The sequence below is a fragment of the Siphonobacter sp. SORGH_AS_0500 genome (genome assembly GCF_002838835.1).
Taxonomy (GTDB): domain Bacteria; phylum Bacteroidota; class Bacteroidia; order Cytophagales; family Spirosomataceae; genus Siphonobacter.
This window is the reverse complement of the sequence record NZ_NHPP01000009.1, coordinates 57672-115342: the sequence shown is the minus strand read 5'-3', so window position 1 is coordinate 115342 and position 57671 is coordinate 57672. Positions and strand designations below refer to the sequence as shown.

42 protein-coding genes (2 of these 42 cut by a window edge) are annotated in these 57671 nt (G+C 44.8%); 24 read left to right on the top strand and 18 right to left on the bottom strand.

What is annotated here, in order from left to right; genetic code table 11:
- The 10 genes from BWI96_RS12475 to BWI96_RS12435 form a co-directional block, all read left to right on the top strand.
- A protein-coding gene (locus BWI96_RS12475; RefSeq protein ID WP_309711025.1) for a sigma-70 family RNA polymerase sigma factor crosses the window boundary here: on the top strand, positions 1–369 show its 3' portion. The gene continues 237 nt to the left of window position 1, outside the view; only the last 369 of its 606 coding nucleotides appear in the window; its start codon lies off the left edge, out of view; the stop codon is at positions 367–369.
- A gap of 110 nt (positions 370–479) precedes the next feature.
- Positions 480–878, top strand: coding sequence for a hypothetical protein (locus tag BWI96_RS12470; protein ID WP_106636963.1), 399 nt, complete (start codon positions 480–482; stop codon positions 876–878).
- Positions 809–1567 carry a FecR family protein gene (locus BWI96_RS12465; RefSeq protein ID WP_198555244.1) on the top strand — a complete coding sequence of 253 codons (759 nt, stop codon included), beginning with the start codon at positions 809–811 and terminating at the stop codon, positions 1565–1567. The genes BWI96_RS12470 and BWI96_RS12465 overlap by 70 nt, the downstream gene beginning before the upstream one ends.
- A 214-nt stretch (positions 1568–1781) precedes the next feature.
- Entirely contained in the window at positions 1782–2987 is a 1206-nt protein-coding gene (locus BWI96_RS22395) for a SusC/RagA family TonB-linked outer membrane protein (protein ID WP_232793703.1), read from the top strand.
- Positions 2894–5116 carry a SusC/RagA family TonB-linked outer membrane protein gene (locus BWI96_RS12460; protein ID WP_232793715.1) on the top strand — a complete coding sequence of 741 codons (2223 nt, stop codon included), beginning with the start codon at positions 2894–2896 and terminating at the stop codon, positions 5114–5116. The genes BWI96_RS22395 and BWI96_RS12460 overlap by 94 nt, the downstream gene beginning before the upstream one ends.
- Before the next feature lie 12 nt (positions 5117–5128).
- Complete coding sequence (locus tag BWI96_RS12455) at positions 5129–6754, top strand: RagB/SusD family nutrient uptake outer membrane protein (protein WP_106636961.1); 1626 nt, start codon at positions 5129–5131, stop codon at positions 6752–6754.
- A gap of 217 nt (positions 6755–6971) precedes the next feature.
- On the top strand, positions 6972–7466 hold the full coding sequence (locus tag BWI96_RS12450) for an MOSC domain-containing protein (protein WP_106636960.1): 495 nt from the start codon (positions 6972–6974) through the stop codon (positions 7464–7466).
- An 86-nt stretch (positions 7467–7552) separates the two neighbouring features.
- Positions 7553–7858: a ferredoxin gene (locus BWI96_RS12445; RefSeq protein ID WP_106636959.1), complete on the top strand. Its 306-nt coding sequence runs from the start codon at positions 7553–7555 to the stop codon at positions 7856–7858.
- Between the two features lie 252 nt (positions 7859–8110).
- Positions 8111–8818, top strand: coding sequence for an OmpA family protein (locus BWI96_RS12440; RefSeq protein ID WP_106636958.1), 708 nt, complete (start codon positions 8111–8113; stop codon positions 8816–8818).
- Positions 8819–8875: 57 nt separating this feature from the next.
- Positions 8876–9490: a porin family protein gene (locus tag BWI96_RS12435; protein ID WP_106636957.1), complete on the top strand. Its 615-nt coding sequence runs from the start codon at positions 8876–8878 to the stop codon at positions 9488–9490.
- 111 nt (positions 9491–9601) lie between these two features.
- Here BWI96_RS12435 and BWI96_RS12430 read toward each other — a convergent pair whose 3' ends face one another.
- Both BWI96_RS12430 and BWI96_RS12425 read right to left on the bottom strand, forming a co-directional pair.
- On the bottom strand, positions 9602–11152 hold the full coding sequence (locus BWI96_RS12430) for a GH3 auxin-responsive promoter family protein (protein WP_106636956.1): 1551 nt from the start codon (positions 11150–11152) through the stop codon (positions 9602–9604).
- A gap of 71 nt (positions 11153–11223) precedes the next feature.
- A complete protein-coding gene (locus tag BWI96_RS12425) occupies positions 11224–12039 on the bottom strand; it encodes a glycerophosphodiester phosphodiesterase family protein (protein WP_369804163.1) in 816 nt (271 codons plus the stop codon).
- A 1359-nt stretch (positions 12040–13398) separates the two neighbouring features.
- On the opposite strand from BWI96_RS12425, the gene smpB reads away from it, so the two are divergent.
- From smpB to BWI96_RS12380, 7 genes are all read left to right on the top strand, one after another.
- Positions 13399–13860 (top strand): SsrA-binding protein SmpB, encoded by a 462-nt coding sequence (gene smpB, locus BWI96_RS12410; protein ID WP_106636953.1) that lies wholly within the window; start codon positions 13399–13401, stop codon positions 13858–13860.
- 89 nt (positions 13861–13949) lie between these two features.
- On the top strand, positions 13950–15416 hold the full coding sequence (gene gatB / locus BWI96_RS12405) for an Asp-tRNA(Asn)/Glu-tRNA(Gln) amidotransferase subunit GatB (protein ID WP_106637092.1): 1467 nt from the start codon (positions 13950–13952) through the stop codon (positions 15414–15416).
- Positions 15413–16522, top strand: coding sequence for a TlpA disulfide reductase family protein (locus BWI96_RS12400; RefSeq protein WP_106636952.1), 1110 nt, complete (start codon positions 15413–15415; stop codon positions 16520–16522). Before gatB ends, BWI96_RS12400 begins: the two co-directional genes overlap by 4 nt.
- 37 nt (positions 16523–16559) lie before the next feature.
- Positions 16560–17360: a pyrroline-5-carboxylate reductase gene (gene proC / locus BWI96_RS12395; protein WP_106636951.1), complete on the top strand. Its 801-nt coding sequence runs from the start codon at positions 16560–16562 to the stop codon at positions 17358–17360.
- A gap of 170 nt (positions 17361–17530) precedes the next feature.
- Positions 17531–17893 (top strand): hypothetical protein, encoded by a 363-nt coding sequence (locus BWI96_RS12390; RefSeq protein WP_157830345.1) that lies wholly within the window; start codon positions 17531–17533, stop codon positions 17891–17893.
- Positions 17894–18054: 161 nt separating this feature from the next.
- Positions 18055–18918, top strand: coding sequence for a hypothetical protein (locus tag BWI96_RS12385; protein WP_106636949.1), 864 nt, complete (start codon positions 18055–18057; stop codon positions 18916–18918).
- A 124-nt stretch (positions 18919–19042) separates the two neighbouring features.
- Positions 19043–20218, top strand: a complete 1176-nt coding sequence (locus BWI96_RS12380; RefSeq protein WP_106636948.1) for an ATP-binding protein — start codon at positions 19043–19045, stop codon at positions 20216–20218.
- A gap of 17 nt (positions 20219–20235) precedes the next feature.
- Here BWI96_RS12380 and BWI96_RS12375 read toward each other — a convergent pair whose 3' ends face one another.
- Positions 20236–21498: an energy transducer TonB gene (locus tag BWI96_RS12375; RefSeq protein ID WP_106636947.1), complete on the bottom strand. Its 1263-nt coding sequence runs from the start codon at positions 21496–21498 to the stop codon at positions 20236–20238.
- Positions 21499–21544: 46 nt separating this feature from the next.
- Positions 21545–22093 (bottom strand): RNA polymerase sigma factor, encoded by a 549-nt coding sequence (locus tag BWI96_RS12370; protein ID WP_232793701.1) that lies wholly within the window; start codon positions 22091–22093, stop codon positions 21545–21547.
- Between the two features lie 140 nt (positions 22094–22233).
- Here BWI96_RS12370 and BWI96_RS12365 point away from each other — a divergent pair, with 140 nt between their 5' ends.
- Positions 22234–24114 carry a DUF4139 domain-containing protein gene (locus BWI96_RS12365; RefSeq protein WP_106636946.1) on the top strand — a complete coding sequence of 627 codons (1881 nt, stop codon included), beginning with the start codon at positions 22234–22236 and terminating at the stop codon, positions 24112–24114.
- A 102-nt stretch (positions 24115–24216) separates the two neighbouring features.
- On the opposite strand, the gene BWI96_RS12360 is transcribed toward BWI96_RS12365, so the two are convergent.
- Positions 24217–25116 (bottom strand): DUF4249 domain-containing protein, encoded by a 900-nt coding sequence (locus tag BWI96_RS12360; RefSeq protein ID WP_157830344.1) that lies wholly within the window; start codon positions 25114–25116, stop codon positions 24217–24219.
- A gap of 613 nt (positions 25117–25729) precedes the next feature.
- Positions 25730–28141 carry a TonB-dependent receptor gene (locus tag BWI96_RS12355; protein WP_106636944.1) on the bottom strand — a complete coding sequence of 804 codons (2412 nt, stop codon included), beginning with the start codon at positions 28139–28141 and terminating at the stop codon, positions 25730–25732.
- 460 nt (positions 28142–28601) lie between these two features.
- Here BWI96_RS12355 and BWI96_RS12350 point away from each other — a divergent pair, with 460 nt between their 5' ends.
- The 3 genes from BWI96_RS12350 (at position 28602) to BWI96_RS12340 (ending at position 30531) form a co-directional block, all read left to right on the top strand.
- The gene (locus BWI96_RS12350) at positions 28602–29723 is read left to right on the top strand and encodes an acyl-CoA desaturase (RefSeq protein WP_106636943.1); all 1122 of its coding nucleotides are present in this window, start codon (positions 28602–28604) and stop codon (positions 29721–29723) included.
- A gap of 146 nt (positions 29724–29869) precedes the next feature.
- Positions 29870–30127 carry a hypothetical protein gene (locus BWI96_RS12345; RefSeq protein WP_106636942.1) on the top strand — a complete coding sequence of 86 codons (258 nt, stop codon included), beginning with the start codon at positions 29870–29872 and terminating at the stop codon, positions 30125–30127.
- 146 nt (positions 30128–30273) lie between these two features.
- The gene (locus BWI96_RS12340) at positions 30274–30531 is read left to right on the top strand and encodes a hypothetical protein (RefSeq protein ID WP_106636941.1); all 258 of its coding nucleotides are present in this window, start codon (positions 30274–30276) and stop codon (positions 30529–30531) included.
- A gap of 65 nt (positions 30532–30596) precedes the next feature.
- Here BWI96_RS12340 and BWI96_RS12335 read toward each other — a convergent pair whose 3' ends face one another.
- Together BWI96_RS12335 and BWI96_RS12330 are read right to left on the bottom strand one after the other, a co-directional pair.
- Positions 30597–32306: a GMC oxidoreductase gene (locus tag BWI96_RS12335; RefSeq protein ID WP_106636940.1), complete on the bottom strand. Its 1710-nt coding sequence runs from the start codon at positions 32304–32306 to the stop codon at positions 30597–30599.
- A gap of 75 nt (positions 32307–32381) precedes the next feature.
- Complete coding sequence (locus BWI96_RS12330) at positions 32382–32954, bottom strand: gluconate 2-dehydrogenase subunit 3 family protein (protein ID WP_106636939.1); 573 nt, start codon at positions 32952–32954, stop codon at positions 32382–32384.
- A gap of 789 nt (positions 32955–33743) precedes the next feature.
- Between BWI96_RS12330 and BWI96_RS12325 the strand changes: the two genes are divergently transcribed.
- Positions 33744–34670, top strand: coding sequence for a hypothetical protein (locus BWI96_RS12325; protein ID WP_106636938.1), 927 nt, complete (start codon positions 33744–33746; stop codon positions 34668–34670).
- A 193-nt stretch (positions 34671–34863) separates the two neighbouring features.
- Positions 34864–37017 (top strand): NUDIX hydrolase, encoded by a 2154-nt coding sequence (locus tag BWI96_RS12320; RefSeq protein ID WP_106636937.1) that lies wholly within the window; start codon positions 34864–34866, stop codon positions 37015–37017.
- A 133-nt stretch (positions 37018–37150) separates the two neighbouring features.
- Here the strand turns inward: BWI96_RS12320 and BWI96_RS12315 are convergent, their stop codons facing one another.
- The 8 genes from BWI96_RS12315 to BWI96_RS12280 form a co-directional block, all read right to left on the bottom strand.
- Positions 37151–39073: a glycoside hydrolase family 97 protein gene (locus BWI96_RS12315; protein ID WP_106636936.1), complete on the bottom strand. Its 1923-nt coding sequence runs from the start codon at positions 39071–39073 to the stop codon at positions 37151–37153.
- Positions 39074–39925: 852 nt separating this feature from the next.
- Positions 39926–44359: a LamG-like jellyroll fold domain-containing protein gene (locus BWI96_RS12310; RefSeq protein ID WP_157830343.1), complete on the bottom strand. Its 4434-nt coding sequence runs from the start codon at positions 44357–44359 to the stop codon at positions 39926–39928.
- A 26-nt stretch (positions 44360–44385) separates the two neighbouring features.
- Complete coding sequence (locus BWI96_RS12305; protein ID WP_157830342.1) at positions 44386–44718, bottom strand: hypothetical protein; 333 nt, start codon at positions 44716–44718, stop codon at positions 44386–44388.
- 810 nt (positions 44719–45528) lie between these two features.
- Complete coding sequence (locus BWI96_RS12300; protein ID WP_106636933.1) at positions 45529–45987, bottom strand: MarR family winged helix-turn-helix transcriptional regulator; 459 nt, start codon at positions 45985–45987, stop codon at positions 45529–45531.
- Positions 45988–47595 (bottom strand): hypothetical protein, encoded by a 1608-nt coding sequence (locus BWI96_RS12295; RefSeq protein ID WP_106636932.1) that lies wholly within the window; start codon positions 47593–47595, stop codon positions 45988–45990.
- Positions 47592–48677, bottom strand: coding sequence for an HlyD family secretion protein (locus tag BWI96_RS12290; protein WP_106636931.1), 1086 nt, complete (start codon positions 48675–48677; stop codon positions 47592–47594). The genes BWI96_RS12295 and BWI96_RS12290 overlap by 4 nt, the downstream gene beginning before the upstream one ends.
- Positions 48678–48696: 19 nt before the next feature.
- Positions 48697–50013, bottom strand: coding sequence for a TolC family protein (locus tag BWI96_RS12285; RefSeq protein WP_106636930.1), 1317 nt, complete (start codon positions 50011–50013; stop codon positions 48697–48699).
- Positions 50014–50088: 75 nt separating this feature from the next.
- Positions 50089–50547 (bottom strand): MarR family winged helix-turn-helix transcriptional regulator, encoded by a 459-nt coding sequence (locus tag BWI96_RS12280; protein WP_157830340.1) that lies wholly within the window; start codon positions 50545–50547, stop codon positions 50089–50091.
- Positions 50548–51605: 1058 nt separating this feature from the next.
- Between BWI96_RS12280 and BWI96_RS12275 the strand changes: the two genes are divergently transcribed.
- Positions 51606–52643 (top strand): S41 family peptidase, encoded by a 1038-nt coding sequence (locus tag BWI96_RS12275; RefSeq protein WP_106636928.1) that lies wholly within the window; start codon positions 51606–51608, stop codon positions 52641–52643.
- 485 nt (positions 52644–53128) lie between these two features.
- Here the strand turns inward: BWI96_RS12275 and BWI96_RS22390 are convergent, their stop codons facing one another.
- Together BWI96_RS22390 and BWI96_RS12265 are read right to left on the bottom strand one after the other, a co-directional pair.
- Positions 53129–53380, bottom strand: a complete 252-nt coding sequence (locus BWI96_RS22390; protein ID WP_232793700.1) for a hypothetical protein — start codon at positions 53378–53380, stop codon at positions 53129–53131.
- Positions 53381–53962: 582 nt separating this feature from the next.
- Positions 53963–57671, bottom strand: partial view of a hybrid sensor histidine kinase/response regulator transcription factor gene (locus BWI96_RS12265; RefSeq protein ID WP_106636926.1) — the 3' portion only. Its footprint extends 557 nt past the window's final position; 3709 of the gene's 4266 nt are visible here — the last part of the coding sequence; its start codon lies off the right edge, out of view; it ends in the stop codon at positions 53963–53965.

Genomic DNA, 57671 nt, shown 5'->3' with positions numbered 1-57671 from the left:
CGGGTTTTAAGAAATCGCCTGTATAACCTTCGGCAGGCTGATTTGCAGATTCCTCAGGAAGATATTGATTTCCCGGAGGATCAGATCCCTGATTACTTTAGCCCTTCCATTGAGGCAAATCTGATTGAAGAGGAATCTACTACTTTTCAGAACGCCCGCCTGAAACAGGCGATTAGTGATCTGCCTGCTCGGCAGAAAGAAGCTGTTCTGTTGGCTTTTTACGATGATTTCAGCACCGAAGAAATTGCGGGAATCATGGGCATTAACCAGCAATCGGTTAATAATCACCTGAATCGGGCTTACACTTCTTTGCGAAAACTACTCTCGGATTCTATTATTCTACTGTCGTTTTTCTGCTTACATTTTTAAGGCTTTCCTGCTTACAGCCTTTAGAAGTCCAATTATTAGAAAAAATAATTTAAAAAACTGAGTTGAGAAAGGGCCGCCGCCGCTATCTCTACTAGAAACGCACGCAGTACATGGATCAAATGCCTGACTCACAGGAAGATTTTATTAACAATCCATCTTTTCGTAAATGGGTGAAGACTCCCGATGAATCGACTTCGATTTATTGGGAAAACTACCTGCGTGAACACCCTGAACAACAGGAAAAGATTATTCAGGCTATCGAGTCAGTCAAACGTCTGAGCCGAGCCAGTCAGGAATTGGTCGAGGTTTCGGATGCTTCCGCTGAGGAAGAGAAAATATGGCAGCGAGTGAAAGAACAGGTGCAGACGCCCGTTCTTAAAAAACGTCCGTATTGGGGTTGGGCTGCTGCTGCAGTTATCGTGATTGCAGGCGGACTACTTTGCTCAATCTGGGTACGCCTGCTACTAAAATTGAACAAACGATTGCTCAACAGAATCCAGAGTCTCTGATTGACTCAGTTATGGTGACTAATTTTGAGCAAAAACCTCGTTTGGTTTCCCTGCCCGACGGTAGTTCTGTCATTCTTCAAAAAGGAAGTAACCTTCGTTACGAAAATCCATTTCCTAAAGAATCGCGTCCGGTTGCTCTTTCCGGTGAAGCCTACTTTGAAGTAGTGGAAGATGCTAAAAAACCCTTTACGGTTTATGCCAATGGATTAATAGCCAAAGTTTTAGGGACTAGCTTTAATGTGAAGGCCTACGAAAAAGATGCGAATGTTACCGTAACGGTTCGTACGGGGAAGGTCTTTGTAACGCCTGAGAAAGATGTACAGACTAAGAAAAACGAGCGGGAGGACATGATTCTCACGCCCAATGAGCAAGTCGTTTTCACCATTAAAGAAGCGAAGATGTTCCGGAGTCCGGTTAATGCCCTGGCGGAGCGGAAAACGTTTGTCATTCGTCCGGTAAATCTGGTTTTCAATGCCGTACCGGTAAAGGATGTATTTGCTGAAATTGAGAAAGCTTACGGTATCAAGGTAGTTTTTAAAGATCCTTCGCTCCAAAACTGCCGCATAACCACTGACCTGAAAGAAGGAACGCTTTCCCAGAAACTAGACATTATTTGTAAAACCCTGGAAGCCACTTGGAACACGGAAGCTGAATTTGTAGCCGTTACGGGTCGCGGTTGCCATCCCTAGAAACATTTCATTACCTAAACCATACACTAAACCACCAGCACTTTATCGACTACATGCCCTAATACCCTCTTGCTAAATGAAAAGAAGCCAGCGGTGTCCTACCACCACTGACTTCCAAACAAAATCCCCTGTTGAGCTGTCCTACTGCCCATCCGCATGCACGGATGCAGGGATCTATTTGTGTTTTTCGATCAAAAAAAACCATTTCAAATGTATGAAAGAACCGTTATTTTCCAAAGAAATTGGGTGGAAGATCATGCGATTAACAGTACTCCAATTCTTTATCGTAGCCTTGTTTACCAATGTGTCGCTGGCCTTAGACAGCCGGGCACAGGAAGTATTAAATAAGAAGATTTCGGTAGAGCTTAATAACAAGAGTGTGAGCGAAGTGCTTTCCCGGATTGAGAAAGCCGCTGACATTAAATTTTCGTATAGTCCTGATCTGATTCAATCGCATCGTTCGGTCAATTTAAATGCCGCTAACGAACGTCTGGATCTGGTACTTCGTCGTTTTTTTCAACCGCTTCAAATTAAATTTGAACTGGTAGGGAATCGTTTTATTCTGACTCGGGCCAGTCGCATGGAGCCCACGTTCATTGATCGCTACATTACCCTCGTAATGCCTAGTAAACTGGAAAGCGGTCGTCCGCTAATTACCGTGACGGGTCTGGTTACTGATGAAACGGGTGGTCCGGTTCCCAGTGCTACGATCTTACTCAAAGGTACGCCTAACGTAGGAACGGTAACGAATGCGGATGGTCGTTATACCCTGAATATTCCAGATGGCAACGCTACAATTGTGGTTTCTTCGATTGGCTACGTAAGCCAGGAAATTCAGGTAGCTAACCGCACTACGATTGATGTAGTATTAAAATCAGACATCAAATCTTTAAATGAAGTGGTGGTAGTGGGTTACGGTACGCAGCGTCGTCAGGAAGTAACTTCTTCAGTAGCTACCATTAAAACGGAAGATTTCAATCAGGGCGGTACACGCAGCCCACTGGATTTGATTCAGGGTAAAGTAGCCGGTCTGCAAATCACGCGGGCCTCCGGTAATAACCCTAACTCTTCGGCGTCGATTCAGCTTCGGGGTATCGTTTCTATTAATGGAGATCAGCGTCCATTAGTAGTTATTGATGGTATTCCTGGGGGTAACCTGGATCTTCTTCAACAGGATGATATCGAATCTTTTGACGTACTAAAAGACGGTTCTGCTGCTGCTATCTACGGAACACGGGGTAATGCCGGGGTAATTTTGATTACCACCAAAAAAGGAAAGGAGGAGCTCCTACGCTTTCGTATTCTACGTATGCTCAACGGGAAGTTATCACCCGTCGTCCACAATTCTTATCGGCTAGTGACTGGCGGGCTGCAATGCAGAATCCGAGCAATCCTAAAGCGAGCCAGATGCGTGATTTAGGAGCTAGCACTGATTTCTATGACCTGTTAGTAGATAAGAAAAACATCAGTCAGTACCATAACCTGGCTCTTTCAGGAGGTAGCGGAGCGAATAGCAACTACCGCGTTTCGATGTACTACAACGAAGCTAATCCGATTGCGATTCAAAACTGGCGTCGTCAGTACGGCGGTCGTCTGAGCGTGTTCCAGAAGTCTCTGAATAACCTGCTTTCTACTTCGGTAAACCTGGCTACCAACTTCAACAAGGCTAACTTGTTAGGTGGACAGGCGGGTGACTTTGAAAACGCCCTGGGCCGTAACCCAACGCAGCCGTTATTTGATAATACGGGCCGCTATTACGAAGAAGGATCAACGGTAAACCCCATTGGTCGCTTAGCCCAGGAAAAACTCATCCGCGATCAACAGACGACTTCTGCAGACGTTCGTTTCTCGCTGGAACCTTTTAAAGGATTCAAAGCAAGTGCGTTCGGGGCTATCCAGCATGACGTTCGCAATGACAACGAATACCGTCCCCGGGATTCCCGCCGCTCGATTTTGGAAAGCTTGAACGGAACGCCTATTGCCGGGACGGGTTACGCTCGTAAATACAATTACGTCGATAACTTAAGCACGTTCGAATCTACGCTGGAATACGAAACCAAGTTTGCTGAGCATCATGGTTTTAAAGCTTTAGCGGGTTATAGTTATCAGTACCGCGTATCTTCCTGGTTTGAAGGTATCAACTCTGGCTTCTTAAATGATCAGTTCCAGGAGAATAACTTGGGAGCGGGTAACTTCATTGCCCTGGGTAAATCTTCTTTGGGATCTTTCAAAGAAGACAATAAGCTGGTGGCGTTCTTCGGGCGTTTGAACTATGATTACAAGGGTAAATACATTGCTCAGTTCATCTTACGTCGCGAAGGTTCATCACGCTTCGGTGCTAATAACAAGTTTGGTAACTTCCCCGCCGCTTCAGTAGGCTGGAACCTGGCTCAGGAAAACTTCATTAAGTCCATTCAAGTGTTTGATGATTTGAAACTGCGGGCAGGGTATGGTATTACGGGTAACCAGGGGATTCCTAACTACCGCTCACTGGTACGTTTAGGCACGGGTAACTTCTACCTCAACGATGATGGCGTATGGCGTCAAACCTACGGACCGGGTAACAACCCGAACCCGAATCTTCGCTGGGAGCGTAAGGCAGAGTTAAACATTGGTTTGGACTTTGCTTTATTCAAAGGTCGCCTGAGTGGTACGTTTGATGTGTATCGTCGTCGTACTTCTGATTTATTGGGTGATTTTAATACCCAGTTACCTCCCTACATTCAGTCTACGCTGTTTACGAACGTAGGAACGATTGATAACAACGGTATTGAGCTAAGCCTGAGTGGTTCAGTAATTAAGAAGAAAGACTTTAGCTGGAATGTAGACTTAGTAGGTAGTACGCAGAAAAACCGTCTGGTTTCACTGTCAAGTGATGTATTCAAAGCTACGTACTTGAACTTTGGTTCCATTGGTGGAACGGGTGCATTAGGTGATGCCATTCGTACCATTGAAGGTGGTTCACTGGGTAGTTTCTACGGCAAGCGTTTTGCGGGCTTTACTCCTGAAGGCCGCTGGTTGTTTTACAAAGCTTCGGGTGAAGCCGTTACTTCAGACAAAATCGTAGCTAACGAAGACTATACCTACATTGGTAATGGTATTCCTAAGTTCCTGGTATCCTGGAATAACAACCTGCGATACAAAAACTTTGATCTGACGGTATTCTTCCGTGGAAAGCTGGGTTATGACATCCTGAACCTGCAACAGGCCTTCTTTGGTAACAAAGTGTACTTGCCAACGAACGTACTGAAAGATGCTTTGGGTCGCAACAACCAGATCAACGATGCTCTCCAGTATTCGGATTATTACCTGGAGCCTGGTGGATTTGTGAAGCTTGACAACGTAACGCTGGGGTATAACTGGAAATTTAATTCTCCCGTTATCAAAAACCTTCGTCTCTACGCTACAGGTCGTAACCTGTTGACCATTACCAAGTACCGTGGTGTGGATCCTGACATTGAAGATACAGGTCTGGCTCCGGGTATCGATGGCCGTGGTTTCTACCCACGCACGCAGTCTTACACGCTTGGTCTTAATGTTCAATTCTAATCTCGAAATTCAATGAAACGTTCCTATAAAGGGCTTGTGTTTGCAAGCTTGCTGGCGATTCTCTCGGGTACGAATGCCTGTACTAACCTGGACGAGACGCTGTATAATGAAATTGATGCCTCTAAGTTTTATAATAACCGTCAGGAAATCCTTTCAGCCGTATTGCGTCCGTATACGCACGCCAACGCCTGGACAGCTCCGACGGGCCAAAACGGGCACTGGCGGATTACCGAGCTTTCGGGCGATCAGTTAGCCTGGCCGCAGAAAGGTCGTCACGGCTACGATGATGCCCAGTGGATTCGTCTGCATGGCCATAGCTGGTCTTATACGGAGAATACGGTTTGGAATCCCTACAGTTTGATGTTTACCGGTGTTGGTTTTTGTAACAATGCCTTAGGTGATTTTAGCCGGGTGGATTTTGCCAAGGCGGGCGTAAGCGAAACGGACAAAAACGCCTTCATTTCAGAATTGCGGGTTTTCCGGGCTTATCATTACATGAAGCTCATGGATATGTACGGTAATATCCCCATCGTTACGACGGTAGGATCGCCAACGAGTCCTGAGACGCGTCCCCGGGCAGAGGTGTTTGCCTTCGTTGAAAAAGAACTCAAGGAAAGCGTGGACTTACTGCCCAATCTGGAGCAGAAGTACATTGGCCGGATTACCAAAGCAGCGGGTTACTCCATGCTGGCAGAGTTATACCTGAATGCAGAAGTATGGTCAGGAACTCCTCGCTGGGATGATTGTATTGCTGCTTGCGACAAAATCATCAACGGTCAGACGGGTGGACTAAACGGAACTCCCGTGCTGGACGCTGATTTGGTGTCCACCTATAATAACACCAACAATAACTCGAAAGAAATTCTCTTTCAGTTAGTGTATGATGCTCAGGCTACGCCTACCCGTTGTGGTTGGAATGGTGACTTCTATCATTTCAATCAGCGTTTCATTTACGATGGTGATGGTAATGGAAACAACGGGATCGTCGTGATACCTTCGGCTTACGATGCCTTTAATGATAAGGATCTTCGTAAAAAAGAGTGGTTCCTGATTGGCCCTCAGTTCTACGCCGCTGATCCGACTCGTCCGGTACTGGGTACGGAAGAATACAAAGACCAGCAATTAAACTTTGTGAAAGAAATCCGTCGGGCAAGCGAAAACGGAACGGCTTCGAGTATGATTACGGGTGAAGAAAACAGCGGAGCTCGCTTCAATAAGTATCGTCCCGGCCGTCAGTCAGAAGCTAAATACTGGAGTAACGACTGGTCGCTTTACCGTTTAACGGAAATCTATTACAACAAAGCTGAAGCTTTGATGCGTAAGAATGGCGGCCAGGCTACGGGCGAAGCCCTGACACTGGTAAACACCGTTCGCAAACGGGCGTTCGCTGCGGCAGATTTCGTGCCTTATACTACAGCCAGTTTAACGCTGGATGAAATGCTGGCCGAACGTGGCCGTGAGTTCATCTTTGAAGGGAAGCGTCGGACGGATCTGATCCGTTTCGGTAAGTTTACGACAGCCTCCTGGTGGGATCACACGCCATCGAATGATCCTAACAAGAATCTTTACCCGATTCCGCAACGGCAGCTGGCGGCTAACCCCAATCTGAAACAGAATCCGGGTTACCCAGCTCAATAAAATAAAAAAGGGTTAGAGCCTGCTCTCTAACCCTTTACCTTCAACCCTTTTATTTATGCAACCGGGTTAAACCCCGAACCTCATCCTGCTTTCCTCTAAAATAGCTATGAAAACGGCGTTGATTCCCTAAGAATCCTAACCCGCTCATCTAAAAGTGTTCGTTCCTCCGAGAATGAACACTTTTTTTATGTATCTTATTTAAAAACCTAATGAAGTTATGGCAGAAGAAAAGCCCATGCAGGCATTAATGAATCATTTTGCCCAACCCGGAAAACTGGAATGGATCGGTCTGCGAACAGGTCCGCGGAAAGCCGTAATTGGAGCTCAGAAAGCATACGTTCGTATTGGTACCGGCCTTGACGGCGATCGCTATAAAGGCCAGCCCGAAAGCAAACGGCAAGTGACGCTGATTTCAGCCGAGCATTTACAAGCCGTTGCTTCATTTCTGGGTAAAGAACAAATTGACCCCGCCGATGTGCGACGGAATTTGTTAGTAAAAGGGGTAAATCTGCACGCTCTGAAAGACAAACGGTTTCAAATTGGAGAAGTTATTCTGGAATACACGGGCGAGTGCCATCCCTGTAGCCGTATGGAGGAAGTCCTTGGTGTAGGTGGGTATAATGCCATGCGAAGCCACGGCGGGATTACGGCTCGGGTTATTCAGGAAGGTGAAATCAACGTAGGCGATGCTTTGATGGTGGTGCGGGAATAAGTGTTGTTTCAACTGAGTCTGAATAACTTTCTCTACAAGCTAAACTAGCGGGTACGTATTACTTTTGTAGTTTACCACTAACGAGCATGAAGTACAAAAAACACGTATTCATCTGTACCAATCAGAAACCGGCCCCCAAACGTTCCTGCGGTGAAGAGCAGGGAATGGCTTTAGTTGACGCTTTTAAAGAAGGTTTGAAAAATCGGGGATTGCAGATTGAAATTCGGGCTCAGAAAACGGGCTGTCTTGATGTCTGTGCTTTTGGCCCTTCGATGGTTGTCTATCCTGAAGGAGTATTTTACGGAAATGTCCAATTATCCGATGTAGAAGAAATCATCGAAAGTCACCTGGTTAATGACCAGCCCGTTGAGCGGTTGAAGTTAGCCGTTTAGATAATCTCTTTCGCAAAAACAGTCTATGACTCCATCAATCATAGACTGTTTTTTTATGGTTAATTTAAAAAGTGGGTAAATAAATCTACGTTTTCTACAGTTGTGGAATTTTGAATTATTCAGAAATAAGGCCCTTGTACTTCAGTAAGTTACTGAGTAATTAACAGCTATTAACAGCGTTTTTGTAGAGAAAAGCATCTAAGGCTAAGCTTTTTATCGTAGGTAAAACCGTAATCAATCTTTAGTACAGCCATGAAACGCCTGTTTGTAAAAGGAATGTGGATGCTCACGTTAGTTTCCATGCTTAGTTCAACGTTTATCTCGTGTAATAAAAATGCTCAGGGACAGAAAAAGTCCAAATTGAATAAGACCCAGAAAGGTGCTGGTATCGGTGCCGGAGCGGGAGCCATCATTGGTGGAGCCATTGGAAGTGCTTCAAAAAATACAGCCATTGGGGCCATTTTAGGAGCTACCGTAGGTGGAGCAGCTGGGGCAATTATTGGTCGTAAGATGGATAAGCAGGCCAAGCAGATTGAGAAGGATATGGGCGAGGCGGCCAAAGTAGAACGGGTGGGCGAAGGGATTCGCGTAACCATGGATGGCCAGTTACTTTTTGCCTATAACTCAACCGAGCTGACTCCTCAAACGCAGGAGAACCTGGCGAAGCTGGCAGAAACGCTTCAGAAAAATCCAGATACGAATCTATTGATTGAAGGACACGCTGACAACCGGGGTACGGCTGAGTATAACCAGGATTTATCTGAACGCCGGGCTGCTTCAGTTTCAAGTTATCTGCGTTCGCAGGGGGTATCTGCTTCCCGGATGACGATCAAGGGGTACGGCTTTTCGCAGCCCATCGCAAGCAATGACACGGAGGAAGGTCGTCGTTTGAATCGACGCGTAGAAATTGCAATCTCAGCTAATGAGAAAATGCAAAAAGAAGCTCAAAACGGTAATTAATAAACAACCTTAAAGCAGGAGAATCTGCATTTTCCTGCTTTTTTTCAACCAATTCCCATGAAACAACTTACGCTCATCATCGTCTTTACGCTCACCACCTTGGGAGCGTTTGCTCAGGAAACCACAGCCCGGACGGGTATTCGTGGCGGCTTTTCAGCCAGCAACCTGCGACTCAAAGAATTCACGGATCGTAACCCTCGTTACGGCTTCCATGCCAGTTTGTTTACGCAGATCCCCGTCGTAACTGACTTTTTCTACATTCAGCCTGAAATCGGGTATACGAATAAAGGAACCCGTGCTGAGTTCAATATTGCTGGCTTTGAGGGTAGCAATACTTTTAAATTAAACTACGTAGAGGTGCCCGTTCTGGCTACTTTCAAAATTGGTAACTTTGTTGATTTACATGCCGGTCCTTATGTGGCTTACCTGTTAAAGGCGGCTGGAGAAAACACGAGCAATTTGGGTAGTGCTACCACTACACTTAACACGGATGCTTTCAAGCGTTTTGATTACGGCGTAGGAGCAGGTTTAACCCTTTACTTTGGTAACTTCCTCATCAGCACCCGTTACAACGTTGGTCTTCAGAAAGTGGCAGATTCTTTCGTAGCTCAGCAGGTGATGGGTAATGCTAAAAACACTTCAGCTCAATTATCGGTAGGAGTTACTTTCTAGAGTTTTGAGTTAATGGATTTCGAGTTGTTAAGGAAATGACTCTTAACTTTCTCTATAAACTAAAGCGGTACGAATTTTAAATTCGTGCCGCTTTAGTTTATAGAGAAGCATTTAAATGGCCAGATGCTCGGGACTTATACTTAAAATTTCTTCTATGTATTCCCTTGAATTAGATAATCGGGGTACTTTATGCTGACCACCCAGTTTTCCTTTGTGTTTCATCCATTCGTAAAACGTCCCCGGAGGTACCATGTGGACGATGGGTCGAATTAAAGCGATGTTGAAACTTCGCTTGGCATCATAATCCGAATTAATCTTACGAAGCGTGTCGTCTAATACTTCTACGAAAGTATCTGGATTATCAGGCGGCGTAGAGAATTCAATGACCCACTCGTGTCCCCCGCGTTTGACCTGCTGGTTTTCGTTGCTACCCATGTAAATGGGAGCAGCAGTATAATCAGAAATCGTAGCTCCGGTCATTTCACAGGCGGTAGTCAGGGCTGTCTCCGCATTCTCTATGATTACTTCCTCCCCAAAAGCATTAATGAAATGTTTGGTTCGACCTGATATCTTAATACGATAGGGGTTTTTAGAAGTAAAGCGAACGGTATCGCCAATCAGATAACGCCAAAGTCCTGAATTAGTGGAAATAACAACGGCATAATTGCGGTTAAGCTCTACTTCGCCTAGCGTTAAGGCTTTGGGGTGATCCTTGTGAAGCTCTTCCAAAGGAACAAATTCGTAGAAAATACCGTAATCGAGCATTAACAGTAGCTCATCAATATGACTCAGGTCATCCTGAAGGCCAAAAAAGCCTTCGGAAGCGTTATAGGTCTCTAAATAGTGAACGTGATCGCTTTTAAAAATTTCCCGACGGAATAAATCCCGGTACGGATGAAAGGCGACGGCTCCGTGAATGAATACTTCAAAGTTGGGCCAAACGTCAAGAATATTTTTCTTACCCGTCAGTTCAAGCACCTTCTGAATTAATACCAAAGTCCAGGTAGGAACGCCCAGAGCACTCGTTACATTCACCTGAGAAGCTTCTAAGGCCATGGCTTCAATCTTCTCCTCCCAGCGATCCATCAGGGCCGTTTTCAACGTCGGGGTACGGATAAACTGAGCCCAGCTCGGCAGGTTTTTCATGACGACTGCCGAAATATCGCCCGTTAAGGTGCGGTCATTGAGCTGGTTTTGGGATAAGCTACCCCCAACGGATAAGCCCTTACCTTCAAAAACGCGGGTGTCGGGTTTGTTATCAATCCAGAGGGCCATCATGTCTTTTCCCGCCCGGAAATGGCCTTCATCCAGCGATTCACGCGAAACGGGGATGAATTTGCTACGAGCATTAGTCGTACCCGAAGACTTCGAGAAAAAGCGGACGGGCGAGGGCCACAGCACACGGTCTTCTCCCTTCATCACCCGTTCGATGTAGGGAAAAAGGTCTTCGTAACTCGAAATGGGTACTTGCTGCTGGAAATCGGCAATGCTGCGGATGTTTCGGTAACCATATTCTTTACCCCAGAGCGTGGATCGTCCCGAGGCAATCAGTCGACGAAACTGACGTTCCTGGACGGGCCAGGGATCCCGGCGAAATGCTTCAATCCGAGCCATTCTTCGCTTGAGAATCCAGACGAGGGAATCATTAAAAACGGGTAGCATAGGCATGCTGAAGATTTACTGGATTAACTGAACAGCTTGGCAGTAGGTTCTCCGCTGAGCGATAGCCAAATCTATAACTTTTTCGCTCGATTCGGAAAATCGGTAATAAATCCGTCAATGCCCATTTTTCTTAAACGAAGCATCTTTTGAGGTGAATTGACGGTCCAGGGAATGATTTTTACCCCTTTTTGCTTCACTTTTTTAATTTTTCGCTTCGATACAAATCGGTAAAAAGGGCTAAAAATATCGGGCCTGAATCCCAATTTTTTTTCCGTACGGGCCAGACTTTGTTGATGAACCAGAGCGGATAATGCATTGGCATCGAAGCTTCGGATGAGTTGCTGACTTTTCCAGTACTTTAAAATAGCCAGGTCGAAACTTTGAATAATATACCGATCAGGCGAAAGCAAGGGCTTCAATACGTGATAAACTAAAGAGCAGAATTCTTCAGGGTAAGGCTGAAAAAGTCCGTATCGACTCGAAGCTGACTTAATCTCGATGCTGTAGTGGGGCGGGGGAAGCTGGTGCTCCCGGGCGTAGGCATCACAGGTCGTTATAACCTCAGCAAGTAAAGGTTTTACCGCCGTCAGACTTGCTTGCTCGGGAAAGGCTGGATTTTGCCGTTTGCCTACGTCGTAACGTTGAATGGTAGCATAATCCAGCGTGTACATTTTTAAGGAAGGTGCTTCAGCTTTAGTAACCTCTGTTCCGTCGGGTTTAGTAGTGAAAGCGGCGTTCATGTAGTTGTCGTGCGAGACAACGACCTGTTTGTCTTTAGAAATCACCACATCCAACTCCAGCGTAGAAACGCCGAGCTCCAGAGCTTTCAGAAAGGCCGGAATAGTATTCTCAGGCATTATCCCCCGGCAGCCTCGATGACCCTGAATGTCGAGCGTTTGGGCTGATAATAGGGGATTGGTGAGGAAAAGGAGAAGAAAAGAGGGAAAATGGAAGATGTACCATATTTTCCTGACGAAATTAGTTGTTGCTGGGCTTTTTAGAAGTCCCGTCATCATTTATGAAATTAAACGTATAATCTTGGTCAAGTACTTCTCCGCCTAAGCAAATAAAGGTACCAAAGATACCGCACCAGTCTTCGGTGTCATTTTCCTTTTCAGTATTCCAGCGAATAATACCCCAAAGGTTACTGTCAATAGTTTGATCTAAGACTACACCAAATTCGCCACATAGTGAAATCTTGGTTCCGGGTACAGAGTACTGATCACGCTTCCATCGATCCGTCCATTGAAAAATTCGATTTCCTAATTCTTTTTCTGTTGAACCCGTGATCGCATGCCATTCCTAATCGTGGCATAAACCATTGCCAAATGGTGGTAAAATCAGCTATATTATCATGAGTAACATTGCAGATTTCTTCTTGAAGGTCTTCAATAAATTTGGTAATAAAGATATCTTCCTTCGCATTGAAGTTTTCTTTTAGAAAAGCTAAAGCGGCATCTAAATCATCGAATAATTCAAGGATCTCCTATTTTTTGAAGTAGTCATCTTTGGAAAGTTCTTTAGGTTTAGGAGGGCCATCAGGTTTGAATATATTCAAAAGTCTTCGGAACATAGATATAGCTTATTTAATCGTTAGTGCTTTTAATTAAAGCATCATAACGATTCCAGACTCAATGAAATACTAGTTCCCATCTACGATGTCTGCATCAAAAATAGGAGATGAATGACTATAAAACTTGAAACACCTAAAACGAATAAAGGGGTAAAAACAGCTAGTTGTTTTCTTTCTGAATACGTTTGAAAACTATATAAAAACATTCTTAGCAGATACAATGGATAAAAATTTACAAGAGCTATTACAAGAGAAGTAACAGTGTCAATAAATAAACCTTCTGTAAATTCAAGTAAATAAGTGGATGCGAAAGCAATGATGGGCCATGCTAAAATCGGAGTTAACGAAAATCCATTTAACAGTCTAAACCATTTTGGATATCTTTCATCCGTCAATAAATGCAGTATACTTTTAAGCATTAGGTATGATTCACGTTGAGATGCAAAAGTAAAGTATCTGTGATATACCTATCACATGAAAAGGTCTGATGTATACAGGTGTTGCTCTTGCTGGTATTCAGCAAAGGTTTACCAATAGCAAAGCATATCGCCTCAAATCCGCTTCACCCTTCACCTCCCTCTGCGAATAGATTTTTTAGGAGTTTTAGAAAATAGTATCTTTGAAACTCCCTTATTACCAAGGACCAACCCTCAAACCGGGTGATGAAAGCATTATGGCACAGAAAGAAAAAATACAGAAGCACGTCGAAATCAAAAATCGTCGGGCTTCTTTTGAATATCAGTTTTTAGAAACTTTTACCGCCGGACTGGTGCTAACGGGTACGGAGATTAAATCCCTTCGTCAGGGAAAAGCGAACTTGACGGATGCCTATTGTCTGATTCTCAACGAAGAACTCTTTGTTCGGAATATGAACATTTCCAAGTACGAAGAAGGTACCCATTATAACCACGAACCCCTGCGGGATCGGAAGTTACTGCTGCAAAAGCGGGAAATTCGCAAGCTGGAAGATAAACTCAAAGACCAGGGACTTACCATCGTTCCTACGCGTCTGTTTATTTCGGATCGGGGTTTTGCCAAGATCAATATCGCTTTGGCGAAGGGTAAAAAGCTGCACGATAAACGTCAGGATATCAAAGAAAAAGACGTCAAACGTGACCTGGCCCGGGGTGAATAAACCCTGATTTTGTAAAGGGAAGGCTTCCTCTAAAGGCTTTCCCTAAAGAAACCCTTACCTTTGTTCTTGTAAATCCATCCTTGTTTTCTGTGCCGTCCGACGAGATAAAATCCCAGTACGAGCTGGTTATTGGCCTGGAAGTCCATGCCCAGCTACTTACCGAAAGTAAAATTTTTGCATCCGATGCCAATCAGTTTGGCTCACTGCCTAACCGCAATATCTCAGTAATTACGCTGGGTCATCCCGGCACGTTGCCCAAACTTAATCAGAAGGCCGTTGATCTGGCGATCCGCTTTGGATTGGCAACGAATTCGACGATTTCCCGGCGGACGGTATTTGATCGTAAAAATTACTTTTATCCTGATCTTCCTAAAGGCTATCAGATTTCGCAGGATAAAGCTCCCATTTGCTGGGGCGGACAAATCTGGATTAAACTGAAAGATGGCTCGGAAAAGGCCATCGAAATGCACCATACGCATTTGGAAGAAGACGCGGGTAAGTCCATTCACGACGAGCACTCTTCAGATACCCAGCTTGATTATAACCGGGCGGGAACACCTCTGATTGAAATCGTTTCGGATCCTTCCATGCGATCTGCTGAAGAGGCCGCCGCTTACGTTACGGAAATTCGGAAGCTGGTTCGTTACCTGGACATTTGCGATGGGAATATGGAGGAAGGAAGCCTTCGCTGTGACGTGAACGTTTCGGTGCGTAAATACGGCGAGCCGTTGGGAACGAAGGTGGAAATCAAAAACATGAACTCGGTTCGTTTCCTGCAAAAAGCGATTGAGTACGAATATGATCGTCAGGTAGAGATGGTCGAGGCGGGCGAGACCATTATTCAGGAAACCCGGATGTTCGATCCCGAAACGGGTCGGACTTACGGCATGCGGGTGAAGGAAACCATGAACGATTACCGTTATTTCCCCGAGCCGGATTTGGTACCTATTTTAATTACCGATGAGAAACTCGACGAGGTCCGCCGGCAAATGCCTACGCTGCCCCGGCAACTCGTGAAAACCTATACGCAGGATTTCGGCATTCAGGAAGCTGATGCGTTAAGTATTACCGAATCCAAAGAGTTAGTAGCCTATTTCGAAGCCGTGGTGGCCGAGAAAGTTAGTCCGAAAGTGGCCGCTAACTGGCTTATGGGACCCGTTCGCAGTTGGATGAACGAAAGCAAACAGGATATTGACGGCTTTACATTAACTCCAGCTACACTAGCGGCTTTAATTCGTTTGGTAGAAGAAAACAAGGTTAGTAACTCGGCAGCGGCTCAAAAGCTGTTTCCGGCTCTTCTAGAAAAGCCCGAAGCTGAGCCATTGGCTTTAGCGGAAGAGTTACAACTCATCCAGCAGGGCAATAGCGAGGTGCTTCAGGCGTTGATTGATGAGGTACTGAAGAGTCTTCCTGATAAGGTCAAAGAATATAAAAAGGGCAAAAAAGGTCTTTTGGGTTTATTCGTAGGCGAAGTCATGAAGAAATCCAGAGGTCAGGCCGATCCCAAAGTCACGAACCAACTCGTGATCCAATCCCTAGATGCTATTACTGTATGAAAATCGTTGTGTCCCTGATTCTATGGCTTACCGGAGTGGTCGCTCTGGCTCAAAGCAATACTTCTTATACCATTCGCGGACGGGTTAATAATCCCAATGCGAAGGCGTATTTACAGCTCATGAATGATCGGGGGTTACCCGTTTCCATTGATTCTTCGCTGATTACTGCCAATGGCTTTGAAATGAAAGGTCAGGTTACCAATGGAGGCAGTTTTTACCGACTTTTAATGGGAGGCATTCCTCCCGTGATATTACTGCTGGAAGGCGGTGAAACCCTGGAAGTGGAAGCGGATACCAGACCCGGTAGCAAAGCGAAGGTAACGGGTTCCAAGAATATGGAGTATTACGCTCAGTTGAATAGCCTGAACGAAAATTTCAAAGCGAAAGTCGAGAAGTTGAATTTGTCTTACGAGCAGGCGACTCAGAAAAAAGACAAGGCCGCACAGCAGAAAATCCAGCAGCAGTTTGAGCAGGGACAAACCGAAATTGTTACTCAGGTAAAAAATCTGATTCCCCAAATGGGTTCTTCGCTGGCCACGCTCTATGCTACTAATTTTCTGAATCAGGAGCAGGACTTTGAAATATTTGAGCAGTTAGCCGATCGCTTTGAAAAAGAAAAGCCCAACGTTCGTATTTACCAAGCCTTTGTAGCGACCGTTCGACGGGTGCAGAGTAAGAAAAATGGGCTAGCCATTGGTTCTCCCGCCCCGGAGATTAACCTGCCTACGCCGGATAATAAAATCGTTTCATTGTCTTCTCTGAAAGGAAAATACGTCCTGATTGATTTCTGGGCGGGCTGGTGTGGTCCTTGCCGGAAAGAAAATCCTAACGTAGTTCGTCTGTATAATCAGTATAAAGACAAAGGCTTTGAAGTCTACGGGGTCTCGCTGGATTCGGACCGTAAGCAATGGCTGGATGCTATCAAAAAAGATGGCTTAACCTGGACGCAGGTATCCGATTTGAAATATTTTGATTCGGCGGCGGCGATGGCTTATGGCATTCAATACATTCCTTTTACGGTTTTAGTGGACCCCAAAGGTAACATCGTAGCCAAAGAACTCAGAGGAGAGGCACTCGAGGCCAAGCTCAAAGAATTACTGCCTTAAGGCTCTTATTTACCTTTGCTTATCTACCTTATACATCATGAAGCTCGCCATTATTGGATGCGGTAATATGGGAATGGCCTTTGCCAAATCCTTTATTCAGTACGATCTGGTTAAAAAAGAAGATCTGTTTCTCATTGAAAAATCAGCCGAACGCGGCGAAGCTCTCCGTAAGGAGAAAGCAGGTGTAGTGGTTGATACCATTGGCCCGAGAATCAGTGAAGTAGATTTAATTATTCTGGCCGTTAAGCCCCAGGATTTTGCAACGGTTCACGCCGAATTAAAACCCGTGATTCGTTACAATCAGGTTGTTTTGAGCATCATGGCGGGGGTTTCCATTCAAAAAATTCAAACCGTTCTTGATCATCCTTTAGTAGTAAGAGCCATGCCTAATACGCCCGCCATGCTGGGCATGGGTATGACGGCTTTTGCGGCGGCAAAGGAAGTAGATATTCAGAATTTACGCCGGGTAGAAAACCTGATTAATGCTACGGGCCGTTGCGTGTTTTTAGAAGACGAAAGCCTGTTGGATGCGGTAACGGCGGTGAGCGGCTCGGGACCCGCTTACTTTTTCTATCTGGTGAAAGCAATGGTGGAAGCGGGCAAGCAAATGGGCTTTTCCGAAAGTTTGTCTTCACAACTCGTCAAGCAAACCATGCTCGGTTCGTATCACCTGATTCAGACGTCCGATAAAAGCTTGGACGAGTTGATTAAAGCCGTAGCCTCCAAAGGCGGTACGACTGAAGCCGCTTTAAAAACTTTCGAAGAGAATAATCTGGCTGAATCGCTGATCGCGGGGTTGCACTCGGCTCAGAAGCGTTCGACGGAGTTATCGAAATAGCTAATAAATGCCAAGATCAATCAGTAGCTGCTCTTTTAGGGCAGCTATTTTTATGGTCTCTATTAAAAAAAGTTAAAGGGTAGCACTAAAAAGAAAAGAGGCATTAAAATCGTGTATTCTTGCCTACCGGGCTTTGTAAAGCCTTTTCAGAAACCTACGTAGACCGAATTATGAAAACGAAAGTAACCGTCCTCTTGGGCATCTGCATCATAAGTATACTGATGGGGTGTGCCTCTACGAAGTCCAGTAAGTTTAGTTCCATGAGCGTGCCAATGGGCATGGATAAAAAGGACGTACTGGCCAAGTTTGGCTCACCTTATAAGTCAGGATATTTTAAAGATACAAATCAGATTTTTCGCGAAGATTGGTATTACAAAGAGAGTTTCTATATACATGGCTGGGTTGACGTGGTTAATATCATCCACTTTGAAAATGGAAAAGTAGTCAGCCTTGAACCTCTACCAGAACAACGGCCTTATCTGGTGGGTGGGGATCGGGAGGTAGGGACAACGTCCGCTGAGAAGAAGCCTTAAAGAAGGGTAGAAAAATTTTAAAATAATAAATGCGATGAACAACAGTCCTGTAATTTACTTTACTAAAATCTTACCTTGATATTAGGTTTGCAGAGAATTGTATCTGGTATAGTGATTAAGCAATTATTGGATCAAACTCGCTTTATATTTAAATTTCCGCTATGCTTAAATCTTCCCCAAAAAGCAGCCGAATTTATCTGGCTGGAATACATGTTCGCCTTAATGGTAATGAGGAGTGTAAACGATATATTATTACGCAAAGTACCACAAAAGAGGTAGTTAAGAACCTTGAAGTAGGCCTAGAATTAATCTTTGAAAATGGTCAATTACTAGAAGCTTATGATTATGAGGATGGTGAGCGATTTAGTCGTTTTCTAATGGCGGATGAAAAGGCAATGTCTTATATTGAATGCGAGCCCAATCCACTTTTAGTGGTTTCAGCAAACCCAAAGGGGCTCCATCAAGTAGGAGGAGCCCTGCCCAATAACTTTATCGTGCCGGAAAATTCCTGTCGGGTGCCTTTTCAATACTTAGGCTTTATTACCAATGAAGATCCTTATTTCAGCTGGTTACCATTTCCAATTCATCTCACCTGTCCCATCTTTTTAGACATAGATCAGGTTTTCTTAGATTATACCAATCCCTTACATCCCGTGCTTCTTGATCGTCAGCAGGTCGAATCGCTTACGACACCCTATGAATACCTAAATTCTGAAAGTGAGATTGTCTACCAAGCGTTGAGATTTGATTTTAAGGAGAAAAGCAAAATGTCGGAGATCGGGCATGCTGGAGTTCCGATCTGGGTCCAATACCCTACGATTCCTACTTGTCCTAAGTCAGGTAAAGTGATGAAATTTGTTTGTCAATTAAAGGGAGGAACACCAGTCGAAAAAACAAATGTAAAAGTAGAAGATTCATCTCATGAGCATTTCTACGATGAATTGAATTTCTGGGAGGATGGCTCGCTGTATGTATTTTTTGAACCCGAATCAAAAACGGCTTGCTACCTGATTCAGAATACCTAATAAGTGTAGAAAAACGTCAATGTCACACTAGAGAGAGCTTGTGTCATAAGTAAAGCAATTACTTTGCCGACAATTATTCCTCAATTTGATTATTTCAAATTGATCAGGAATAATTGTTCATTCTATGCCTTTTGATCGAATTATCGCTAATCGCGTTATCGAACGCTTAACCAATTTGCCATCTGTAGCACTCGTTGGTCCTAGACAAGTAGGAAAGACGACGTTAGCCAAGATGTTAGTTAAGCAAATTGATAAGGATAGCATTTATTTGGATTTAGAATCACAGGAGGATTTTAACAAACTAAGCAATCCTGAGCTATATCTTACTGAAAGACAAGATAAACTTGTCGTCATTGACGAAGTCCAGCGAATGCCGGAATTATTTCCGATACTTCGTTCCGTGATTGACCGAAATCGAGAAAACACTAGATTTTTATTGTTAGGATCAGCTTCCCCTGAATTGCTGGCTAAAAGTTCAGAAACGTTAGCGGGGCGTATTTCCTATATAGAAATTCATCCTCTCCTCTTTCCTGAAGTACAGCAGGAAATTTCATTTCGGGAATTATGGCTAAAGGGAGGATTTCCTGATATGCTATTAGCGGCGAGTGACGAGGTAAGTTTCCTTAATCGGCTAGATTTCATTCAGACCTATATTGAGCGAGAGCTACCATTGTTAGGACTCTCAGCTTCGCCCGTTTTGCTTAGAAATTTACTACGAATGATCGCTCACGTACATGGGAATATTTTAAATTACTCGGATATTTCCCGGTCATTGGGAATTGATGTAAACACCCTCAAGAGATATCTGGATTACTTCGAACATTCCTTCTTGATACGACGATTACAGCCTTACTATGCTAATATCTCAAAGAGGCTAGTTAAGTCACCGAAAATTTTCATTTGTGATTCAGGACTTTTGCATGCAGTTACTGGTATTGAGACAGCAGAAGACCTAGAGGGGTTTGCGGGGAAAGGAAATTCGTGGGAAGGCTTTGTTCTTCAGCAGGTAATCTCGCAGTTGAAACCCTCAGTCGAGCCTTATTTCTATCGTACTCAGGATGGTTCGGAGCTTGATTTAGTCTTAGTGAAAGGAATGACTCCAGTAGTAGGGATTGAAGTGAAATATACGAATACCCCCAAATTAATGAAGGGCAATACCGTAGCTGCTCAGGATTTAGGGAATATCCCAATTTATGTAATAACTCCTTCGATAGGAGAAGATTACGAATTAAACCAACAAACAAAAGTGACCAGTTTTGAACGCATCTTTACTCATCTAAAGCAGGCCAAGCTTATCTGAAATTTAGGAATCCAACGTTAAAAAAAACGCACTTCTACGCGAACCGTACTGCTAACGCTTTTCCCTTTCCTACGAGCCGGCTTCCATTCCGGCCCTTCTTTAACCAGACGAATGGCTTCTTCATCACAGCCATAGCCTAGGCCTTTCCTGACTTTGATAGTGCCTATGCGGCCATCATCTTTAATTTGAACGGATAGGATTACCGTACCGGAAATGCCTTTTTCTTTGGCTAATTCCGGCTTGCGAAGGTTTTCTTGCAAATAGGTTTTGTAAGCCTCTGAGCCCATCACTGGTTCGGCTTCTGTTTTCCGCTTTGTTTTTCCGTATTCAACTACTACCACTTCGCTTAAAGCCTCATTATCGGCTTGAAGCGTAATGACCGAAGGAAAAGGAGCCTGAAGGGTCTGATTTTTATAACCGATCAACGCTAGGACTATTTCTGGCCCTAAAGTATTGGGTATGAACGCCCGGCCCATGCTGTCGGTAACTACGCCTTTTCTACCGTCTTTATTCTGAATCATTACCCCCGGAATGGGATTTTTTCCCTCATCAACGATAGTAATAAGATTTTTTTGGTTTTCCGTATCTACTTTTCGGGCTAAGGGAGTATCCGTTCTAGCGGCGATGTTAACCCCCGTAGCTTTACCCGGCAACGCAAGTGAAATGGTATCAGGAGTTTGTTTATTCTTCGCAAAACCAGAATCAGGTAGTTGAAAACTCCGGGCGGCTAGTGCTGGCATTTTTGCTAAGGTCTGCGAGTCAGTGGGTGGAGCAGCCCGCATGGCCATTACCTGAGGCTTTTCATCTTCTGCCAATGCATCAGCAGAAACTAACGGCTTTTTTGTCAGAGCTTCCACCCGAGGAGCTTCAGCCAGGCTAATTTCTGGCTGACTTGCTTCAGGAGTAAGGAGCGAATCAGTGGATTGGGTTTGTGGGCTGGCCGTCGGAGCCGTGACCTGACTGATTTCAGGAGTGGAATCCAGTTGTAGCCACAGCACATAACCCGTCAATAACAAACCTATGAAACTGGCCGCTAAAGCCCATTTCTTCCAGCCTAGTTGCAGGATTGGTGTGGGGCTGACGCGGTTATCTAACTGATCGTACAGGGCTTTTAAGTCCGGCTTTTTTTCCGCCATTGCCTCGAAACCTTCCAGTGCATCCGCAATGAAAGGATCCTCCAGAGCCGCCCGCTCGACGGCGTGCTGCTCCTGAGCATTTGCCTCGCCCGCTACGTAGCGGCGAAGTAAATCCGGGGTGATATCAATGGGCCTTTTAGCCATAGTTTTTCTTACGCCAAACGCTCGTTTATACGTTCGATGCAGAGCTTTAAATTTCTTCTTCCGTTCTGAATAAAACTTTTGACCTGATTGAAATCATAACCCGTTTCATCGACGATCTGCTTGTAACTTTTTTCCTGCAAAAAAATAAACTCACCGTGCGGTGTTGATCGGGGTTAAGCTTACCCATGCATTCTTCCAGAGCCTGCACCTCAAGTGGCTCGTCAGATTCTTCGATGATTAGATGCTCGGGAGCCTCGGATTCCATACGCTCAGGATCAAAAAAATCCTGGACTTTTGTTTTCTGGCTTCTCAGCCGCATCAGACAGTAGTTTTTCACTACGCTATGTAGCCAGCTTTTCCAATTACTAATTTCATGCTGCTGGGCTTTGGCAATGACCTCCTCAAAAACCTGCATCACGGCATCCTTCGCTTCGTCTTCGTCCTTCAGATACTTGTAACAAACCGCGTAAAGCATTTCCATGTGCGGCTGATAAAGTTTTCCCAGTAATTGCAAATCACCGCTCTGTCGGTACTGGCTAAGCAGTTCCGATTCGTCGGGAGTGGATTCTGATTTGCGAAATACTTTTAGAAACACTGAATCAAAAACGTTGATGGATTATCCTGCGAATAAAGGTCAGCGTATTGGCTTTTACAAAAAATGAAAAAAATGAACCTGCTCTTATGGAATTTATAAAGTGGCGGCATCCATGAGCTGAACACAAACTCTGGACAGCCATGCGATACCTTTTTCTTTTGTTGTTACTTCCCTTTATAAGCCACGCCGAGATAGAACCCAAAGGGCTCGATTCCAGACTTGAAAAGGTAACGGTGTTTTTAAATGGTGCCCAGATTAGCCGTAAAGCTCAGACGGCTATTCCGGCGGGTAAGTCCGTCTTTTATTTCAGAAATCTATCGCCTAGACTTGATAAGGAAAGTATTCAGTTGAAAGCCGAAGGAGATTTTACCGTTTTGTCCGTTCAAACCGAAAAGTCTTACTATGAACTAGGGGCTAGTCGGCTGGCTAAAAACAGGGAATACGAAAAGAAAAAAGACGAGATAGAGGCCAAACAGCAGGTTGATCAAAAGCTCTTGGACGTTTATCGACACGAAGAAGAACTGTTGTTGAAAAATCAGACCCTTGGGGGAAAGGAACAATCGCTCAAGGCGAGTGAAGTAAAAGAAGCCGCCGATTTTCAGCGGCAACGATTAACCGAAGTGTATACCAAACAACTGGAAATTGATCGCAGAATAAAGGCTTATGCCGAAGAAATCAAAGAGTTAAACCGCCAGCAAACCATTCAGCTAGCCAATGCGGATCAACAGGTAACCGAAGTTTGGGTAACGATTAATGCGGCCCGGCCCGTGGCAACAACTCCTTTGACCCTAAGCTATTTTGTGAGTGACGCGGGTTGGATTCCCTGTTATGATTTACGGGCGAATGACCTTTCCAAGCCTTTAAAGTTAGGATATAAAGCTCAGGTTTTTCAGTTTTCGGGAGAAGACTGGGATCAGGTGAAGCTTAGTCTCTCTACGGCAGACCCGCGACGGAAAAATGTGCAACCCGAACTTCGGCCCTGGTACGCGGGTCGGACGAACACCTATAAAGAATTTGAAAAAGAAGCCCTCGCTCTGTATAATCCATCCGTTCGGCAGGTTTCTGGTAAGGTAAGCGATGAAGCGGGTAACGGAATAGCAGGGGCAGCGGTTATGCTGGTTGGTACTTCGTTAGGGACCATTACGGATGTTAATGGGATGTACCGTTTAAGTATTCCGCCGAAGCTCTCGCAGGAGAATAGACAGATCAGTTACTCCATAATTGGGACCGTAACTGCGTACCGGCCCATTGAAAATGAAATAACAAATGTGTCGCTCGTTTCGGATACGAAGGCTTTGCAAGAAGTAGTGGTTGTTGGTTATGGCAATGCAAGAAGAGAAGAGGGTTCGATGGCTCTTGCTTTAAGGGGAAAAGGTATGGCAGTGCCGCTGGAAGTCCAGGAAAAGCAAGCTCCTACCAGCTTTACCTATCAAATTGAAATGCCTTATAGTATTCCCAGTGATGGAAAATCCTACGCTGTGGAGATCAAGGAAGAAGAAGTGCCGGCTCGTTATATCTATACAGCCGTTCCGAAGTTAAGCTCCGACGTAATGCTAACGGCTGAGGTTGCAGACTGGAGTAACTATCAGTTGCAGGAGGGTGAAATAAATCTTTTCTTAGAAGGAACCTTCGTAGGTAAAACGCAACTCACTCTGCCGCAATCTTCGGATACCCTGAAACTGAATTTAGGTCGGGATGCTTCCATTCAGGTTAGTCGAAAGGCGGTGAAGGAATTTAGCAAAACTTCTTTTTGGGGAAATAACCGCATACAGGATTTCGCTTATGTAATCAATCTGCGTAATGCTCGTAAGCAGTCCATTAACCTGATGGTGTACGATCAGTTCCCTTTGTCGAACGTGAAAAACATAGAAATTCTTAATAAAAAAGCTTCCCAAGCCGAGGTTAATGAAGAAACAGGACTTATCACCTGGAATGTACAGATAGCAGCGGGTAAAGCGGAAGCTCTGCGATTCGAATACCGGATTCAATCGCCAAAGGAAACTCTTCTAGCAGAGCGTTAAAGCGAAGCCCGAGTATCAAACCACTAAAGCTCCATCCTCGTGGAGCTTTTAGTGGTTTGATATAGATGTTTGGTTAAGGGAAAAGTTCCAGGAGAGCGGGGATTAGAGACTTTTGACCTGAGTGACGTAGGCACCGAAGACACCTAACCCGTTTTTGATATTGCTATACACCGGCATAGCCTCGGCAAAGGGATTGTCTCCCACTTCACGTTGCCGCTTGATGGTGCGATAGAATTCGTAATAATTTTTATCGACGTGATAAACAAACGAGTAACGGGGAGCCGTGCTGGTAATCTTGGTATCGGTAGCACTGCTGGCATGACCTACTAAAAAGTTTAGTGTCTGAGTAGAATAGGTGGCACCTGCGGCCTGATTCTCGTTTAAGAATGCTACCACTTCGGCGTTTTTGAGTTTGATGCAGGTTGAATCACCCGAAGCGACCTTGACTTTGTAGGCAGAACCTTCGCCGCTCCCCACCAAGTAATACTGCGTAGCCTTGGTTTGGGTATTGGTCCAGGACAAACTTCTTTTACGGTATACTTTATACGTCGAAGTCTGATCCCGCTCGTAGGTTAGTTCGCTATCCTTAGCTGAGAGGGCACTCGGAACCCGGGGAATGGTGCAGGTAGCCTCAGTAGCGGGCAAACCGGGGGCGGTTACTTTCAGTGTGTAGGTGCGTCCGGCCACGAGTGCAAAGCGGCTGGCGGCAATTGTATAGGTATTGTTTTTAGCGTTGGTGAGTTGTACTTCCCGGTTACCATCAGAAAGGAAAACAGTGGCGTTGAGAATAGGATTAACCTGACCACGGTCGCCGCTGCCGGGTCCGTCGATGGGACGGTTTTCGTTGACAATGGCAGTAATGTCGGTATCGGTGGGGTTCAAATAGCACTCCACCACGAGCTTGGGATCATTTTCAATGATAATGTCATCGGATTCTTTGACGCAGGAAGTCAGTGAGAAAACGATCATAAAGAGAGCAGAGATAATGGGTAGAGATTTCATAATCAAGGGCATGAGAAATGGAGCAGAGTTAAAAACAGGCACTAGAAATTCTGTCTGACTTCGGAGTAGAAGTCGGAAAGGGGTTATGTCTGAATAATTACTGGCGGAGTTAAAAAGGGCAATTCAAACCTTACGTCAGAGAGTAGCAGGACCCTCGGTCGTAAAAGAGATGTTTTAAGTAGCGGTGTTGTTTGACTTTACAAAGATGGTAAAGGATGATAAATTGATATAAGTTAGTTCGACCAATTGTAAGAAAAGGGGGGTATTTGGTGAAAGAGGGGTAATTATCGAAAGATAAGAGCTTTAGATGGCCCCTGAATGGCTCTAAATGCCCTTTTTTCGGGAAAAGACAAGCAGTTGATTAAAAGCAGTTGATGGGAAAATCTGATGAATTCATCAGATTAAATGATGATGAAAACGCTTGCGTATACTTATATTTTATCTTATATATGAGTATAAATATGTATTAATTGCTTTTGTTAGTGATGAGTGCTAAAACTTAAGATAGAGTTACCAGGAGATAAAGGAAAGATTTGACCTGAATGCAAAAAAAAGGAGAGGAATATCCTCTCCTTTTTAAGTAATCTGCTCTATTATTATGAATCTGCTTTTACTAAAATTTGAAGTTATACGATACGCTGGGCAGGATAGGGAATAAGGTTACCTGCTTGAGCGTGTTGGTGGTGTTCTTCGTTCCGGGTGTCGTGCTGCTTTGCGAAGCATCGAAATAGTAGAAGAAGGGATTTTGGTGGTTAGTGGCGTTAGATACGCTGATTTCCCAGGTACGCTCGTGTCCTTTTTTCGTTTTATGGAACTGTACCCCTACGTCCAGACGCTGGTAAGCGGCAGCCCGGAAGTTGTTGCGTTGTCCATATTCCTGATATACGCGTCCAGTGTAGTTGCTTTTATCACCCAGGTTTTTCAGGGCACTATTGCCTTGAATCCAGTATTGTCCTTTGGGTAGTGTCATGGCCTGGCCTGTTCCGTAAACGTAAGTAGCTGAGAAGGTTACTTTAGGGCTCAGGTGATAGGTACCTACCAGCGATACATCGTGACGACGGTCATAACGAGCCCAGAATTTTTTACCGAAATTCAGTTCGTCGAACTGTTGTTGAGTCCAGGATAGCGTATAGCCAGCCCAACCCGTAAAACGACCCGCTTTTTTCTGAAGCAAGAGCTCCATTCCGTAACTCCAGCCTTTTCCGTAAGTGATTTGATCTTCCCAGCTTACTTGGTCAGAACCGTCGTAAGAAAACGAACTCGCTCCTTCCTTGTAAGCAACCATGTTATTCATGCTCTTGTAAAATCCTTCTGCCGTGAAGCTCCAGCCTGATTTCATATCTTTAGCGATACCGAAAGCCGTCTGTTGAGAATACTGAGGAGCCGTTTGATCCGAAGAAGGAATCCATAAATCCGTGGGTAGGCCGATACCTGAGTTAGAGAGCAGGTGAACGTACTGGTTCATAACGGAGTAAGAAGCTTTTAATGCCCACTGTCGCGGCAGGGTATAAGCAATAGCTAAACGTGGCTCAGGGTTAGTGTATAGTTTTGTCTCACTTTTGAAAGCACTCAGGCGAAGACCAGCATTGATTTTCAGAGCAGGAGTGGGGCTGTAAGTATCCTCCAGGTATACCGCACCTTCCACACTACGTAAGGTTTCAATGGCGGGAGCAGGCGAATTAAAATCTTTATTAACCGTTGATGTGCTGGGGTTAAACTGGTGGGCCGTTGCGATCACACCCGCTTTGAAGATGTGCTGACTGCTAGGTACCCAGGTGAAATCCGTTTTCAGGCTCATGTCGCGAATGCCAGTCGCGTTGTTGAGGCGGAAGGTAGTGGCAGCTTCATCAGTAACTACGTCGCGGGACATATGAACATGAGAATGATACTGCGTAAAAATGGCTGAAGACGTTGCCGTAAGACCGGGGCTGAAGCGGTGTTTCCAGCGAAGCGTTCCGACGGTGTTACCCCAGTTAAGGTTACCGCTTTCGTTGCTGATCTGACCAGCCGTAGTGTAAACGAAGCGATCTTTACCCGTATAGGCACTTACCGAAATGTAATCGTTAGGTGTAACGTCGAAGCTTGCTTTTACATTGAAATCGTAGAAATATCCATTGCGGTCAGCGATGTTTTTCACGAAAGGGCGAAGAACCACGTCTGCATACGTACGACGAGCCGAGACCAGGAAGGATGACTTGCCTTTTTGAATGGGGCCGTCAAGGGTGAAACGGCTGGAGATCAAACCAATACCACCTTCGCCGTGCCATTTTTCCTGATTACCGTCTTTCATTTCCATTTCAACTACCGATGAGAGACGACCACCAAAGTGAGCTCCAAAACCGCCTTTGGTTAAGTTAACCGACTGGATGGCATCCCCATTGAAAAGAGAAAAGAAGCCAAACAGGTGAGAAGTATTATAGACCGGAGCGTCGTCGAGGAGAATCAGGTTTTGATCAGGACCGCCGCCGCGAACGTACATACCCGTTGAACCATCCGTGCCTTTCTGAACTCCAGGCATAAGTTGAAGCGACTTGAGCACATCTTTCTCACCCAGCAGGGAAGGAATTTCTTTGATTTGCTGGATGGGCACAGAAAGCGTAGACATCTGTACGGACTCCGACACTTTGGATGAGCCATTACCCGTGCGACTCTTAACAACTACTTCCTGGAGCGTAGAACTTTGGGCCTCTAAAGAAACATTAATAGTAGTGTTGGTATTGACATCGGTGGCCATACTTTCGGTTTTGTAACCAATGAAGGAGAAAGCAATTTGAACGAAAGGCCGGGCTGGTAGTTCGATGGAGTAGTAACCCTGAGCGTTTGTGGTGGCTCCCAGACCTAAGCTAGGCAGTGAAACACTTACGCCGACCAGAGCGGTACCCGACTGGGCTTCCCGAACATAACCACTGAGGGTACGAACGTTACGGCGTTGGTTTTGGGCTACTTGCTGAGCAAAAACCAGAGAGCTGCTCAAAATGAGCATCAGCGTAATCAAGTGGCGTGCGGCAGATTGGAGCGGTTTCATGTAAAGTAAGAGCGATACTATTTTTTTAGAGCAGTTATTGTCGTTTGACTTTACAAAGATGGAGGACGAAAAGGGGGCAGAGGGGCCGAATTCGACTAAGGGAAGGAGCTAGGGGGTAATCAGTAAAACTAGGTGGATAAACAAAAGTCAATAAGTGGAAAGGGGGAGATGAATGGCAGGAAATACCCTTTTTTTGGGAAAAGCAGAACGGGCAGATTAAATAAGTGCGTGTAGAAGGGGGTAAACGGGAAAGAAAAACAGGTCTGATCGCTCTTTATTCATTCTTCAGGGAGGGAGGACTAGCCAATTTGGCGAATAATGACGGATTCGTTTTTTCATAAAAAAATTAGCGGTCATAGGGGAAGGTAATGTGGGCTGTCTTCAGCTAGTAAACCATATATCACCTTAACCGACGGTTCAGCTTTACGGGTCATTGCCAGGTAGAGAGGCTGTTAGCTCTATGTCAACAAAAGTCAAATTTGTCAACAGTGATCGCTCTACCTTTTTTGTTACAGCCCGTCAGCGGGTAGATGCCTATTTCAAAGAGAATAACCTCAGCACACACGCCAACGGGGCCATGTGGTTCAAAGCTTTATTCTTTCTAGGCGGTTACGTAGCTCTCTACACGCTGATTATTTCCAATCAGTTTTCTACTTCAGTAATGCTGGGTATGGTAGTTCTGTTGGGAATGTTTGCTGCCTTTATTGGCTTTAATGTATCCCACGATGCCCTGCACGGAGCTTTTTCTTCAAAAGCTTGGGTTAATCGTTTATTAGGGAATAGCTTTTATTTACTGGGAGCGAATCCTTACGTCTGGAAGGTAACCCATAACATTGTTCACCATACGTATACCAATATCCCGGGTCACGATGAAGACATTGAAATTGCTCCAGGTTTGGTTCGCCTCGATGCCGATGAGCCGCTACGCTCCTGGCACAAGTATCAGCATTTCTATACCATTCCGCTTTATTCGCTGGCTTCGCTTTCCTGGGTTTTCCGAAAGGACTACGTGAAGTTTTTCAAGAAAAACATCGGCTCGTCTCACGATAACTCCCAGCACCCCCGCTCGGAGTATTACAAACTCTTTATTTCCAAAGCAGTGTATTACCTGCTTTTCCTAGTTATTCCTTATCTGGTGCTGGATTTAGCTTGGTATGAAATCGCTCTGGGCTTTTTAATCATGCATATTGCCGAAGGATTGGTGTTAGGTCTGGTTTTTCAACTGGCTCACGTCGTGGAAGGAACTGATTTTCCCGTGCCTGACCAAAAGGGGAATGTACTTAATGCCTGGGCCGTGCATCAGATGTATACCACAGCTAATTTCTCTCCCCGAAGCGGACTGGCTGCTTTTCTTTGTGGCGGGTTAAATCGTCAGATTGAACACCATTTGTTTCCCAAGGTGTGCCATATTCACTATCCCGCTGTCTCGGCCATTGTGAAGCAGACCGCCCTTGAACACGGCTTACCTTACCTGGAAAATGAAACGTTTGCAGGAGCTCTGGCTTCTCACTACCAGGTCCTGAAGAAAATGGGAACGACTGAAGTAAAGGTTAATGTAGCCAAGGAAGAGTTCGCTTTTTAAGTTGATTGGATGTTTACACAAAGCCCTTGGTAATCGCCGAGGGCTTTTTTTGTAGGTGCAAATTATTGATAATCAAAAGGTTTATTAGGTATTGTCAGGAATTATTCGTAACTTCAAAAAAATCCAGTCAGACAGAACAAAAGCCTATGAAGCCATCCCCCCTTGAGATACAGCGAACGATTACATTGATTGCCCGCAAACTTGCCACACCTGCCATTCAGTTAGAACGGAATTATTCCCAAAAAGAAGGATTTGAGGAAGCCTACCGCATTCTGGAAGAAAATTGCACCAGCTATAACCTCATTAAAGTATTGGAAACCCGCCATGCCCGGGCCATTGCTATCTTGGCTGTTGATTACATGAATGGCTCCTGTGAGCAGAGTAAGCTAGTGAATCTTCAATAAAGGGATCTTCATCTTTCGCCCGGAATTAATGCCCTAACCAGTAAGTAAATGACCTGAACCGAGCCACTTTGCCGAGCTCGGGCAGGCACGTATTTTTTAATATCCATCACTCCTTAGATAATACCTAAGATTAACGATATATTTTCATGAAACCCACGAAATATCAGATTAATAAAACGATTGCAGAAGTAGTTAATAAACTCGAACGCCTGGGAGAAAATCCAGTTGACAATTTTCCAGAGAAAGAAGGTCTTCAGGAAGTTCAGGCTATTTTAAAAGAAGGTCGTACGCGTTATTCATCCATTAGCAAATTAAAAACCCGGCAAGCTCGGGCTATGGCCCTTCTGGCCGTTGATTACGTAAATGGAGGCTGTTCGGCTCATAGCTTAATGAGCTTTAAGTAATACTAGTACCAATGAAAAGGGCCGTCAGGATTTCTCCCGACGGCCCTTTTCATTTTAAAAACACCTTAGATATTCTTCTTTTTCAATTCTTTAACTGCAAAATCAACCGCACGAGCCGTGAAGGCCATGTACGTGAGTGAGGGGTTCTGGCAACCTGCTGAAGCCATGAACGAACCATCAGTTACGAATACGTTTTTAGCATCCCACACCTGATTGTGTCCATTCAATACGCTCGTTTTAGGATCTTTACCCATGCGGGCCGTACCCATTTCGTGAATCGCCATACCCAGGTAAGAACCGTTATCGAACGTGCGAATGTTTTTCACGCCTGCTGCTTCCAGCATTTCAGCGGCATCGTTCATCATGTCCTTACGCATTTTGTGCTCGTTTTCGCGTAAATCCGCATCAAACACAACCGTAGGCAGACCCCACTTATCTTTTTTGCTACGATCCAGGAACATCCGGTTTTCGTAAGCGGGTAAAGTTTCACCAAAACCACCCAGGTTCATCGACCACGGACCGGGCTTGGCTGCTTTTTCTTTCAGCTCGGCTCCAAAGCCCATTTCTGCTACCAGACCATTCCAGCCCTGACGGCTACCGCCACCTTGATAACCGAATCCACGCAGGTAATCACGTTTGTCGTTACCAATATTGCGGTAACGAGGAATATAAATTCCGTTAGCCCGGCGACCGAAGTAATATTTATCTTCCATTCCCTCAACAATACCACTGGCACCCGTGCGGAAGTGGTGATCCATCAGGTTATGACCTAACTGACCCGAATCGTTACCAAATCCATTAGGGAAACGATCTGAAATCGAGTTGAGTAATAGGGCTGTTGAGCCAATGGCTCCACCGCAAATGAATACGACTTTCGAGAAGTATTCCATCACGGCATTCGTTTCTGAATCAATAATGCGAACGCCTTTCGCTTTTTTCGTCTGAGGATCGTAAATGATTTCAGAAGCGATGCTATTAGGACGAATCGTCAGACGACCCGTAGCCTGAGCGGCTGGAATCGTAGCTGAAGGGCTGCTGAAGTAACCACCGTAGGGGCAACCCAGCGAGCAAAGGTTACGGTATTGGCAGGGGCCACGGCCTACTTTCTGCTGAGCAGGACCCGCCTGAGTTAAGTTAGCTACCCGGCCAATCGTCATTTTACGATTGGGGAATTTAGCTTCAATACCCTGCTTCACTGCTGTTTCGGCACAGTTCATCTGCATAGGAGGCAGGAACTCGCCATCGGGAAGCTGAGACAGGCCATCTTTACTACCCGATACACCAACGAATTTCTCAACGTAGCTATACCAGGGAGCAATTTCCGCATATCGAACGGGCCAGTCCGTACCAATGCCTTCTTTGGCGTTGGCTTCAAAATCTAAATCTGAAAGACGGTAACTCTGACGGCCCCACATGATGGATTTACCACCCACAATGTTTGGACGGTACCAGTCAAAGCGTTTGAGCTCTTCGTAAGGAGCATCTTTATCGTTAAACCAGTAATTTTTATTGGCTTCACCGTAGGGGTAATCCCGGCTCAGGAAGGGGTGAGAGGCCCGCTCTTCGTTCGTAATCCGGCCCCGGTGAGTAAGTTCCCAGGGTTTTTTCAGAGCGTTTTCATAATCCGTTACGTGTTCGAATTTATGTCCTCGTTCCAGTACCAGCGTTTTAAGGCCTTTTTCGGTTAATTCTTTGGCAGCCCAGCCACCCGAAATACCCGAACCTATAACGATGGCATCATATGTATTTTGCTCGTTTGCTCGAAGAATGTTCATTGGATTAGTAGTTCTGTTGCTAAACTTCAGGGGCTCAGCATAAGTAATAGGGTAACAAGAGGGAGGTAAAACAACCTAGGTTGCCCAGGTTTTCTGACCGGGCTTCAAAGGAATACATCCTTCGTAACGACCGGGTACATATTCGTAACTCAGGGCCTGGGTAGCTCCGATTTCGGAAGTGAAATACCCAAACATGCTGAGTTCTTTAATCGTAAACCAAAAAGGAACTTCTTTGACTCCGGCTTTGCGATCTGCAAAGGCGTTGGCTTCTTCCAGTTTCAAAATATTCGTCTTTTCCTGAATAGAAGCATCCTTGAAAGCCTTTCCGTAAACGGCTTTGGTTTCGCGGTCTACTCGGGCCAGCCCCTGCTGCAAACGATCCTGATATTCTTTGGGGTAGCAATCAGAAACGAGAACATTCAGGAATGGACCTACGCCAGCAGCTTTAGCTCCCGGAGAATCGGCTGTGGTCGGTAGGATCACATCGGCAATTTCAGCAATGAGGTCTTCGGTAGGCTGATCAAAGATCAGTTTAGAGGCAGTTGTAGGCAATGCCCGGCGGCCTTCAACGATGTCGGCCAGGGCTGGAGTCACCAGCAGACCACCCATCATAACCCCTACCATTTGTAGTGCTTCTCGGCGTTTCATGCAAAAAAGTAACGTGTTAAGTAAAAAATGTTAGGCAATTCAGGGAACCATAAGTGGACTGAATAAGCAGGGAAAGGTACTAAATAAACATGGATAGACAAAAAGATATCGCTGAAATGTCCTATTTATAAGATTAACTTTTACATGAAAGAAGGAAGAGAAAAAAGGAACGGTCAGCAGGATGTCAGAGAAGAATGATTTAAGTACCTATGCCTGGTTTAAGTACTTAAGCTATTATCAAACATTTATTACTATTGGTAGAATGAGTTGAATTACGTTCCTGTAAGCTCTGAAGGGTTTTGTAGACTCCAGATTGTAATAACCTTAGCTTATAAAAGTACGTATATTTAGATTAGGTAATTATATAGGTATTAAATGGAATAAAAAGTTATGTGTATTTTTTTTCAACTACATCTCTGGTTTTTTGAGGGACAATCCCTGAACTTATGTATATTAGTTAACCACAGCAAGCGAGAACATGCGGCTAAAAGGCATAATGCTTTATTTCTGAGTAAGTTGCTAGGCATGAACAAGAAAACCTGAGGCTATTCTGGAAACCCATACTGTTTCTTGTTTTGGTAGTAAATGTTTATAGTAATGCGATTTGTTAGTTCATCTACGCAAAGCCACCTTAACCCATGAAACACACCGCCTGAAGTCGCAGGTATTACCGTAAGTTAGTAAACTAAGAATGACTCAGGAAATTTATTTATAATTCTTCTCCGGTCTACCCGGAAGGAGTGGTTTTGAATTAATTCACTAGGTCCAAGGAGTTAATTAAATTGACCCATGCAAACTTTTTTCAATGTTACCATGCTAGCCGCCTCTGGTGAAGGTAAGACTACGTTTTTGTCTTCCATGGATGAAAACATACGAAACGATTTGTCCAGTAACATCGGATTGAATTTGAGTTTAAATCCTGAACTAGCCGCCAAGTTAGATCAGAACAAAGAAAGGCTGAAGGCATCTCTTTCTAAAGGAACCATCACCTGTTTTGATGGAATTCAATCCACGGCTGATGCTTCTTCGTATCCGTTAGAAATCTCTCATAAAGATTCGGATCCCTTCTTAGTAGTTTCTTTCACTGACATTCCCGGTAACTGGATTACGGATGATTCAGAAAAGGTTATTTCCTATCTCAAGAATTCCTCAGTAATTGTGATTCCCGTCGATGCCAGTGCGATTATGAACGATCTCACCGAGCAGAAAACGAATGCTGAAAATTTATTCCGTGTGTTGAAGCCCGGTTTGGAGCAATCCAGTGAACCGCGTTTGATTTTATTCATTCCTACCAAGTGCGAAACATATATAAATAATGAAGCCGCTTCCGCTCGCTTGGTGAATAAAATTAAAATGGTTTACAAGGAAATCTTTGACCATATCACCTGGACGTCCCACGTAAAATCGGCCATTATTCCTATTCAAACCCTGGGGAATTGTTCGTTGATGTATCATAAGAAGGTGAAGATTGATAATGAAGAAGTCTGGAAACCAATCTTCAGCGTCACCCAGCGGAATCAGTACAATCCTCAGGCGATTGAGTATCCTTACATGTATCTGCTTTCTTTCATTTTAGAGCAACATTACCTGAACCGTAAAAAGGGTTTTATGGGCTTTTTCAGGAATCTGTTCCGGGAACTGAATTACCTTAAACTGACCAACGAAAAACTTAATTCTCAGTGCAAGTCCTATAGCCAGTTGAAAGTAATTAGTTAGGCTAGGGGTCGGGATGTTAACCCTCATAATCAGTGCCTTGGGCAGCTGGAAGGGTTGGCTTATACACGGCTTTTTGAAAGCTTCTTTAGAGTTAGAAGCGTTTAGCCTTTTCAGATGCTTCACGTATAGGCTTCAGGGTTTAATTTACTGTTACCAGAGGCTTTTGATTAAAATTTTTGAGATATACATCCCCATGCCTAATCTTATTGCAGCGAGTATCCAACAAATTGTCAACCAGCGTACGCAGTTTGCCGAACGGATTTCGGATGATATTCAGCGACTTTCGTTAATGAGTCATTCCATTTCGGTGCTGGAAAATGTCAAGCAAAAAGTAAGTGATCACGCGTCGCCTCATTTGCTTGAAGCCATTCGGCGGGCTGACCTACCTGCTTTACTGACCCGCATCGAAAGCGAGCAGCAGTATTTGTCTCAGCTTAACCAACGCTTTTCCAGAAAAGGGATCAGCATTGGCGTGATTGGGCGGGCCCGGCAGGGAAAAAGCCGTTTGCTGCAAAGCCTGTCAGGGCTGGATCATACGATCATTCCAGATGGCAATGGTTCGCATTGCACAGGTGTATTGAGCGTGATTGCCAACAGCGATCAGAAAATAAGAGCACGGGTGGAATTTTACAGCCGAACGGATTTTTTCCAAAGTAAAATTCTGCCTTATTTTAAAGAATTACCTCTGAGTCCAGCTCCTGCAAACCTGGCTGAATTTGTTTCTCAGGAATTACCTGAGCCACCCGCACAGGCTAGTACCGTGACGGTGGCCCGATATAAAAAACTTCAGGAAATTCATGAGAATTTTACGCTATATCATCATTTACTAACGGGCTTAACCCTGGAAATTCCCGTCGGGCAAATCCGTCAGTACGTAGCTCAGGTAAATGAAAGTCGGGAGCCGATTTTTTATTACCTGGCGGTAAAACAGGTACATATTCAAAATTCATTTCCCCTGGCTCAGGCCGGCCCCATTACCCTGATTGACATGCCGGGACTGGGTGATACCGGACTGGTAAACGAGGAAAACCTCATCCGTTCGCTGGCCAGTGATATTGACTTCATTCTCTTTGTACGCAAGCCAGACCCCCTGGGTGCTACCTGGGAACCCGCCGATTTGGATTTGTATCAATTCTGCGAGCAGGCCATTACGCAAACGCCGGGCGTGAGCCTGCCAGCCTGTTCTTTCCTGGTACTCAATCACACGAAAGGTAGTACGGATAACGCTAAAAACTGTCAGGATTTATTCATGACTGCCGAGCGAAACGGGCTCCATTTTAGTCAGATGGTTACCGTGGACTGTTCGAGTGCCGAGGAAGTGGAAGAGAAAGTTTTTAAAGAAGTATTGAAGGATTTACAGGATAAACTCAAACACTGGGATCAGCAGTACGAACAGAATTACCAGCGTAAAATGAATCAACTGGATCAGTCTATTAACCAGGCGATCGATTACTTTAACGGAATTGTTACCCCCACTGATGACATGAAGGATTTTCCTATTTTTAAAGGCTTATTCAACAGCCTGTGGCAGGACTTGACCAATGCCTGTGAGAATGAATTAAAGCAATTGGAAGCTTTACGGGACTCCCCCAATCAGAAAATTCAGGATAAATTTGATTCGATCAAAGAAGACTGTCTCCGCAATTTATCGACGCTGACGGTAGCTAATATTGAAATCAGCCGGAATGCTTTGGGGTCGTATAACAAGACCTACGAAGAATTCCTGAACGAAAACCGAACGTACATTACCAAGCAATTTTTGAAGCTGGGTGATACCCTAAACGAAGTGCTTCAACAGGTGAAGCACCGAATGTACGATATTCTAAAAAATCAGGGCAAACTCCAGGGGATTATTGAGGAAGGCGAAAGCTTTGAAGGAACCTTATTGAGAGAGACTCAATTGCTAGAGGAACTTCACACGCCCGTACAATCTTTCATTCACTTCCAGTTATCGTACCTGGGCTTTTTACACTTTAGAATCCGCGAGCACCTCGATACGTTAACGCCCGATTACATCTCCGTGCGACTTTCACGGGAAGATACCGCCGAAGATATTCTGAACTACATTACGAATTCAGTGGAAGCCAGTCTTTACAAAATTCAGAATGAGTTTAATGACTGGGCTAAGGATTTAAATAAAATGTCTTTTGCTCTGGTGGAAGAACTGATTGATCAGATTTTTAGAGCAAAAAATGCCAAAGACAACTGGGAGATTTTCTATCAGCATCACCGCATGAGAATCTGGGTAGAAACCTATCAGGAGCTCAATTTTAATCAAAATGTATTAAAGCAAAGCAGCGAACAGGTGGATAAGCTCAGAAGCTTTTTACCTGGTATGTCGAACTAAGATAAAGTCCTTATAATAAGAAAATGCCCCTAAGAGGTTAGACACTTCCTGGGGGCATTTTCTGTTTTTCTGATTCTATTCAGAAGTTTGCTAGAATCGTACACGGTATTGTCTTGCAGGAATAAAGCAATCGTTATTCCGTTACCAGCACAAAACCACCGTTTGCTTTCACCGTAACGAGAGTGGCTTGGGACGGGGTAATAGACTGCTGGGTAAACATGGGTTCGCCATCAGTTATCAGGGTCGCTTTTGTCTTGGCAAGGAAAGAAAGATTCAACTTGAGTTGTTTTTCTTTGGCTTCTCCATTGATACCCGCCACGTACCAACGCTTGCCTGAACGGCGGGCTACTACGCAGAGTTTTCCGGGATATCCGTCAATGAATTTTACCTCGTCCCAGTGATTAGGTAGTTGTCGAAGGAAATCCTGAGCAAAAGCAGGCACGTGCTCCATGCCTTCGGGAGATTCGGCGTAATGCTGAATACCCGACAAAAACACGATGCTGGTAGCCAGTTCAAAAGCACTGGTGGTTTTACGCTTGACGGAAGTATAAATTTTATAAAGATTCATGGGCGTAAAGTCCATGGGGTCAAAGGCATTTCGCGTGAAAGGTAACATGGCCGCGTGCGTGGGCTGATTATCCGCAGCTTTCTGATCGAAGGTAACCATTTCAAAACCCTTGACTGCTTCTGTCGTCATTAAATGAGGATAGGTGCGAGCCCAGCCGCGTGGCAACGTAGCTCCGTGAAAATTAACCAGTAGGTGATACTTGGCCGCATCGAGAAGAATGTCGTGATAATATTTAATTACCGACTGACCATCGCCGCCAAAGAAGTCGATTTTAACACCTTTGATGCCCATTTTTTCCAATCTCGCAAATTCATCCCGACGGGATTGGTCTTCCACTAATTTACCTTTGGGAGTGTACTTCACGGTGTTCCAGTCCCCCGCGGAGTTGTACCACAGGAGCAGTCCTACGTTTTTAGTTTTGGCGTACTGAGCTAATTCCTGAACTTTCTCATAACCGATTTTACGATCCCAGTCGGCGTCAATTAAACAGTAAGGCCAGTGCATGTAAGCGGCGAAGTCAATGTACTTTTTCTGCTCATCGTAGACGATGAAGTCATCCTTAGAGTTAATCCAGCTCCACGACGCCCGGCCCGGTTTAATAAAAGCAGCATCTACTTTCAGGGCAGGTAGAGCCAGATCGGTTCCTGCGGTGGATTCGATGAGGTTTGCCAGACTTCCGATGGTGAGTACTCGCCAGGGAGATTGGAAGGTGCCTCTGGCTCTGGGATTTAAATTTTTATCTTTAATAACTTCGCGGGCATCAGGAAAACCGATGAAGTACTCGCCTCCGGGAGATTTATCCTGCAGACGAGTAGCACAATAGGTGTTGTCCAGGTCGGCTTCAGTGATCAAAACCCAGGTTTCATTTGTTTTAAAAAGGGCTGGATATACCCATCCTGCTCCCATTTTGGAAGGTGTACCCACAGCAATATCCTGTTCATAATCTTCTTCATAGGAGGGGTTCGTGGCTTCCCAGCCCGTTTTAGCAACGGCCATGGGTTGAAGCCAGGCCCGGGTTTGGGCGGGAAAAGCAAAACTTGTCGATTCGGATTCTACGTTTGAGATAGCTTCTTTCTTCCGCTTAACCCGATAACGGAAAGCGACGGCATCATTGCTGACCTGGAAAATGATTTCGAGTTGTTCTCCCGTAGGTGTTGCCAGAAGCCAACTGCGTTGCTTAGCCTGGTAATGAATAGTAGATTTTTTGGCATTACGCATGGCGTAATCCTGAGTGATGGTCTTCTCAGGGCTTTTGGCTACTTCTTTTAAGTGTTTACTTAAATCCACATCAGCCAGTACCAGACCCAAAGCCGAAGACTCTAAAACAGGCTGGTTGTCTTTAAAAATCTGATAACGAGCCGATCCATCTTTCAAAGTTACTTTAACCGAGAGGTGTTTATCGGGGCTCGCAACAAAAGCAGCAGGCACCTGAGCAGGGGCGAGGTAGGAAAACAGACCCAGGAGAATGACTAGAGAAGTAATTTTCATAGAAAGTAATAAGGTTTAAAAAACGTAATGTGTTTAAATGACACAATATGAGTTGTGCTCATTAAGCGTACCAAGATATTAATTATGTAACGCAGTTAAAAGCCAGCGATAAGAGCAGTTAAACAAAACAATGAAAGAGGGTAAAAATGAGGTCATTTTAAAAGCTGTCTAAATATTTATAATCGAAGACCCATGGTTGCAAGCATGTTTGGGTTAGGAAAGGTTTTCTCTGACCTGACTGACCTGATATGAATTCGCATCCTAGGGGCTAGAGCCGAGCGACTGCGTGAGGTATGAGATAAGTTATCATTACCAACCCTGTCTCTGGATTTCATCCGGGTCTATCCAGCCTGGGTCTATCCAGCCTGGGTCGATTCGTATTGAACCCATCCAGGCTTATTTGTCGTAATGGCATTGTAACAATGTTAACAACAACCCCAGCGGGGTTCAATATAGGTAGCCCCGGATGAAATCCGGGGAAGCAGCATTCCCAATGCCAAATAGGCTACTCCGCTTCGCTCTCAATGACAGATCAGAGTCATACACACTCCCTCCAACGATTCTCCCGAAGTGGAGAGGCTTAACTTGTTTTAGACAGTCTTTTAGAGAAGAGGGGATACTATTAACCTTCTCGAATTGCGATATGTCCGCGTTTGTAACGCTTAGCGTCTCAGGCGTCCGCGACGCAGTAGAGGACGAACAGTGCAGCTATTACTATCTCCTTCCTCTGCCACTGTTGGGTTTCAGATATCATCACTACTGACGTTTTCAGACACGCATAAAAAAACGCTACGTACAGTCTCAATCAGAGACCGCACGTAGCGTTTCATCTACTTGGAATAAAGGTATTATCTACCTCTTGATAACGGTCAATCCGTAATTTTCTATTGGATGAGTAATGACTACCCGGTATACGCCTACGGGCAGGCTACTCATCTGAATTTGTACATCACCGTTGACAGGGATATAATTTTTATCCTCGTAAACGACGTGTCCGGTGGTGTTCAGCACGCGGAGATGTACCGATGAGAATTCACGATCAGGTAACTCAATGGTTAATTGTGAGGATACCGGGTTAGGGAAGCCATTGAGAACGCGTAAAGTACGGTTGTCCATAGAGATGATTCGGCTGGGTTCCTTTTTACCGTCCTTGTCTACCTGTATCAAGCGGTAATACGCCAAACGTCCCTGAGCTTGTGGATCGATGAACTGATAGCTACTAGGCAGTCGGGTCGTACCGTTTCCTTTGATCTGGGCAATGGCTTTGAAGTTGGAAGGGGTGTTCAAGGCCCGTTCCAGAACGAAGTGATCGTTGTTTAACTCCTGAGCTGTTTTCCAGGAAAGGTAATTGCCCTCGCTGATGGCTTTTCCTTCGAAGGAAACTAACTGGACGGGCAGGGAACTCGCATTAGCCAGGGTAGTCACCGTGTTGTCAGCCAAGGCGTAGTTGTAGATGCGGAAATCACCAAAGGTTAAGTCAGTATAGGGATCACCTGCCCACATGGAGCGGCCTAGATAGTTTAGCGTCGTTACACCCATGTCCGAAGGCTTGAAGGTAGCTTTCTGATCGGTGTAGACTACTTGGCCATTCACAAAGAACTTGAAGGTCGTGTCTTTTTGTGAAATAGCCAGGTGAACCCACTGATCGGTCGGAATAGTATAGGGAATCGAAAGGCGATAATTCACTCCAGGACGAGTGATCTCGTAGTATAAACTCTGACCAGCCTTGGGGGACAGGGCCATGTAAGTATTGGTACTATTGCCAAAATCGAATATCCGACTATTATCACCGATGTTTTGGGGGACTTTTACCCAGGTAGCAATGGTGAAATCAGATAAAGTGCTGACTACCCCCGAAGGCAATTGTATGTAAGAGGATGCCGTGGTGGAAAGAGCAACAGCACGATCATTTTGATCAGAAGTTGACGTAGTTGCCGTTTCAGATAAGGTTGTTAATTCGACGTCATTAGTGCCGTTTGCACCCGCTGTCCAGGTCGCACCGTTTTTCAATTGAGCGTGATAGCCACCCCAGTCGTCGTGGGCAGTAGTCCCGGTATTTTCATCGAAGGAAAGGTGCAGGTGCTGTCCTTGTACTGGTGTTCCAGAAAGGACGGCAGACGCCGGGCTGGTACCGAGTTCATTGTGAGCAACCATTTTGTAATAGTACGTAGTCCCGTTTGACGCGGTTGCATCTTCATACCTGCCAGAAGTTAGGTCCGTGGCAATGCTGGTGTACGTGCCATTTGCGGTCTGTGAACGTAATACATCATAAGCCGTACTAAAACCAGGATCCCAGGTTAAGATAGTCTTGGCATCACCCGAAGCAACGTACATATTTTTTACTCCCGTCGGAGCTACCAGCAAGGAATCAAATGATTTCACATTATCCGCCGTAAAGATCAACCAGCGTTGAGTGGTAGCCGCATCTGTGAGATCAAACGATACGGTACTGACAGCTTCCGGGGAACTGGCCGCTAACGTAGGCGATGAATAGTTACCCTTGGGAGAGATAATCCAGTACGCTTTTGCTTGGAAGTTCTTTTCATCGGTACCAATCTTCGTATTATAACGAGCACCCAGCAGCTGGAATGACTCCGCTGGTGTCAGTGAAGAAGTGGCCGATAGCCCAATGCCAGAGCCATCCTGCTGCGTGAAATACTTACCCGTAGATACGTTGCGTAATTGATAAAGAGCCGTAGCAGGATCGAACTCCAGATACCAGGCTGCCCGATCGTCATTGAGCACATTCGAAGCGGAGATTTTCTTATTGATGAGTTGTCCGGATTCGTTTTCTGCCAGGAACGAGGTGTTAAGCCCTGTTTTGCTATCTTCTACCTTGAGGTAATACTTCTTGGAAGGAGTGTGTTCGAAGGTATAGGCAGGGGTAATGAAGCCACGTCCAGGATTAGCCAGCCCATCTTCACCTAAGGCTTGGGTAATAAGTGAGTGACCGATATATAGAAATTCACTGCCGTTGTCTTCGTGAGCACCATTGATTCCGAAAGGCCACATGTGTATCGCGTCACCCGTCATGGAAGCATTCGGGTCGTTCTGCAGAAACTGTACTACTTTGCTAGCTCGTTCCCCCAGCCATTGGCCTCGGCTACCTTCCTTCCGAAGAGGTGAGTTCGGTCCATACCAAATCCAGTGCTGCCCAACTCCAATGGTGTGGTTCATTTCGTGCATGGCCGTTCCTGTTCGCTGATAGCTTGGATTGGCACCAAACTGCATATAGCCCCCATAACTAGCTTCGGCAGTAGGCGTACCTTCATGGTAATTAACCCACAGATTATGATTGGTAACACTGGTTAAGTTATTGTAATAATACACCCCAGACTCAACCGCTGCCTTGATTCGTGGAGCGTTTTCTCCACTATTCTCTACACTTCCTGAAAAAGCATACGTAACGGTACCTTTGGGAATCGTGATTACTTTCAATACTTTACCATAGCCCACCGCGAAATTGGAGCCTACTGCATACGCCCGCATGTAATAAACCGTTGAAGGTTGCAGATTCTCGAGTCGGTAAATAGCTCCATTGCTCCAGAAGGATTTGGTGGTTCTATTGTCGAACAGGGTAGGTTCAGGTGTCGTGCTCCAGCAGAAGCCTTGTTCGCGAATATCCTTTGGATCGACGCCGGAAACTGTGCTACGGCCAAAGGCCATCGTAGCTCCGCGAGCAAAGCGTGGATCCGTTACGACTGTCGGAGCGGGGCCGGTTGCGTTGGCGACTCTGAACATGAGCATAGCTTCGTAGATCTCTGCAGGAGCTTTCTGTACATTGCTCAACTCTGCGTCAAGGTTATTAGAAAGCGTCGTATTCTGATCAATTACCGCTTTGAAAGCAGCGGCTCCCTGACCACTACCATTGCCATAAACTCCCTGGGCAGAATCGAGAGCGGTTTGCAATTTCGCATACGCGTCAATCGATATCCGGGCCGCTTTCAGGTCTATTTCTAGTTGGGAGATTCGCTGGGCTACGTCATTTCCATTCTGAGCCAGTGTTTGCTGGCCAGCATTGATGGACGCTTCAAGGGCAGTATGATTGGAATTCCGCATCTTTTGATTTACTGCGACCGTTGCGGAATCAAGCAGGCTTTGCAGTCTTTCTTTCAAAGCATCCTTAGCAGCACCCTTATACTGAAGCCGGAAGTTATCGCAGGCGGCCCAGTTACCCTTAGAGTTTTGGGTTTTAAAACCAATCGTGGCTGTACTGTCTACGACCAGAAAGTCAACGGAGTACTCGCCTTTCGCTTTTACTTCCGCTTGGGAGATGTTCCCAAATACGTAAGCTCCCGTTTGTCCCGCCAATGGACTTTGGGTAATGTTTTGTCCACCAATCGTCACCGTATATTTACCGTTGGGTAAATTAGTGATTTTCTGAGAGACGCTGACGTCAGGAACGGGGGGAGTACTTACCCAGCGTTCGATATAGGTATTGCCCGCTTTCTGAGGATTGAAATCGTTATTTCCCTGCGTATATAAGCCATTGCTGTTCCAGCCTGTAAAACCCGATTCAAAGCTGGGATTAACGACACGGGACGTCATGTCCAGAGGCGTGCCATTGGATGCGTTGGCGTAACGGTACGCTAAGATGGCTGCGTCGATGTCACTGGGGGCCTTTTGTAGATCGTCTAGCGTTGCATTAAAATTATTCGAGAGATCCGTTTTTTGATTAATGACTGCTAGCAAGGTAGATGCCTCCTGGCCACTTCCATCGCCATATACCGCTGTTGCTTTATCAATAGCCGCTTGTAATTGATTGTAAGCATCGACAGATACCAGGGCCGATGGCAGGCTCGTTTGCACCTGCTTGATTCGCTCGGCCAGTTCACTAGCTGCACTGTTGTTAGACAAACTTTGCTGAGCCGCGTTGACAGCATTTTGAAGTGGCGTCCGAATCGCGTTTTGCATTTTTTTAGCCAACAGGACATTAGCTGAATCCACGAGACCCTGTAGCTTATCTTTCATCGCTTGCTGAGCAACGCCCTTGTACTGAAGCCGGAAGTTATCACAGCCAGTCCAGTTACCTTTGGAGTTTTGAGTTTTGAACCCAATGGTTAACGTGCTGTCTACGACGATAATGTCAACCGAGTATTCGCCTTTTGCTGTTACTTCCTTCTGGCTATCGTTACCGTACACGAAAGCACCGGGTTGTCCAACGTCTGGATTCTGTGAGAGGTTCTGTGCTCCAATAGTCAGCGTGTATTTACCATTAGGCAAACCCGTTAGGGTCTGGGATATGCTTACGTTTGGCAACGGTGGTGATCCCTGCCAACGCTCCACATAAGTATTGCCCTGCTTGTACGGATTTAAACCGTCATTTCCTTGCGTAAAAAGCCATTGTTGTTCCAGCCGTCAAAACCCGATTCAAAACTGGGGTTAACGATCTTTTGGGTAACATCCACCGGATTGGCATCAGAAGCATCATCCAGAACCGCATTTGAGATGTTTTTTGCTGGAGAGGGGTTTCTCTTTGCATACGTCGCTTGGGCTTTGTTAATGCTGGATAAGCCCTTGACGAACGAAGGCTGGCTGGAAGCGGCTTTAGGAAAGACTCGCGGTGCCTGAGCCGTAGCTTGAAAGCTCCATAGGCTAACAAGCAGGCTAAAGAGAAAAAGATAAAGAGGTCTAGAATGCATCATACGTGAAGAGGTTTAAAATACAGGTTTTACAGAATACGTTTTGGAGAGAGAGGTAATACGTTTTGTCTATAAGACCAGATCAGATGGATCAGCGGGATGGGGTGGTTAGGTGGAGATTTCATAACATGAAGAGATAGTTTTGGCGATGGTATTGAAATCATTAAAGCGTAACTTCTTATTGTACAAAATAAGAAAATGTAAAAGACTTGTAGAGGAGCTTTTTCGGTCAAAAGAGAGGCCCATTTTGGGAAAGAGGTCATTCTAAATCTCGTCAGGAAAGAAATTTCAATGGAAGTGGAGGGTTGTAGCTAAATCGGCAGAGGATTCTTTACTGATCTGGCTATTCGATGATACTCAGGAGCGGTATCTAAAGAAGCAATGCACGAACAGTTGCTTGCTTCGTTTCCAGTTGTGATTTTCACTAATTCCGCAATACTTCGGGATGAAAAACAAGGGTGAATTCGCTTATCTAGTTAATCCGGCTTACTGAAGAAAAGACGTATAAATTGGTTGTGAAGGGCAATGGCGAAGCAGCTAGGATTTAATTCGTAAGGGTTTATTTTTGAATGGATTATGTCCTAAAATCATGAGGATACAGGCCATAATCATAGGCATGGTATAAAGATCGTTGGACTTGTAGAGAAGGAATTCTTCTGCCGTTTATTTCGTCGGTGTATTCGCAGATGATAGAATCACCAATAGGATGGCAACGCAGTAGAGGATCGGCTTAGTTCAACAAATCATTCATTGGAGAATTTTACCGAATGCTACAGCAGAATTAATGAACCATTAGTAAGACATTCTAAAAACTTACTTCCAATTATTAATCGTTATCAAAAGTTGTATAATCTGCTGGTAGACGTGTTCGTCACATTGAGTTGAAAGCAGCTCTTTTAACTCGTTTAATTTGTTAAAGCCTGCTCGCACGGCTCTACGTCCTTTGATAGTGAATTTAATTTGCAGGACTCTGGCATCGGTAGGGGCTGGCTTTAAACAGAGGTAAGCCCGTTGAGCCAGCTCTTCACAGATTTTACTGGCTGCCTGTTTGGATATGCCCCTGCTGGCAGCTAATTCTTTCACACTCATGCCTTCATCAATCGAAATTAACGTAAGCCATTGCCGAATTTTTATGTTTTCATGGCCTTTTTCGGCAAGGCTTCTTTCCAATTGATGGATTAAATTCTGTTTTGCTCTTCCCAATACAAACAGAAAGGCCCACATTTCTTTGTCACTTTTCGTGAAGGAATTAACTACCATAGGAGTATGCATTTAAGGAATCGGATAGGGAATGGGAGCCAGTCGCCGCCACCTTCTTCTGAGATTCACGAGCCGACGTTTATTGACAGGTTGGAAACTTCTGAGGCTTACGAAGGCCAGCGTGACGAATCCCGCTATGGAAATAAAGCCCATCCATTCTTTAACGGTTACCAGAATTGCCTGCACCTGAACGCTGCCGGACAGGGCTCTGGCTCCCATGATCTGGGCTACTTCCGTTCCCTGGCTCAAACCCGATTGACGGGCGGCCATATAGCGAGCCGTTACCTGGGGATCTAAAGCATCCATTTTACCAGCCAGATCAACCAGGTGTTGCTGTTGGCCCTGATAAAGAGCAAAGGCATAGACGGCAGAGAATAAGGCGGGACCCACGAAGGAACGAATCGCAATCATCAAAGCTCCGCTATTAATCATACCGACCATGGTCATTTTATTGGCCTGATAAAGCCCTAAACCTACAAACAGAAGAATCATACCTATACCCTTAGCAATCAGAGCTATATGGAAGTCCTTTAATCCCATGTCTGGACTGACTGTAAGATATAAGATGACGTGATACAAGGTAAAGGCTGCGAACCCCAGAAGAATAATGCCTTTAAAACCTCCCTGATAGTTAAACCAGATAAAGCAGATAACGCCGCCCAGAAATACGCCCGGTAACATCCATAAATTGAGCTGAGCCGAAGTCATCGCATCGTAGCGAAGAATTCCACTGGTAATCGCACTTTGCAAACTGCTACTGGCAAAAAAGATTCCCATCACGAAAATGAGAAACAAAGCCAGACGTACATTTTTACTCTTTAAAACGGATAAGTCTAAAAGGGGATGCGTGAGGGAATTCTGCCGGCTGACGAACCCCAGAAGTGTAATGATAAATCCAATACTGGCCCCCTGAATCAGCAGAGAGTCACTCCAGTTCTCATAACGGGCAAAACAAAGCACGTAGTTAGCCAGCATGAGGCTGACACTTAATAGCAATAGGCTTAAACCGTCTATGTTTTCGATGGGAATTCGCTTTTCTAAGGGATCATTATGATACAGCAAAAGCGTAAATGCCAGACAAACCAGACTCGCAATGACCATCACGTAATAGACGTAAGACCAGCCATACTCATATGAAATGAAGGCGGTTACATACGCAGAAACCTGGCCGATACCAATGGAAATGGGGTAAAAGAAGGTATAAAATCGGGCCCGATCTCCGCCGGGGCTAATCATAAACATGATCGGAATGATGAGCTCAATCATCGCAAACATCTTAAAAAATCCGATCAGCAGACTCGCAGCTACGATGACTTCGGGATAAGTCGTTTCCGCACATACGACGCTTAACAGAAGCGTAGCAGTAAAGGAAACAAGTAAGATGGTTCTTGAATTCCAATACCCTTTTACTTTAAGCATGATGGGATAGGCACAAAACATTCCAATGGTGGCCGCGTAATTAGCCATCATGAAATATTCACTCAAGGTTCCTAATCCTCCCACCATATCCGCCGTATTCGCAGGGTATACGCCGCTTAGAGCCAGGGTAGGCATCAAAAGGATGAGTACTCCCAGGGGAATCAATGGTTTAGGAAGCCACGCATGAAAGGGACTTTTCATAATTTTTTCGCTTCAACTTCTACGTTCATGCCCGCCCTTAGCAATTTTAGGTCTTCGGATGAATTTCCTTCTAAATCAATTCGCACGGGAATTCGCTGTTGCACCTTCACAAAATTGCCCGTTGAATTATCCGTAGGTACCAGTGAGAATTTAGAACCCGTAGCCTGAGCAATGGCTGTTACGGTACCCTTAAAGTTCTTTCCCTCCAGAGCATCAACTTTTATATTAACGGATTGTCCTATACGTAAATGACTCATCTGCGTTTCCTTGTAATTGGCAGTGATCCATTTCTGATCGTCGCGAACGATGGAAACCAGGGCCTGCCCCGGCTGAATCAGTTGGCCCTCCTGAAGCGTACGGCGACCTACGTACCCGTCGTAAGGAGCAGTAATAACGGTATAGCTTAGGTTCAACCGAGCCATGTCCAGAGCGGCCTGAGCCCGTTTGATGCCTGCGGCATTTACGGTTAAGCGTTTACTTACTTCCGAAGTGGCCAGCTCAGTACTTTGTCGTTGCGTAAGCAGAGCTTTGTACTTCGCTTTCATGGCTTCATATTCCGTGCTTACCATTTCAAATTGCTGGCGGCTTACCGATTCATCTTTTAACAGATTAACATAGCGATTGTAGTTTTGCTCGGCATTGGCCAGCCGAACTTTCATTTCAGCCAGGTTCGCATCGGCTACAGAGGTATTATTACGAACCGTGTTGATGCTGGAATTAGTGACACCCTGGCCAGCCTGAGCCTCCAGATAGGCCGCTTCGGCCTGAGCAACCTGAATCTTAAGTTCCCGATCATCAATGACTACGAGTGTATCGCCTTTTTTAACGGCCTGGTGCTCCGTAAAGCGGATGGATTTAATATATCCGCCGATTCGGGAATTGATGGGATTAATAAATTCTTCTACCTGGGCATCGTTAGTCACTTCATTAGCTTCAAAACGGGCAAAATGATCGTGAGCCCAGTAGGCTCCCCCGCCAATGCAGGCCACAAGAATAACGTTCGTTAGTAGTTGGCCTACCTTCACTTTTCTGGTTTTTTTATGGGTATGACCCTCCGTAGGGGCCGCTGTTTTAGTGCTCATAAATGCTATTGAAATAGAATTATTGGATGGGATTGCCTAAGGCTTTCTGGAGTTTGTAATAATTAAGCTGGGCGTCTACCCGGCTACTTAGTAAGTTGAGCTGAGACTGAAGCAGGAGCGACTGGGCTTCGAGCAGGTCACTGGAAAGTAACAGGCCATTTCTAAACTTGGAATCTGTCAACTGGTAGCTCCGATCCGCCTGAGCCAGGGCCTTTTCCGAAACGTGTACTTTTTCCAGAGCTGTTTCATTCGCGGTATAAAGTCCAAAGACTTCATTTCGAATCTGTTCCTGCTGGATTTGATTGCCGTGTTGAGCCTGAGCAATATTGAGTTTAGCTTCCTGAATACGGCCCTTCGAGGCATACAGGGAGGAAATACTGTACTTAACCGAAACCCCCAGATTAAGAGCCTGTAAGAAGGTATGGGAAGCCGGAATTACGTTTTTATTGGGATTTAGGTAAATGTACATGGCCGACGCATCTACGTGGGGATAAAGGATACTTCTGGTCTGAATGAGGGCGTTCTCGGCAACTTTCATGCGAACGGCATTCGCTTTGAGTTCTGGCCGGGTAGTCTGAGCTTGTTCGATCAGTTCCAGAGCTTTTCCATGCACTTGTTTGCCCAAAGCTAACGTGGTATCAACGGCAACTTCTTCGGATAGGCCCAGAAGGGTCGCCAGATTGAAAAGGGCCGTTTTCTGAGCATTCGCCACATCTACCTTCGAGAGTTCGAGGTTACTTTTTTGTAATTGAATCTTGAGTAATTCATTAGAAGTCAGTACCCCTTCCCGAAGCATATTTTGAACTTCCTGTTCTTTTCGATCCAGTAGTTTCATATTCTCTTCAAGAATCTGAGCGGACTTTATGATCTTATAGATGTTGTAATAGGAAGCAACAACTCCGTATTCAATTTCCCGGCGATCTTTTTCGGCATCCAGACGGGTCGCTTCGGTGAGAAGTTCAGCGGATTTATGGGCTGATTTTTCCGCAAAACCGCTGAATATTTCTTTACTGGCTGAAACCAGGCCGATGGTAGCCCAGAAGGAAGAAGGGGGCAGGGCAAAGGCGGGTTCGGGTCCACCCATCGAAAGCTCAAAGGGAGCGAGGACGGATAAACGGCTTACTTGCAGGGAAGAACCAACCTGAGGTAAGGACTTCTCCTTGACTTGCCTGAATTTAGCATCAGCGAGAGCAATGCGATCGGTCGAGAGTCGAAGGGTCGCATTGTTTTGGAGAGCCAACAGAACGGCTTCCTGAAGCGGAATTACCCGCTGAGCCTGCGAATGAAGAGAAAGCAAAACGAACGCCGCTCCACAAAAATATCGGTAAAAGGTCATGAGTATGAATGGAAAGTAAAGAACTAAATGTTTTAGATATATACTGTAAAGTATTTAACTATTATGTCAAAAAAACTACTCTGATAAATTACGAGTAATTTTTGACAAAACGTTGATAACCAGTTGAATTTCATAGGCTGAAACGTCTTTCATGGCAATGGAATACATTTCTTCTGACCAGGGGATAATCGTTGAATTCAAAAGCTCGCTTCCTTGAGCGGTCAGGTAGATACGCTTATTTCTACGATCCTGTTCGTCTTCCTGGCGATGCACCAAACCACGCTTTACCAGATTATCAATGAGATAGGTTAAACTGGCTTTATCCTTTACGGTAGCATTGGCGATCTCTTGCTGATTAGAGCCTTCATTCTCGTTTAAATGATACAATACTTGCAGCATTTCAAAGGTGAGATCCTTCTGTTCCTTCTTAAACTTCTGCTGAATGAAATTGCGAAAAGCCATCGTAGCCAGCGAGGACGTCTTAAAGTAGTGCCGGGCTAAATCAATGGATTCTTCAGTTGTAACCTCTTTCATGGCTGTCGTCATCAAACTTAATCAGACTAGTGTGATTAAGAACGGCACAAAGGTAAAAAATGGTTAAATACTTGACAAATAATTTTAAAACTATTTTACGATAGGTTTGAACCGTACCTAGGGGCTCGGAGTGTATAATATAAGATATTCTCTGTGAGATGAGGCATGAATGTCAGGAGCATTGCTCTGGAGAAAGCATGTAGTGAATTTCGTCCAAACCTCATTTTCTGCCGGGCAAAACATCTACTTGCTTTATATATGCGATTCTTAACTAAACAGCCCGGTATTGGCTGCAAAGCCAGCGGATGGCTTCCTTTGGGAGTACCTTCAATTTCAGGAAGTTTCTAGTCAATAAAGGGATGCTGATTTTAAGTTGAGAAAGGGCTAATGAAATGATCCGCAGTTCTTTCCGGTTAAACAGTAACTTCTGAATACAAGTACCCTTACTTCCAACCCATTAAGAATAGGTTTACAAAACGTTATGCTCCTCTGGATGTACAGGCAAAAGTTATGTATCTTTGCCAGACAAGCAGCACATTTCATATCGAACCTATTTCATTGGATACTGGCGGGTATCTTCCTGAAATAGGTTTTTTATTTTGGATGTAATAGAGTTCTTACTGAAAATACTTTCTCATCCGCAGTCTCGCATGGGCAGTTTATGGGATATAAATCCCGCTAGTTTGCCAAAGATTTATGGAGTTTATTATTGAGCTTAACAGACTGAAAATTAGCCATTAGTTAAAGAAAAGCTAACTTAGTTATCCATAAAAACTTATGAAAAAGCTAATAAGGTCAGTCCTCAAATGTGGTACGCTGATTCAAAAGAGAGCCGATTAGATTTCATCAATATACACAGCCTAATTTCAATACCTGAGTAAGTTAGAGAAGTATATTATTCAGCAGATCAAGGCCGAATTAAAGCCTAATGAAGAGGATGTAATTGCCTAAGATTTTTATACTTAATGCAACATCTGGTTTTAGATTATGTCTTTTAATTAGAGCAGTATAACGATGTTGTTAATTGTTAATCACTTTTGGTCAATTGTTCTAGTTTTATGACAGATAGTAAAATTATAATCTATTTCATTTTACTTTTTGTGAGAAGCACACTTTCTAATGCACAGGATAAGCTGCTTTCGCCAAAAGCTATGATTGAAGATTTGCATATTATCCGAAATGAAATATTTCATGTGCATGCCAATCCATTCACCCAACTCAATGAGGAAAAATACAAAACGTACCTTGATTCTTTAGAGGTGGGATTAAATAAGCCATTATCTGTACCTGCGTTCCAGCGAAAGGCTATGGCTGCTTTGCTGCCCTTGGGTGACGAGCACGCAGCCGTGTCCCTTCGTAATACATCTTCCCGTCAAAATGCTCCAAGCTGGGCTGATAGTGTAGTTACTAATATTTCATACAAGCGAGTAAATCATTTAGGTTACATTTTTGCCCGTTCTTTTGCGACTCGAGGAAATCAGGATTTATCTACCTATAAACGTTGTATTGATAGTATTTTCGCTATCATTCACCAAGACGGGATTACTCATCTTGTAATTGACGTGAGTAATAATGATGGTGGTGCGTCAGCGGTTGGCAATATGATAATCAATCATATTTATCGCAGACCTTACCAGACTTATTCGATGAATTGGAGGAGAAGTGAAGCCTACCAAGCTAGATTAACGTCATGGGGGTTAAGCGATGAGCATTACCAAAAAGCCCTACCGGGAGAGATCCTACACTTTCCCTCCAAAGTAATGGTTCCAGAGAAGGTGTCTAATCCGTTCCAAGGGAAGGTTGTTGTGATTATTGGGCCCGAAACATTTTCTAGTGCAATTATGTTCGCAACGCTGGTGCAGGATAATAATATGGCACTATTAGCAGGAGAGGCACCTATTAACGGACATCCAACGCATTTTGGTGAAATGTACTCAACTCTGCTTCCAAATAGCCAATTGGAACTACGTTTTGGAGTCAAAGAATGGATTCGGCCAGCTGGACGTAATAGAATAAATAAATTGGTACCAGATATTCCCTATACTTTACCCCGTAACAAAGACTTTAGAGCACTTATCAAATCACTTCAATGGTAGTGTTTTTATTGAATGTGTTCCCATTGAAATGATTTGATTCCTCGTGTTCTTTGTATGAGTTGCTTGAGATTTCTTAAAGATTAGTCAGCTAATGAAAAGCTCCTCTGGAAATCCTCCAGAGGAGCTTTTTGTAGATATAGATTTATAAACCAGCATGCAGCAATAGTACTAGCCTACTCATCTAGAATAGATCAAAAAATATAACAGTTTTTCCATGATAAGCTTCAGAAAAAGTCTTTCAACCACAAGCTTATCATGAAATCATCCGTCTGATTTACAAGAAAACTCATTTCTTAAAGCGAAGGTAATTGAGTCGAATTACAGAATTGGTCTGACAGGCCTAGTAACTGCTGGCAATGAGCTAAGCAAAGGACTAAACATGCTTTTCCTTCAAACAAGGCTTGGAATTGGTCCGTTAAGGTCAGGTTTGAGACTCATCCTAATGGTAAATGGGTATGTACTGATCGTGAGTGCAGGAGTTATGCTTAATAAATACGCACGGTTCGGCTATCACGCCAGACAATTTTGATATTAATTTTTCCGTAACGTCGGCCTAGCAGGTTGTAGGATAGTAATAGCGGAATCCCCATCAGGCTAATGAAAGCCCCCAGGTAGCAGAGTGTTTTCACCCAGGTAAGTTTACGTTCTTCAGGAAGAAAGCTCTTATTATAGCTTTTAATGGAATAATGATGAGATTTAAGCCAGCTTCTTACTTCCTGATCGATTCTTGCATCCAAGTGATGGTAACAACTATACCTGCCTTGTTGAATGGCGGATGAAATAGAATCCTGAAGTTTTAAAAATTCCTCATGAAGCAACTCTTCTTTTTTGAAAGGATCAAGGAAGGGGGGCTTTTTTTTTCGTAGAGAATTAATCTTTTTGGTTTGCAGAAGTGCTTCTTGGGCGGTAAGCATTAGATAACTTTTAGGGAGATAAAGGGTAATGTGCAGGACAACACTCTGCAAGTATAGCACATCTTCCAATGCAACGTATAGTCTTTTAACTATTTATTATTGCCTATAGGTGAGTAAGTTAAGCTAATCTTAACTACTTAAATAAGGAGCTAAAAAAGATCAATAATTTGATGTAATAAAATCCAGGTACCTAAAAATTACTCATTAGCGAGAATACTTGATACCTGTCATATACAAGGATTCTGGTAACTGTTTAGGGGGTAATTATTGACTGGCTTTGACTACCCATTGGGGTAGAATTCAACGATTGATAAGCGATTTATGACAGCAGGGGACTTCACCCTAAAGACTCTACATAAAACAGGAAGGCGGTAGAAAAATGATTCATTTCTACCGCCTTTTCAATTAACTATCCTGAAAATCCTCGTTTAAAACGTTAGCTCGGTGATGTTTGGCATACTCCAGTGGAGACATGCCATAGATTTGGTGAAACGCTTTACGGAAATACTTAGGACTTTCAAAGCCGACCTGCATCATTACTTCGCCAATTCGTACATCATCCATAAGCAAGAGCTGAGCAGCTTTTTTTAGCCGGACATCACGGACAAACTCCACGGCAGTTTTTCCCGTAATGGTCTTGATTTGGCGGTAAAAGGAAGATTGGCTCATACCCAACTCCCGAACCAAAACCGGAATGGTAAAGTCGGAATCGGTTAGGTTAGCTTCAATGGTAGCCGTAGCTTTTTCCAGTAACGATTTGTGTTCACTTGGAATAATCAGATCCGTTGGCTTCAGTAAAAGCTGTCGGTGGTAATATTCCCGGAGCAGAAAGCGGTTGCGGAGCATAACCGTTATTTTCGCTTGTAACAAGTCGACGTTAAACGGCTTGGTCATGTATTCATCAGCACCGGTTTCTAAGCCTTCCAGTTGGTGCATAGCTGTGGCCCGGGCCGTTAGTAAAAATACCGGGATATGTAACGTTTTGGGATGTTTCTTGATTTGCTGACACAACTCAAGTCCACTACTACGGGGCATCATGACATCACTAATAACTAAATCGGGTAGTAACTCTAAGGTCTTTTCCCATCCATCTACTCCGTCTACTGCGGTACTAACGCGGTAGGTTTTGGCCAATGAATCGTAGAGATAGTTACGAAGTGCTTCATTGTCCTCTACAATTAAAAGATGAGCAGCTTCCGTCAAGTCCGCTTCAGGTGTATGTTGTTCGGCATGGGCTAGCCGAACGGATTGCTTAACTTCCTCAAGAGTGGGTTGAGTAGTAGCGGGTATCTGGCACCGTAAGTCTGGAGATATATGCTCTTTGCCAAAGGGTAATCGCAGAATGAACGTAGTACCCATACCTGGTTGACTGTTTACGAGTACTTCTCCCTGATGAGCGTCTACGTATTTTTTTACCAGTGATAAGCCAATGCCCGTTCCCGTCACTTTAATGGATTCGCTTTGAGTCGCCTGGAAATAGGGATCAAAAATTCGATTTATTTCCGCCTCGTTCATGCCCACTCCCTGATCTTTAATAGTAATCTCAAGGTAATGATCGAGCAAGTGCTGATCTTTATAAAGGGCAGCTTGATCGGGTTCACCAACGGTGTTCACCACAATTTCAACAGACCCACCTTCCAAAGAATACTTAAAGGCGTTGGAAAGTAAATTGACAACGATAGACTCAAGCTTAACCCGGTCCACGTAAAGCGTGATATCCTGCGGAGGAACATCGATGGTATAGTTGAGTTGCAGGGCTTCGGCTTTGAGCTTAAATACCAGAAATATTTCCGTTAAGAACGGAATAATATTGGTGGGAGTAATTTTTAGCTGAACAGAACCCGTTTCGACTTTTCTAAAGTCCAAGAGCTGATTGACCAGGTTGAGCAGCTTACGAGTTTGCTGGTGCATGAGCATAATCTTGTCTTTGACCTGGTGAATCGGTTCATGACTCATGCCCACTAACTCCTCGACTGGTCCGAGAATTAGGGTAAGGGGTGTCCGAAGCTCGTGAGAAACGTTCGTGAAAAACTGTAGTTTCCCATCAGTTAATTCCTGGTCTTTTTCAATCTTGTACTGTTTGAGAGCTAGTTCGTTTTTCAGGCGTTGTTGCACTACACTATTATGGTGATAGAGCCAAAAGGCAATTCCAGCCGCAGTTAGATATAACAAATAAGCCCACCAGGTTTTCCACCAGGGGGGTAAAATCGTGATGTATAAAACCGTGGGTTGCTCCAGCCAGACGCCGTCATCGTTGCTGGATTTTACCTGAAACGTATAATCTCCGGCCGGTAAATTAGAAAAATTAACAGTTCGTTGCTGAGCATTGACTCGTACCCAGTCCTTATTATAGCCAACTAACTGGTAAGCATATTGCTGTTTACGGGGATTGGCGTAGTGAAGCCCTACAAATTCAATGGAAAAGTCGTTCTCCGTTGAGCGAAGTTCAATGGAAGATTGATTTGCCAATGGAGAGGTCATGAGAACCCTACCATTGAGCGTATCTCCCACGGCTACAGGCCTATTGTGAATACGCAATTCCGTAATCTGAACTCGCGGCAGCGACGGGTTGACTTGAATGGCCTGCGGTTGGAAATAGGTGATGCCATTGGTTCCTCCCATAAACAGGGTATGGTCGTTAGCCCGGTAAGCAGCTCCGATTTTGAAAGAATTGCTTTGCAAACCGTCAGTTACATCGTAGTGCAAAAACTTCTTAGTTCGGGGATTTAGTTGATAAATACCAGACCCTCCGATCCAAAGGTTCCCTGATTCATCGATCAGTAAACTTTCTATATCCGTTTCTGGTAACCATTTTTTCCAACGCTCGATGCGATCTTCACCAGAGGGCGTTTGGGTCAGGCTGTGCAGGCCACCACCGATGGTTCCAATCCAAAGACGTCCTTGGTTATCCTGCACCAAAGGCCAGGTGTAATTAGTGCTGAGACTATTAGGGTTATCAGGCTCGTGTTTGAATTGCTTAATTAAGCGAATGGAATGAGGAGTTACCGCGAGTTTTAGTAACCCCGCATTGCGGGTACTGGCCCATAGAATGGAGTGTTTCCCATCATAATAAAGCTGGGTGAAGTCATTGGTAGGGAGTTTGTTCTGTACCGAATAGGTTACGCCGTGCGTTCCGTTGGCCTCCATTCGGTAGAGGCCACCTGTAAACGTAGAAATCCAGATAAATCCATAGGAATCCTCTGTAATGCTTTCAATGCTCAAACTGTACCAGTCTGCTGTCCCGGGAATGCCTGCCACGGGCTGAATGGTATTGGTACGAAGATCAAGCTTGAATAAACCTGCATACCGGGTGCCTATCCACAGTGTACCCTGCGAGGTGAGATGAAGGGCCGATACATCTACACTGTTTACACTGCCGTAGTACGCGTGCACCAGAAAATTTGTATACGATTTTGTGTTCAGATCATAACTAGCCAGTCCATTTTGCGTACCTATCCACAGGCGATTACGAGATTCGTCCTTGCAGATGGCATTGATGTAGTTGGTCGCCGGATTGGCAGAACCCTCATTTTGCCGTCGAATGAGGCCAAAGGGTTTTGTATAAGGTTTTAAAATGTTGAGTCCTCCCGCAGAACTGGCCATCCAGATGTTATGAAAGGAATCCTCCAGGATGTCGTGAACCCGAATGGAATTAATACTGAAAGGATCTGTATCGGAAGGAAGAAAACGTTGAATATCCTCCTGTTGAATGGGCAGTTGGGGACTTGGGGTCTTCACATTCCAGAGTAACAAACCGGACTTGGTACTGATCCATAAGCGTTGAGAAAAATCCCGGTAGAGGTGTTCAATCTCTGCAAAACCTCTTCCTAGGGACTGAAAGCAAATGGAAGCAGGTTGCGGCACGTTCCGACAATTACCCCAATAAATCTGGCCGTCCGTACCAACCCACAAATTACCTTGCCGATCCGCATGTAAGGCCCGGATGTTGACTTCACCCATCAAGGGTACGAACTGAGCTTTGGTTTGCTGGTTTTGAGGGTTCAGTACATACAATCCGCTGCCCAGCGTACCAATCCACAAATGATTAGAGCCATCAACCGTGAGTTCATCAATAAAAGGCTGAATAACGTCTGCTGGCTTGAGCTTAAGGTGG

Excerpts from the sequence above, each read along its gene's own strand:
- BWI96_RS12345 (WP_106636942.1), top strand. The coding sequence starts at position 29,870 with ATGAAGCCATCCCCCCTTGAGATACAGCGAACGATTACATTGATTGCC.
- BWI96_RS12340 (WP_106636941.1), top strand. The coding sequence starts at position 30,274 with ATGAAACCCACGAAATATCAGATTAATAAAACGATTGCAGAAGTAGTT.
- BWI96_RS12290 (WP_106636931.1), bottom strand. The coding sequence starts at position 48,677 with ATGAGCACTAAAACAGCGGCCCCTACGGAGGGTCATACCCATAAAAAA.
- BWI96_RS12335 (WP_106636940.1), bottom strand. The coding sequence starts at position 32,306 with ATGAACATTCTTCGAGCAAACGAGCAAAATACATATGATGCCATCGTT.
- BWI96_RS12295 (WP_106636932.1), bottom strand. The coding sequence starts at position 47,595 with ATGAAAAGTCCCTTTCATGCGTGGCTTCCTAAACCATTGATTCCCCTG.
- BWI96_RS12330 (WP_106636939.1), bottom strand. The coding sequence starts at position 32,954 with ATGAAACGCCGAGAAGCACTACAAATGGTAGGGGTTATGATGGGTGGT.
- BWI96_RS12305 (WP_157830342.1), bottom strand. The coding sequence starts at position 44,718 with ATGATGCATTCTAGACCTCTTTATCTTTTTCTCTTTAGCCTGCTTGTT.
- BWI96_RS12280 (WP_157830340.1), bottom strand. The coding sequence starts at position 50,547 with ATGAAAGAGGTTACAACTGAAGAATCCATTGATTTAGCCCGGCACTAC.
- BWI96_RS12285 (WP_106636930.1), bottom strand. The coding sequence starts at position 50,013 with ATGACCTTTTACCGATATTTTTGTGGAGCGGCGTTCGTTTTGCTTTCT.
- BWI96_RS12315 (WP_106636936.1), bottom strand. The coding sequence starts at position 39,073 with ATGAAAATTACTTCTCTAGTCATTCTCCTGGGTCTGTTTTCCTACCTC.
- smpB (WP_106636953.1), top strand. The coding sequence starts at position 13,399 with ATGGCACAGAAAGAAAAAATACAGAAGCACGTCGAAATCAAAAATCGT.
- BWI96_RS12435 (WP_106636957.1), top strand. The coding sequence starts at position 8,876 with ATGAAACAACTTACGCTCATCATCGTCTTTACGCTCACCACCTTGGGA.
- BWI96_RS12320 (WP_106636937.1), top strand. The coding sequence starts at position 34,864 with ATGCCTAATCTTATTGCAGCGAGTATCCAACAAATTGTCAACCAGCGT.
- BWI96_RS12385 (WP_106636949.1), top strand. The coding sequence starts at position 18,055 with ATGCTTAAATCTTCCCCAAAAAGCAGCCGAATTTATCTGGCTGGAATA.
- BWI96_RS12275 (WP_106636928.1), top strand. The coding sequence starts at position 51,606 with ATGACAGATAGTAAAATTATAATCTATTTCATTTTACTTTTTGTGAGA.
- BWI96_RS12445 (WP_106636959.1), top strand. The coding sequence starts at position 7,553 with ATGAAGTACAAAAAACACGTATTCATCTGTACCAATCAGAAACCGGCC.
- BWI96_RS12470 (WP_106636963.1), top strand. The coding sequence starts at position 480 with ATGGATCAAATGCCTGACTCACAGGAAGATTTTATTAACAATCCATCT.
- BWI96_RS12400 (WP_106636952.1), top strand. The coding sequence starts at position 15,413 with ATGAAAATCGTTGTGTCCCTGATTCTATGGCTTACCGGAGTGGTCGCT.
- BWI96_RS12365 (WP_106636946.1), top strand. The coding sequence starts at position 22,234 with ATGCGATACCTTTTTCTTTTGTTGTTACTTCCCTTTATAAGCCACGCC.
- proC (WP_106636951.1), top strand. The coding sequence starts at position 16,560 with ATGAAGCTCGCCATTATTGGATGCGGTAATATGGGAATGGCCTTTGCC.
- BWI96_RS12355 (WP_106636944.1), bottom strand. The coding sequence starts at position 28,141 with ATGAAACCGCTCCAATCTGCCGCACGCCACTTGATTACGCTGATGCTC.
- BWI96_RS22395 (WP_232793703.1), top strand. The coding sequence starts at position 1,782 with ATGAAAGAACCGTTATTTTCCAAAGAAATTGGGTGGAAGATCATGCGA.
- BWI96_RS12360 (WP_157830344.1), bottom strand. The coding sequence starts at position 25,116 with ATGAAATCTCTACCCATTATCTCTGCTCTCTTTATGATCGTTTTCTCA.
- BWI96_RS12450 (WP_106636960.1), top strand. The coding sequence starts at position 6,972 with ATGGCAGAAGAAAAGCCCATGCAGGCATTAATGAATCATTTTGCCCAA.
- BWI96_RS12380 (WP_106636948.1), top strand. The coding sequence starts at position 19,043 with ATGCCTTTTGATCGAATTATCGCTAATCGCGTTATCGAACGCTTAACC.
- BWI96_RS12325 (WP_106636938.1), top strand. The coding sequence starts at position 33,744 with ATGCAAACTTTTTTCAATGTTACCATGCTAGCCGCCTCTGGTGAAGGT.
- BWI96_RS12350 (WP_106636943.1), top strand. The coding sequence starts at position 28,602 with ATGTCAACAAAAGTCAAATTTGTCAACAGTGATCGCTCTACCTTTTTT.
- BWI96_RS12300 (WP_106636933.1), bottom strand. The coding sequence starts at position 45,987 with ATGCATACTCCTATGGTAGTTAATTCCTTCACGAAAAGTGACAAAGAA.
- BWI96_RS12455 (WP_106636961.1), top strand. The coding sequence starts at position 5,129 with ATGAAACGTTCCTATAAAGGGCTTGTGTTTGCAAGCTTGCTGGCGATT.
- BWI96_RS12430 (WP_106636956.1), bottom strand. The coding sequence starts at position 11,152 with ATGCTACCCGTTTTTAATGATTCCCTCGTCTGGATTCTCAAGCGAAGA.
- BWI96_RS12390 (WP_157830345.1), top strand. The coding sequence starts at position 17,531 with ATGAAAACGAAAGTAACCGTCCTCTTGGGCATCTGCATCATAAGTATA.
- BWI96_RS12440 (WP_106636958.1), top strand. The coding sequence starts at position 8,111 with ATGAAACGCCTGTTTGTAAAAGGAATGTGGATGCTCACGTTAGTTTCC.
- BWI96_RS12375 (WP_106636947.1), bottom strand. The coding sequence starts at position 21,498 with ATGGCTAAAAGGCCCATTGATATCACCCCGGATTTACTTCGCCGCTAC.